We start from the raw sequence: 56,531 nt of genomic DNA, 5'->3' as shown, positions 1-56,531 counted from the left end.
CCACGCTTCTCCGCGACCGACACAACACATCCCCTTCAGATCTGTTGCACTCACCCCCTGAACTCGCGGCGTTACAGGTGCCGTGACCCCATCGAATTGCTCACGCTCAGAGCCAGCCGTTGTCGGTGGCGGTGCGGAGCGCCTCGGCGCGGTTGCGGGCGCCGAGTTTGCCGATGGTGGAGCTGAGGTAGTTGCGCACCGTCCCCTCGGACAGGTAGACGCTCTGCGCTATCTGGGCCGTGCTCGCGCCGCCGGCCGAGGCGGCCAGGACCAGGGCCTCCTTCTCCGTCAGCGGCGAGCGGCCGATGCTCAGCGAGGCGGCCGCCAACTCCGGGTCAACCGTGCGGAGTCCCTCCGACACGCGTCGGATGGATTCCACAAGCCTGTCGACGGGGGTGTCCTTCACCAGGAATCCCACCGCTCCCCGTTCCAGTGCCCGGCGCAGGTAGCCGGGCCGGCCGAAGGTGGTCACCACGATGATCCTGCTCTTGGGGGCGACGTCGAGCACGTGCGGGATGGCTTCGATGCCGTCGTCGACACCCAGCCCGCCGTCGGGCATCTGCACATCGAGGAGGATGACCCCAGGTTGCGTCTCCAACGCCCGGTGCACCACCTCTGCGCACGTGCTGGCCTGACCCACCACCTGCAGGTCGTCCTCCAGCGAGAGCATGGTGGCCAGCGCCGTCCGGATCAGCGTCTGGTCATCCGCGATCAGCAACGTGGTCATGCGGCGCCCTCCGGCACGGCCGGCGTCCCGCTGCGGGACTGTGAGTAGGACTCGATCTTCGACAGACACGACGCCCGCAGGGACACGTCGGTCACGATGGGGGACGCCCCGGTGAAGGCGACCACGGTGGTGCCCACTCCGCCGGCCACCACCTCGAGCTGTCCTCCGCTTTCCGCCACACGGGCGCGCAGCCCGCTCAGGCCTGTGCCGTTCCGCTCCCGGTCGCCGATCCCACGGCCGTCGTCAGAGACAGTCAGCACCCCGTCGCTGTAGCAGATGGTGCAGGTGGACGCTGAGGCGTGCCGCACGACGTTGGTCACACTCTCCCGCACCACGTAGCCGAGCAGTTCCGACGTCCGGTCGTCCAGGGCAGGCAGGGCCGTCGGGATGACCGCCTCGATGCCGGCTGCGGTCAGCACCGAGCGTGCCGAGGCGATCTCGCTCGCGAGGCGCACCTTGCGCATCCCGGAGGCAGTCGCCCGGACGTCGGAAAGCGCCTGTCGGGCGATCTGGGCCAACTCGGCCACCTCCGCGCGGGCGGCAGTGGCGTCGCGGTCGATCAGGCGTTCTGCCAGGTCCGCTTTGACCGCCACCGCAGTCAGCGAGTGCCCGAGGATGTCGTGGAGATCACGTCCGATCCGCTCCCGCTCGGCCGCGACGGCCAGCACCGCGGTGCGCTGCTCCGACAGCCGCAGCCTGTCGCGGGTGCGGCTCGTCTCCAGCGCCAGCGCGATCACCAGGCCCATGGCCAGCGCCAGGGCGCCCATCACCACGATCTGCAGGTTCCGCTCGACCAGTGCCGTCAGGATGGCGACCGCGGTGGTCACGAGGATCACGACACGCGAGTGCCGGAACGGCAGGAGCACGGCGGCCGTGGTGGTGATGTAGGGCACCTGGTAGATGGGCATCGTCTCCCCTGGCGACAGCGCCATCAGCCCGACGGTGCCGAGAACCGCCGCCATCCAGAGCCACCGGCCGCGAGCGTTCCAGTGGGCGATGGCGGTGGAACCCACCACGAGGAACGCCAGCAACAGGGATGTCGCCACCACGAACAGCCAGATGTGCAGCGGCGCCCCGGAGGCAAACACGATGGGGATGACGACGAAGGCGGCACCCGGTGCGATGTACAGGCCGCCCTGCATCACCATGCGTCGGTACCACGGCAAGCCATCCGCCGCCGGTTGGTGGGCCGGGGCCCGGCTTTCGTCGAGAACGCTATCCATTTACAACCTTCAGGGGTCAGGGCGCGACCTGCGCACAGCCTGACCGTAGCCGAGTCCACAGTGCGCGACGAGTGAGGCCATCATCGCGAAGCCGGTCATGCCCCCAAGGGCCGTGTGGCACAACATCACCGACGCCGCGACGACGAATGGACGTGTCCCATCCTCCGTGCTGGCGGAGGGCGGCGCGAGGAGGCGATGTCACCACTCTGGGATGACATCTGTCATCAACCGACGGACAGCCAGGCCAGATCCACCGGCGACTGCTGCGCCGACAGCCAGCACAGGAGCCGGTGCTCGGCCATCATCGCGCACGACGAGGCGCGCAGGCCCTGCTCCGTCTCCCCCAGCCCTGCGGCGAACAACTTGGCCACCGCCACGTCACGGCCCCTCATCGGAGCACCGGCCGAGCGGACCCGGCCGTAGCCGATGCGCGACATCGCCTCGATCCCCAGTTCCCGGAAGTTGCCGACCGGCCAGGCTCCGCCGGCCAGGTCGATGGGCACCATGCCGTGCATCGTCAGCACGATCACCTCGTCGACGCGGCCCCGCGACAGCACCTGGGTGGCCGCCTCCTGCGCCTCCTGCTCCAGCGGGAGGCCGAGCTGGGTGGCGAGGTGCGCGGCGACGGCGCCCCACGCCGTCGGCTTCTCGAGCACCTGCCCGAGCACGAAGTCGACGCGGTCCACCAAGTCATCCGGGGTCCAGCTCTCCATCATGTGCCGCACGGCGACATAGGCCCAGGCGTCGTCCACCAGACGCTCAGCGGCCAGCTTCTCGCGGAGCTGCGCCGGGTCGAGGTGGGAGCCGATCTCCAGCAACGTCCGGCCGCCGGGGCCCCATACCCCCACCGTCGACAGCCCTGGCGGCGGGTACAGCTCGAACTCGCCGTCGGTGTCCGTCACCCGGACGCTCTCATCGGCGACCACCAGGCCGTCGGGGACGCTCAACTCGACGCCGTGCCCGACGCCGGGATAGCGGTCGAACGGGAACCACGACGGTTCCAGAGGCATGTCCAGGATGTCGCCCTCGAGGGCCTCATAGGTCCATGCCGACGAAAGGATGCTCTTCGGCCGTAGCAGCGGCTCCGCCTCCAGGAGGTATGCGGTGCCCGGCTCGGGGCCGTCGCTGCACAGCCCGCGTCGCTGCGTGAGCAGCCCAGGGCCGTGTTCCGACGGGAGGACGATCTCGCCAGACGCCTCGGCAAGCCAGCAGATGGGGTCCTGCTCCCCCACCACCCGCAGCAGGGGGCCCGGGACGGTGACGGTGTCGTCGATCTCCGAGGTGAGGTTGACCTGCAGCCGCAGGCGGGGCCCCGACGACAGCCGCACGGAGCCGGTCACGCCCGACGTGTGCCGCAGCTCGGCCCCCGCGTCGTCGACGGTGTCGTCGAGCAGGGTCCAGCCGTCACCGAATTCGACGCTCAGGTGACGCAGCCGGCCGTCCCCGCTCATCTCGAAACCGTCCGCCCTGGGGCGCGTCTCGAAGTGTTCGCTGGCGACCCCTGTGAGTTCCAGGCTCATGATGTCTCCTCGGCGATCTCCTGCGGGTGCGATTCCGGAACCACCGCCTGGACGACGGAACCGTCCTTGCGACGCCCGCCCACCAGAGGGTGACTCCCCTCCAACGATGGCAGGAGGGGGCCCTGCCCGTCGAGCGGCACCGCCACCGGACTTCCGGGCAGCACCGTCAACGGCCTCCCGCGCACGGCCAGTTCGACCGGTCCGCCCTCCTCCACGTCGAAGGCGATCGAGGTGCGCTCCAGGCGCACGCGCAGGCGCGACCCGTGCACGGTGATGGAGAAGGTCAGCGACGGCCAGTCCTGGGGCAGGCGTGGGTCGAACGTGAGTTGCCCGTCGTGGTCGCGCAAGCCGCCGAAGCCGTGCACGAGCGCCTTCCACACGCCGGCGGTCGACGCGATGTGTACGCCGTCGCGGGCGTTGGAGTGCAGGTCCGCGAGATCCACGAACAGCCCGGACGTGAAGTACTCCATGGCCATGTCCTGGTACCCCACCTCCGCCGCGAGGATGGACTGCACCACGCTGGAGAGGGTGGAGTCGCCAGTGGTGATGGGGTCGTAGTACTCGAAGTTCGCCTTCTTCTGCTCCGCCGTGAACTGGTCACCCTGGAGGAACATCGCCAGCACCACGTCGGCCTGCTTCAACACCTGGAACCGGTAGATCACCAGCGGGTGGTAGTTCAGCAGCAGCGGCCGCTTGTTGTCAGGGGTGTTCTCCAGGTCCCACATCTCCGAGTAGAGGAACTTCTCGTCCTGCGGGTTGATCCCGAACGTCTCGTCGAAGGGGATCACCATGCCCTTGGCGCAGGCCTCCCACTCGAGCACCTCGTCGTCGGTCAGGCCCAGGTCCTCCACCACGCGCTGGTACGCCGCCTCGTCCATGTGGCGCATCTCGCGGATGAGGGAGACCGCGTAGTTGAGGTTCGCGCGGGCCATGACGTTGGTGTAGAGGTTGTTGTTGACCACGGCCGTGTACTCGTCCGGTCCCGTGACGCCGTGGATGTGGAACCTGTGCGCGCCCTCGGCGTCGGTGCGCCAGAAACCGAGGTCAGCCCACATGCGGGCGGTCTCCACCAGCACGGCGGCACCGTCGCGGTACATGAAGGCCTGGTCGCCGGTGATGTCGCGGTACTTCTCGAAGGCGAAGGCCACGTCGGCGTCGATATGGTACTGGGCGGTTCCGGCCGCATAGTACGCCGACGCCTCCTCCCCGTTGATGGTGCGCCACGGGAACAGCGCGCCGCGTTGCGACAGCACACCCGCCCTTTCGCGGGCCTGCGGCAGCATGATCACCCTGGAGCGCAGCGCGTTGCGGGCCGCCCGCGGCGAGGTGTATGTGAGGAACGGCAGTAGGTAGATCTCCGTGTCCCAGAAGTAGTGGCCCTCGTAGCCTGAGCCTGTCACGCCTTTGGCGGGGATGCCCAACTGGTCCGCGCGGGCCGACGCCTGCGCCAGTTGGAAGAGGCACCAGCGCACGGCCTGCTGGATGGCCGGCTGACCCTCGACGACCACGTCGGAGTCGCGCCAGAAGTTGTCCAGCCAGTGCCGCTGCTGGTCGTAGAAGTAGTCGAAACCCTTGTCGCGGACGCGGTCGAGCGTGCGGCGACAGCGGTCCGACAGTTCGGCCACCGGCACCCCACGCGAGCTGTGGTAGACCGCGGCCTTCGAGATCCTGATCGGCTCGCCCTGCTTCGCGTCGAAGCGGTACACCTGCTTGCCCACGTCTTCGGTGGTGGAGATCACCGCCTCGTACCGGTTCTCCGTCTCCAGGTAGTGGTCTGCCGCCACCGCGAGCGTCATGCCGGAGCGCGCGGTCTGGAAGCCGAGCATCATGCGATCGCCCTTGCTCCAGTTGAGTTCCGGGTTGAGCACCCGCTCTTGGAACTTGCTCGTGCGCCGCGGGTCGAAGCCCTCCGCCTGCTCGGTCGCCCGGTAATCGGAGTACCCGTCCTGCCGGTTGACGATCTGCGAGCTGACCACAATGGGGGCTTCACCACCCTCAAGCAGTGTGATCTCGATCTGCATGAGGGCAAGGTGACGGTCGGTGAACGAGACCATGCGGCTGCTCCTGATCTCCACCACCTTCCCTGACGGCGTGCGCCACACCACCTTGCGGTTGAGGCAGCCGGAGCGCAGGTCGAGGACCCGCTCGTAGTCGTCGAGGTCTGCCACCGTGAGCGTCAGCGGCTCGTCGTCGACATAGACCTTGAGCAGCTTGGCGTCCGGAACGTTGACGATCGTCTGGCCGGTGTGGGCGAACCCGTAGGCGGCCTCGGCGTGCTCGATGGGCCACGTTTCGTGGAAGCCGTTGATGAACGTGCCGTTGGCGTAGCTGACGCGCCCCTCCTCAGGGTTCCCGCGCATGCCGAGGTAGCCGTTGCCGACGGCGAAGAGCGACTCCGTGGTGCCCACGTCATGGGCGCTGGGTTCCACCTCCACCAACCGCCACGGGTCCACCGGGAAGCGCGAGCGGTTCATCGGGTCGGTGATGATCTCGCGGGTCTTCATGCCGCAAGCTCCCGGAGGTCGTCGACGACGAGGTCGGCGCCCGCGATGAGCAGCGCCTCGTGCCCGACGCCGCGGTCGACACCGATGACGAGGCCGAAATCTCCCGCCGCGCCCGCGGCCACGCCGGAGATCGCGTCCTCCACGACGACGGCGTTGCGGGTGGGCACGCCGAGCATCTGGGCGGCGTGGATGAAGGTGTCCGGAGCCGGCTTGCCGGCGATGTTGGCCTGGGTGGCGACGTTGCCGTCCATCACCACGGGGAAGTAGGGGGCGAGCCCCGCGGCGCGGAGGATGGCCGGCGCATTCTTCGACGACGACACGACCGCGAGCTTGAAACCGCCGGCCGCGAGCTGCTCGACCAGGAGTTTCGAGCCGGGATAGGGGGCCACGCCGTCGCGCTCGATGATGGTGTTGAAGGCTTCGTTCTTCCGGTTGCCGAGCCCGCACACCGTCAGCTGGCTCGGGTCGTCTGTCGGCCGACCCTCCGGCAACACGATGCCGCGGGACAGGAGGAAGTCGCGCACCCCGTCGTAGCGCGGTTTACCGTCCACGAAGGCGAAGTAGTCGTCGTCGGTGTACGGCAACTGGCCGCTGCGAGTACTGAGGAAGCCGTTGAACATGTCGGCCCACGCGTGCATGTGCACCTCAGCGGTTGGGGTGATCACTCCATCGAGGTCGAACAGGACTGCTTGGTAGTCGCTCCACTCCATGGGCCCACCCTATGCGGCGCTGGCGGCCGCCGAGCGGATGCGAGGCCGGTCCCGGTATTTACCGCGCCGGTGCTGAGCGACCGACCCGCTTCCGGCGCTGACAGCGACCGCACCAGTACATGTTGCGACCCTCCAGCATGGCGGTGCGGATCTCGGAGCCGCAGACCAGGCACGGCTGCCCGGCCCGGCGATAGACGTAGACCTCCCCGCCGTGCCGGTCGACCCGCGGGTCGCGGCCCTGGGCCTCCGGGCCGTGCTCCTCGCGCACCGTGTCGATGCGGCCGGCGCCGACGGCGTAGTGCATCAGCTCGACCAGATCCGCCCAGATGGCGTCCCAGGTGCGGCGGTCGATGTCACGGCCGGGTATCGCGGGGTCGAGGCGGTGCCGGTAGAGCACCTCCGCGCGGAAGATGTTGCCCACTCCGGCGGCGATGCGCTGGTCCATCAACAGGGCGGCGATCGGCTTGCCGGAGCGTCGTACTCGTTCGTACCCCCGCGACGGCTCGGCGTCAGCGCGCAGCGGATCGGGACCGCTCGAGGCGACCACCGCGTCGCGCTCCTCCGGGGTGATGATGCGGCACCATTGCGGCCCCCGCAGATCTGCGACGGTGACGCCGTTGTGGAGGCGCAGCCGCACCTCGCCGACAGGTGGGGCCAGGGGCTCGAAGCGGATCTTGCCGATCAACCCCAGGTGGATGTGCACGACGTCGCCCGTGGCGAAGTCGAGGAAGAGGTGCTTGCCGACGGCTTCCCCGTGGTTGAACACGGAGCCGTCGAGCGGTGTCGCGTCGAAACGGCCCTGCGGGGAGGTGACGGAGACCTCGACCCCGCCGAAGGTGGCGGTGTATTCGGAAGCGAGCCGGTGAATGACGTGACCCTCAGGCATTTCGCCACCTTAGCCGTCCGTAGACTCGGCCCATGAGCGAAGAGCAGCGGCGTGAGTTCGGGCGCGACGGCGTGTCCGGCCTGGTGGACCGGGAGCGGGCCCTTCGGGCCAAGCTGCTCCCGCGTCGGGACCGCAGCACCGAGGACCAGCAGAAGCACCAGCGGCTCCGGAACCGCAACGCCCAGGGAAGTTGAGCGATCAACGGTGTGACTAGGGCGTCCGCACAGATGGACGCCCGAGGTTCCTGGGCAAACTGCGCATAGACTCTGCTCATGTCTCCGAACGACCCGACCAAGGGCGCACTCTCTAAGGCTCAGCGGTTCTCGTATTCCGAAATGAGGTCGATGCGGCGCTGATGCCGGTCCTCCCCCGGGAACTGCGTGGTGACGAAGGTCTTGACGATGTCGTAGGACTCTTCCAGCGACTGCATCCGGCCGCCCAGTGAGATGACGTTGGCGTCATTGTGCTCGCGCGCCAGCCTGGCCAACTCCACGTTGTAGGCCAGCGCCGCGCGCACACCCTTCACCTTGTTGGCCGCGATCTGCTCACCGTTGCCGGAGCCGCCCAGCACGACGCCCAGGGAACCGTCCTCCGCGACGACTGCCTCTGCACAGGGGATGACGAAGGGAGGGTAGTCGTCCAGCGCGTCGTACTCGTGCGCGCCGTGGTCGACGACCTCGAAGCCGTCCTCCTGAAGCCGCTCGACGAGGTAGTTCTTCAACTCGAAGGCCGCGTGGTCAGTGGCAATGTGGATTCGCATGGGTCAACTATCCCAGCCCTGCGGGGCCGCTGCTCAACAGGGTGACGAATCCGGCCTCGTCCAGGATGGGCAGCCCAAGCTCCTCCGCCTTGGCGGCCTTCGTGCCCGCGTTGGCGCCCACCACGACGTAGTCGGTGTTCTTGCTCACCGAGCCCGCGGCCTTGCCCCCGCGGCTGATGATGGCCTCCTTCGCGCCGTCCCGGGTGAAGCCCTCCAGCGAGCCGGTCACCACCACCGTGACGCCCTCCAGTGTGCGGGGCTGTGACTCGTCCACCTCGTCAGCCATCCGGACCCCGGCGGCCGCCCACGTGTCGACGATGGCGACGTGCCAGTCCACGTCGAACCAGTTCTTCACCGACTCCGCGATCACCCCGCCCACGCCCTCCGTCGAGGCGAGCTCCTCCAGCGAGGCGGCGCGGATGGCGTCGAGCGACGCGAACCTGGCGGCCAGCGAGCGGGCGGCCGTGGGGCCGACGTGCCTGATGGACAAGGCCACCAGGACGCGCCAGAGGGGCTGGGTCTTGACGGCCTCGAGGTTGGCGAGGAGCTTCTCCCCCACCGTCGACAACACGCGGCCGTTGCGGCAGGGCGCGTCGGCGTCTGCGGGCTTGGCCAGCCTCGTGTAGAAATCCGTGGCGAGCAGGTCTTCGACCGTCAGGTCGAAGAGGCCGCCTTCGTCCGTCAGCAGACCGGCGCTGAGCAGCGCGTTGGCGCCCTTCTCGCCGAGCGCCTCGATGTCGAACGCGCCACGGGACGCCAGGCTGAACAGACGTTCCCGGAGCTGGCTGGGGCAGGTGCGGGAGTTGGGGCACCGGATGTCCTTGTCGCCCTCCTTCTCCGGCCGCAGTTCGGTGCCGCAGGACGGGCAGTGGGTGGGCATCACGAACGGCCGCTCCGAGCCGTCGCGCAGCGCCACGACGGGCGCGACGATCTCCGGGATGACGTCGCCGGCCTTCCGGAGCACGACGGTGTCGCCGATGAGCACGCCCTTGCGCTCTACCTCGAACGGGTTGTGGAGCGTGGCCATCTCCACCGTCGAGCCACTGACGAAGACGGGCTCCATGATCCCGTACGGGGTGACGCGCCCCGTGCGGCCCACGTTGACCCGGATGTCGAGGAGCTTGGTGTTGACCTCCTCCGGCGGGTACTTGTACGCGATGGCCCAGCGAGGAGCCCTCGACGTGGCCCCCAACCGGTCCTGCTCCGAGAGCTTGTCCACCTTCACCACGACGCCGTCGATCTCGTGGGTCAGGCCGTGGCGGTGTTCGCCATAGTAGGCGACATACTCCGCCACCTCCGCCCGCGATTCCAGCACCTTGTAAGCCGGGGACACCGGCAGGCCCCACTCCTTCAACTGCTCGTAGGCTTCTGACTGCGACTCGAAGGCGGCCCCCTCCACGACGCCGATGCCGTGCACGATCATCTGCAGCGGGCGCGAGGCGCTCACCGCGGGGTTCTTCTGGCGCAGCGAACCCGCCGCGGCGTTGCGCGGGTTGGCGAAGGGCGCCTTGCCGTCCTGGACCAGCGCCTCGTTGAGCCGCTCGAAACCGGCGACGGGGAAGAAGACCTCGCCGCGTACCTCCAGCACGGCCGGGGCCGCGCCCTTCAGCCGCCGCGGGATGCCCTTGATAGTTTCCACGTTGGGTGTGACATCTTCGCCCACGCGCCCGTCGCCGCGCGTGGCCGCGACACTCAGGCGGCCGTCGAGGTAGAGGAGGTTGACGGCGAGCCCGTCGATCTTCAGCTCGCACAGGTAGCGGTCTGCCGGGGTGCGGTTGAGCCAGCCGGTGAGTTCCTCGTCCGAGAACACGTTGTCGAGGCTGAGCAGGCGACGGCGGTGCTCCACGGGCTTGAAGTCCGTGATCCGCGCGGTGCCCACGCGCTGGGTGACGGAATCAGGCGAGACCAGCGACGGGTGGGCGTCCTCGAGCGCCTGGAGCTCACGCATCGTCTCGTCGTACTCCGCGTCCGACATGGTGGGCGAATCAGCCCCGTAGTAGGCCTCCTGGGCCTCGGTCAGGCGCGTGTTGAGGTCAGTCCACTGGCGGCGCAACTGCGGGGATTCCACCCCGGCCCTGCTCTCTTCGCTCATGCGTTTTATCGTTGCATACGCTGGTGACACCGCCCAGATCTACGGTGGGGGAATCATTTGCTCCCAGGAGAGCCCAAATCCCACCGCTCTCGGCAGTTCAGTAGAAGAATGCAGGAAACCCTGATGAGGGCGGACAACATCGACACAGGAGAATAGACACCCCATGGCTACGGCGAACATCACGCGCGACGAGGCCGTCGCACGGTCCCAGATCATGACCACCGAGGCCTACCGTGTTCTCGTCGACCTCACCGGTCGTGAGGTCGAACAGCCCGCCAGGCAGTTCGTCTCGACCACGCAGCTCACCTTCTCCTCGGCGGGCGGCTCGACCTACCTCGACCTCATCGCCGACGACGTGCGTGAGGCCACCCTCGACGGTGAGGCGTTCGACACCTCGTCCTTCGACGGCTACCGCCTCCCCCTCCCCGAGCTGGAGGAGGGCAGGCACGAGGTGCAGGTCGTGGCCACGTGTCGCTACTCCAACACCGGCGAGGGCCTGCACCGTTTCGTGGACCCCGCCGACGACGCGGTGTACCTCTACACCCAGTTCGAGACGGCCGACGCGCGCCGCATGTTCGCCAACGCCGAGCAGCCGGACCAGAAGGCCACCTTCCAGCTGACCGTGCTGGCCCCCAGCGAATGGGTGGTGTTCACCAACTCCGCCCGCGTGGAGCCGCACGACATCGGCGACGGTTTCGGCCGCTTCGAGCACGAGCCCACGCCGCCGGTTGCCACCTACATCACCGCGCTGGTCTGCGGCGAGTTCCACGTGGTGGAGGGCACCATCACCACCGACGGCAAGGAGATCCCGGCGTCGGTGGCATGCCGCCGGTCGCTGGCCCAGTACCTGGACGCGGACCGCATCCTCACCACCACGCAGCGCGGCTTCGAGGTCTTCGAGGACTCCTTCGGCGTGCCCTACCCCTTCTCCACCTACGACCAGATCTTCGTGCCGGAGTTCAACGCCGGGGCCATGGAGAACGCCGGCTGCGTCACCTTCCGCGACGAGTACCTGTTCCGCTCGCGGGTGACCTCGCGGGAACTGGACGCCCGCGACAACACGATCCTCCACGAACTGGCCCACATGTGGTTCGGCGACCTCGTCACCATGCGCTGGTGGAACGACCTGTGGCTCAACGAATCCTTCGCCGAATGGGCCTCGCACTACGCCAACGACGAGATCTCGAAGCGCTACGACACCGGCACCAACTCCTGGGCGTCGTTCAGTAACGAGCGCAAGGCCTGGGCCTACCTGCAGGACCAGCTCTCCACGACGCACCCCATCGCCGCCGACATGAGCGACCTCGAGAAGGTCGAGCAGAACTTCGATGGCATCACCTATGCCAAGGGCGCCTCCGTCCTGAAGCTGCTGGTCTCCATCGTCGGCCGCGAGGCGTTCCTGGCCGGCGTGCACGAGTACTTCCAGAAGCACGCGTGGGGCAACACCGAGCTCTCGGACCTCCTCGTCGAGCTGGAAGCGGCCTCCGGCCGCGACCTGTCGTGGTTCTCCGCCCAGTGGCTGGAGACGGCAGGCGTCAACACGCTGGCCCCCAGCTTCGACCTGGACGACGAGGGCCGCTTCACGCGCTTCGACGTGGTGCAGACCGCCCACCCGGACTGGCCGACGCTGCGGACGCACCGCCTGGGCATCGGCATCTACGCCCTCGGTGAGGACGGCCTGCTCACCCGCAGCCACTACGTCGAGACCGATGTCGACGGCGAGCGCACCGCCATCGAGGACCTGGTGGGGGTGCACCGCGGCGACGTGGTGCTCCTCAACGACGGCGACCTCACCTACGCCAAGGTCCGCTTCGACGACGACTCGTCCGCCGCGCTCGTGGAGCACATCGGCGCGCTGACAGATCCCCTGGCCCGCGCCGTCTCGCTCACCGCCTTCTGGGAGATGACGCGCGACGCGGAGTTCCCGGCACAGCAGTACAAGCGCCTGGTGCAGGCCGCGCTCCCCTCGGAGAACGACATGGCAGGCGCCTCGACGCTGCTCGCGCAGGCCAGCAACGCCGCCCTCGCGTTCACGGCGCCGGAACTGCGCGACGACCTCAACACCCGCTGGGTGGCGGGCCTCGCGCAGCTCCTCAAAGAGACCGAGCCCGGCTCCGACAAGCAGGTGCTGATCGCCAAGGCGCTCATCGGGAATGTGCGCTCCGCAGAGGGCATCGAACTGATCCGCGGGTGGCTCAACGGTGAAGAGGTGCCCGAGGGCCTGGCCATCGACACCGGCATGCGGTGGGCGATCACGGCGGCCCTGGCCAAGCTGGGCGCCATCGGCCACGACGAGATCTCCGCCGAACTGGACCGCGACAACACCTCCGCCGGCGCCGAACAGGCCGCCGGCGCGGGTGCCGCGCTCCCTGACGTGGACTCCAAGTCGCAGGCGTGGGCGCTGGCCACGGACGACCCGGACGTGCCCAACGAGACCCACCGGTCCATCTGCATGGGCTTCTGGCGCTACGGCCAGGACGAGGTGCTGGAGCCCTATCCGGCCGCCTACCTCGATCTGCTCCGCCGCATCTCGCGCCGCGAGGGCACGTGGGCCGACAGGGGCTACGCCACCGTCGGCACCGCGCTGCGTTGGCTGTTCCCGACGCCGCTGGTGACGGAGTCACTGGTGGCCACCATCCAGGCGTGGCTCGACGACAACGAGCCCAGCGAACAGGTCCGCCGCTCCGTCACTGAACGCCTCGACGAGGCACGCCGCTCGCTGAGGGCCCAGGAGCGCAGCCGCCTCGACGCGTCCTGAACAACGACGAAAGGGCCGCCGGGCAACAATGCCCGGCGGCCCTTTCGTCGTTCAGGTGCGGTCAGTTCGGACGGGTGTTCTCCAGTTCGGTGCTGCTGGCCTTCAGCTCGCGCTCGCGGCGTTCGCGCGCCAGCTTGGGGCCGAAGTAGAGCAGAGCCACGATGACGCCGAAGCCCAGCGGGCCTAGCACCATCAGGAACATCAGGAGCATGTCAGAGACGGGCTCCGGCTGGGGCCAGCCCGGAAGGACCTCGAGTGGGAGCAGGTTCATGGCAGGCACTCTATACGGAACTGGCGTGTGAGAGGAGTCAGTCCGTACGGTAGATTGAGCCGACCACGGGAGGAAACCATGGAGCCACGCGCCGTAGTAGATGGCGACGAGATGCAGTGGGCGTTGAACCGAATGACGCACGAGATCCTCGAGAAGAACCACGGCAGTGATGACGTGATCCTGTTGGGCATCATCACCCGGGGCGCCCCTCTGGCGGAGCGGATCGCCGCCATCGCCGAGGCGCAGGGGCACGCCATCCCTGTCGGCCAACTCGACATCACGATGTACCGCGACGACCTGCGCCGCAACCCCACCCGCATGCCCAGCCCCACCGTCCTGCCGGAGGAGATCGACGGCAAGGTCGTGGTGCTGGTGGACGACGTGCTGTTCTCCGGACGCACCATCCAGGCCGCGCTGCTCGCACTGGCAGACCTGGGCCGGCCACGCGCCATCCAACTGGTGGCGCTCATCGACCGCGGTGGACGCGACCTGCCCATCCAGGCGGACATCGTCGGCAAACTCATCCCGACGGCCCGCGACGAACGGGTCCGCGTGAACCTCACCGAGACCGACGGTCAGGACCTCATCACCATCGAACGGAGCGGCCAGTGAAGCATCTCCTCGGCATCGCCGATCTCAGCGAAGAGGAGATCTGGACCATCCTCGACACAGCCGAGGAAATGCACGACATCCAGTCACGCCCCATCAAGAAGCTGCCCGCCCTGCGCGGCCGCACCATCGTCAACCTGTTCTTCGAGGACTCGACGCGCACCCGCTCGTCCTTCGAGTTGGCGGCCAAATGGCTGTCGGCAGATTCCATCAACGTCGCGGCCAAGGGGTCGTCGGTGTCCAAGGGCGAGTCCATGAAGGACACGCTGCAGACCCTCGACGCCATGAGCGTCGACGCCATCGTGATGCGGCACGCCGGCTCCGGCTCGGTGGCGCAGGCGGCCGGCTGGGTCCGCGCGTCGATGATCAACGCCGGCGACGGCATGCACGAACACCCCACCCAGGCGCTCCTGGACGCCCACGCGATCCGTCGGCACCTGCGCGCCAACGACCTGGGCGACCTGTCGGGCAAGCGCATCGCCATCACCGGCGACCTGCTGCACTCCCGCGTGGTGCGCTCCAACGTGCTTCTGTGGGAGAAGGTGGGCGCCAGCGTCGTGCTGGTGGCTCCCCCGACGCTGATGCCGCCCGGCGTGGAGACGTGGGGCGTCGAGACCACCGCCACCTTCGACGAGGTGCTGCCGGAAGTGGACGTCGCCATGATGCTGCGCGTCCAGCGCGAGCGCATGCAGGGTGGGTTCTTCCCGTCCGAGCGCGAGTACATCGACGCCTACGGCCTCACACCCCGCCGCCTCAGGATGCTGAAGGACGGCGCCTGCATCGCACACCCCGGCCCGATGAACAGGGGCCTCGAAATCTCGTCAGCGGCCGCCGACGCCGCGCGCTCGATCATCCTCGACCAGGTCTCGGCCGGTGTCGCGGTGCGGATGAGCGTGCTCTACCACCTGCTTGCCGGAGAGGAAAAGTAGTAGATGACCGCCACCACGCTCCACGGGGTGCAACTGCCGGACGGCACCCGCACCGACCTCCACCTTGCCAACGGCGTGATCACCGAGTCAGCACCGGCCGACGCGCGGATCGTGGACTGCCACGGGCTCATCGCGCTGCCGGGCCTCGTCGATCCCCACACCCACCTGCGTGAGCCGGGCCGTGAAGACGCCGAAACGGTGCTGAGCGGCACTGAGGCCGCCGCGCGCGGCGGGTTCACGGCAGTGTGCGCCATGGCGAACACCCAGCCCGTCACCGACACAGCAGAGAAGGCCGAGCACGTGCTCGACCTGGGCCTCAACGCCGGCCTGGTGGACGTCGTCGTGATCGGCGCCATCTCCAAGGGCCTCAAGGGAGAGGAACTCGCCGAACTGGGCCTGATGAACCGCTCCCGCGCCCGCGTGACGATGTTCTCCGACGACGGCATGTGCCTGATGAACCCCCAACTCATGCGCCGCGCGCTGGAGTGGGTGCGCCCCTTCAACGGCGTGGTCGCTCAGCACTCGCAGGATTCGTTCCTGGCCGGCCCCGGCGCCTGCTGCCACGAGGGCGAGTTGTCCGGGCGCCTCGGCCTGGGCGGCTGGCCGCCCGTAGCGGAGTCGACGATCATCGCCCGCGACGCCATGCTGGCTGAGGCCACCGGTTCCCGGCTGCACGTGTGCCACATCACCACCGCCGAGGGCGTCGAAGTGGTGCGGTGGGCCAAGCAGCGCGGCGTGCAGATCACGGCTGAAGTCACGCCCCACCACCTGCTGCTGGGCACCGAGGAACTCACCGGCTACGACACCGTCTACAAGGTGAACCCGCCGTTGCGCACCCCCGAGCACATCGAAGCCCTGCGCGCCGCGCTGGAGGACGGCACCATCGACGTGGTGGGCACGGACCATGCGCCCCATGCGCCGCAGGACAAGGACCATGCCTTCGTCGACGCCAGGCCCGGCATGCTGGGTCTGGAGCAGGCGCTGTCCGTCGTCATCGAGACCATGGTCAAGCCGGGGCGTCTCACCTGGGCCCAGGTGGCCGAGCGGATGAGCCACGCTCCCGCCCGGCTGGCGTCCCTGGCGGATCAGGGGCGCCCGCTCCGGGTGGGCGAGCCCGCCAACATCGTGCTGGTCAACCCTGATCGGACCGCGACGGTGGACAGGGCTCAGTCGAGGTCGCTGAGCCGCAACAACCCGTACCACGGACGCACCCTGCCGGACCCTGTGGAGGCCACCTTCCTGAGGGGTCGCCAGACTTTCGCGCGCACCGATTCCTGAGGGGTCCCCGCGCTGGGGGGCCTGATCCGGCCGGGGCGTTCTCAAACGCTCGTTGAGAACGCGTGATCGTCAGAATTCTCTGCTACTGAACGCTCCGCCTTGCGACACTCACCACACCTGCACTGTCGCACGGAAGGCCCCCAGCGTGAATAACCGCTTGTCAAGAAGAGTTTCTTGCCATCCTCGCCGTGATCGCCCTCGCGATCACCGGCTTCGTAGCACCCGGCACGGCGAAGGCCGTCGACCCGCCCGCCCACCAGGGCAACAAGATCACGTTCCCCGGCAACGATGGCCAGGAACATGCCGTCTCCTGGGACGGCCATTCGTTCAAGATCGACGGAGAGCGCCTCGTCATCTGGTCCGGCGAACTCCACCATTGGCGGGTGCCGCACGAGGACGGATGGCGTGACGTCTTCCAGAAGCTGCGCGCTGCGGGCTTCAACGCAGTGTCTCTCTATTTCTTCTGGGATTCCACCACTCCATACTCCGACATCGCACGCGTCAACGCTCATAGCGAACGACTAATTGAACGGTTAAGGTGAGAGATCCGTAATCATTCCGTGATCAAGCTCGCACGGGTGAGCGTGAGCGGCCGCAGAGTGACACAAAGACATCTTGACGTCAAGAATTATCTGGAGTTCTTTGGCGCTGCGCCAGCTCCCGGGCTCCTCCTATTCGCCCCGCCCCACTAGGCTCGAGGGGAACGAACGTGAGGAGAACTTCCATGAGCAATCTGGCAGCCGTCGGCGTCATCGGAATGGCGGTGATGGGCTCGAACCTGGCCCGGAACCTGGCACGCAACGGCCATCGTGTGGCCGTGTGGAACCGCACCCCCAACAAGACCAACGAACTGGTGGCCGAACACGGCCATGAGGGTGACTTCGTCCCCGCCGTCGAGCTGGCAGATTTCGTCGCCTCGATCGAGCGCCCCCGCCGCATGATCCTGATGATCAAGGCCGGCGCCCCCACGGATTCCACCATCGACCTGCTGGTCCCGCTGCTCGACGAGGGCGACATCGTCGTCGACGGCGGCAACGCACACTTCGAGGACACCCGCAGGCGTGAGCTCAAGCTGCGTGACCTCGGCCTCCACTTCGTCGGCGCCGGCATCTCCGGTGGCGAGGTGGGCGCGCTGGAAGGGCCCTCGATCATGCCCGGCGGCTCCCCGGAGTCCTACGAAGCGCTCGGGCCCATCCTCGAATCCATCTCCGCCAAGGTCGACGGCGAACCCTGCTGCACCTACATCGGGCCGGATGGCGCGGGCCACTTCGTGAAGATGGTGCACAACGGCATCGAGTACGCCGACATGCAGTTCATCGGCGAGGCGTACGAACTCCTGAAGGCCGTGGGGTTCTCGCACGACGAGATGGCGGACGTGTTCGCCACCTGGAACACCGGCGACCTGGACTCCTACCTCATCGAGATCACCGCAGAGGTTCTGCGCAAGAAGGATCCCCGCACCGGCCGCCCCCTCGTCGAGGTGATCGTCGACGCCGCCGGCATGAAGGGCACCGGCACCTGGACGGTGCAGTCGGCCCTCAACCTGGGCACCCCGGTCAACACCATTGCCGAGTCCGTCTTCGCCCGCGCGATCTCGTCGGCGCCCGAACTGCGCCAGGCGGCGCGGGCCGCGTTGCAGGGTCCCGACGCGAAGATCCAGGTGGCGGATCGCGAGGCGTTCGTCGAGCAGATCCGTCAGGCGCTGTGGGCCTCCAAGGTGGTCGCCTACGCGCAGGGTCTCGACGAGATCCGCATGGCCGGGGCCGAATACGGCTGGGACATCAACGTCGGCGAGGTGGCCAAGATCTGGCGCGCCGGCTGCATCATCCGGGCGAAGCTGCTCGAGCGCATCCGCTCGGAGTACGCGGACAGGAAGCTCGCCACGCTGCTCGAGGCGCCCTCCGTGGCTGAGGGCCTGGCCGGCTCGCAGGACGCGTGGCGCGAGGTGGTGTCGGTGGCCGTCAAGGCCGGCGTCCCCGTTCCCGGCTTCGCGGCAGCCCTGGCGCACTACGACCAGGCGCGCGCACCCCGTCTCAACGCGGCTCTCACCCAGGGCCTGCGCGACTACTTCGGTGCCCACACCTACCGTCGCATCGATGCCGAGGGCGCCTTCCACATCAACTGGAGCACCGACGGCACCGAGGAGCCCGCGGACACCGCTGGCTGATGAACGCACCTGACCCGCTGGCGAACTTCTCCGCACCCACGCGCGAGTGGTTCGCCAGCGTGTTTTCGGCCCCCACCGCCGTCCAGGCCGAGGCCTGGACGGCGATCGCGCGGGGCGAGCATGCGCTCGTCGTCGCGCCTACCGGCTCGGGCAAGACGCTGTCGGCCTTCCTCTCTGCCATCGACGGCCTGGCGACGCGGCCCGAGAGGCTCCCGACTGCCGGGACCAGCGTGGTGTACGTCTCGCCGCTCAAGGCGCTGGGCGTCGACATCGAACGCAACCTGCGCGCGCCACTCACCGGCACCCGGTTGGCAGCTGAGCGCCTCGGCGTCCCGTGGAGCGAGGTATCGGTGGGCGTGCGCTCCGGCGACACCCCGCAGCGGGAGCGCGCCGCGCTCATCCGGCGGCCGCCCGACATCCTGATCACCACGCCCGAGTCGCTGTACCTGATGCTGACGAGTTCGGCCCGGCGCACGCTGACGTCCGTCGAGACCGTGATCGTGGACGAGATCCACGCCGTGGCGGGCACGAAGCGCGGCTCCCACCTGGCCCTGTCCCTCGAACGGCTGGACATGCTGGTGGGACGCGACGTCCAACGCGTGGCGTTGTCGGCCACCGTGCGCCCCATCGAGCAGGTCGCCTCGTTCCTCGGCGGCGACAGGGCCGTCACGGTGGTGGCCCCGCCAGCCCACAAGTCGTGGGACGTGACCGTGCGCACCGCGGTGGAGGACCTCACCGACATCCCGGATCCCGCCGCAGGCGACGGCACCGCAGGAGACCTGTTGGACCTGCTACGCGGCGGCCCGGCCACGAACGGCTCGATCTGGCCGCATGTGGAGCGGGAACTTTACGACGCCGTCATACAGGGCCGCTCCACCCTGATCTTCACCAACGGCCGCCGCTCGGCCGAGCGCATCACCGGCCGGCTCAACGAGATGTGGGCCGAGGAGAACGACCCCGACACGCTCCCGCCCATCCCTGCGCGCCCACCCGCCCAGGTGATGGCTCCCGTGGACACGGTCCCGGGCGCGCCGCTGGTCATCGCCCGCGCCCACCACGGCTCGGTCAGCAAGGAGCAGCGCGCCGAGATCGAGGGCGCCCTGAAATCAGGCGAACTCAAGTGCGTCGTGGCCACCAGTTCGCTCGAACTCGGCATCGACATGGGGGCGGTGGACCGGGTCCTCCAGGTAGCCTCTCCCCCGTCGGTGGCCAGCGCCCTGCAGCGCATCGGGCGCGCAGGGCACGTGGTGGGAGCCACGTCCGTGGGCCAGGTCTTCCCGTTGCACAGGGGCGACCTCGCCTCGGCCGTCGTCACGACGGAGCGGATGCTGGCCGGCGACATCGAGGAGCTCCACATCCCGCAGCACCCGCTGGACGTGCTGGCCCAGCAGACGGTCGCCGCAACGGCCGCAGAGGGCGACGAGGGGCTGGACGTCGACGGGTGGTTCGCCGCCGTCACGCGCTCGCGGCCCTACTCGGATCTGGACCGGTCCCTGCTGGATTCCGTCGTGGAACTGCTCACGGGCGCCTACCCCTCAGCCGACTTCGGCAACCTGCGCGCCAGGTTGGCAATGGGCGAGGACAACCGGCTCTACCCCAGGCCGGGCGCGCTGCGGGTGGCCGCCACCTCGGGCGGCACCATCCCGGACAGGGGGATGTTCGGCGTGTTCCTCGCCGGTGAGGAGGCGGGTGCCCGGCGGGTGGGTGAACTCGACGAGGAGATGGTCCACGAATCACGGGTGGGCGACGTCTTCACGCTGGGCGCGTCGTCCTGGCGCGTGGAGGAGATCACGCGCGACCGGGTGCTCGTCACGCCGGCCCCGGGGAACACCGGCCGGTTGCCGTTCTGGCGCGGCGAGGACGAGGGGCGGCCCGCGGAGCTGGGCAGGAACATCGGCCGCCTCCAGCGGGAGGCCTCGCGCAATCCGGAACGGCTGGACCGCCCCTTCCTGGACAGGAACACCCGCCGCAACCTGGAGCGCTACCTGGCTGAGCAGCGCACGGCGACGGGGTCGGTGCCGGACGAGCACACCGTCGTGCTGGAGCGGTTCCGCGACGAGTTGGGCGACTGGCGCGTGGTGGTCCACTCGCCGCTCGGCCGACGGGTGCTGGGGGCATGGTCGCTGATCATCGCGGACGCGCTGTCGCGGGAGGTCAGCATCGACGTGGTGCCCGTGGCCGGCGACGACGGCATCGTGCTGCGTCTGCCTGATTCGGATCTGGTCGAGCGCCTCCCCGAACTCCTCCTGACGGACCCCGACGACGTGGGCCGCATCGTCGTCGAGCAGGTGGGCGGCACGGCCCTGTTCGCAGCCCGCTTCCGCGAGTGCGCCGCCCGGGCGCTGCTCCTCCCCCGGCCCAACCCGGGCCGGCGCGCGCCGCTCTGGCAGCAGCGGCAGCGCTCGGCCCAACTCCTGGAGGTGGCCAGGCACCACCCGAGGTTCCCCATCATCATCGAGACGGTGCGCGAGGTCACGCAGGACGCCTACGACCTGCCCGGCCTCGTCGAGCTCATGCGCGGGCTGCGCTCCGGCGCGGTGCGGCTCGTGGAGGTGGTCACCGATCAACCCAGCCCGTTCGCGGCCACGCTCCTGTTCCGCTACCCGGGCGCGTTCATCTACGACGGCGACGCGCCGCTCGCGGAGCGCCGCGCCGCGCTGCTCGCCATGGACCCGGAACTCCTCGCCGCCGCGCTCGGAACGCTGGACCTGCGCGAGGTGCTCGACCCGGAAGTCGTGGCCGAGGTGGTCGCCGAGCTGCAGCGCACCGCGTCGAACCGACGGGCGGGCCACGACGACGCGGTGGCCGCGCTGCCGCGGGAACTGGGGCCGGTTCCCATCGTCGAGCTCGAGGGGAAGGTGTCGCCTGAGTGGTGGGCCGCCTCCGTCGCCACCGTGGCGGAGCGGCTCAACGAGGTGGTGGTGCTCAATCTGGCAGGGCGCCCGCACCTGGTGGCGGTCTCGGATCTGGCCCTGCTGCGCGACGCACTCGGGATCCCGGTACCCGCCGGGCACGCCGCGCCTCAGGTGGAGGGCCGCGACCCGCTGACCCAGCTCATCGCCCGCTACGCGCGTACCCACGGTCCTTTCAGTGCGCAGGAGGTGGCCGACGCGTTCGGCCTGGGGGTGGCCACCGTCGGGTTGGTGGTGGAGCGGGAGCGGGTGGCAAAGCGCCTGGTGGCCGGGCGGTTCACCGCCACAGAGCCCCAATTCGTGGACCCGGAGGTGCTCCGCCGGCTACGTAGCCGCTCGCTCTACAAGGCGCGATCGGAGCTGCAGCCCGTCTCTCAGGAGGGCTTCGCGCGCTTCCTGGCGGCATCACACCACGTCGACGACAGGCCCGTGTCCAGCCCCGACGAGGTGCTGCTCGCCCTGCAACGGCTCGCCGGAGCGGCGCTCCCCGCCAGCGCCTGGGAAACCCACGTGCTGCCAGCCCGTCTGGCGGGTTACCAGGCAGCGCACCTCGACGCGCTGCTCGCCGAGGGCGAGGTGGTGGTTCGTCTGCGTGGCTCCGCGGGGCCGAACGACCCGCTGGTGGCGTTGGTCCCGGCGGACGACCTCGACCTGCTCGGGCCACCGGATCAGCCGCCCTCGGAGGAGGCGCTCGCCGTGGCCGCCCGGCTCGCGGAGGGTGACGGTACGTTCGCGTCGATCCACGCCTCTGAGTCCGCTGTGGAACTCGCGGACGCGCTCTGGCACGCGGCGGAGGAGGGCGCGATCGCCCCGGCGTCGATGGCTCCCGTGCGGGCCCGTATCGGCGGCGCCGCCCGGGGAGCGCACAAGGCCAGCCGCCCCTCCCCCAGACGGCGTGCCCGCCTCCCCCGCCCGTCTCGCGCGCTGTTGAGTGGGCAGGGATCGCTCACCCCACCGCAGGTCTCGGGCCGGTGGTACCGGGTTCGGGACACCCAGCCCACCCCAGCTGAAGCGGCCCTGGCGTTGGCGTCCTCGTGGCTCGAGCGCTTCGGCGTGATCACGCGTGGTGGGGTGACGGCTGACGGCACGCCCGGCGGTTTCGCCGCCGCCTATCGGTTGCTGTCCAAGCTGGAGGAAGCCGGCAAGATGCTGCGCGGTTACCTCGTGGAAGGCCTGGGCGGCGCGCAGTTCAGCACGCCGGACCTCATCGAGCAGCTTCGCTCGCACGAGAACCGCGGCCCGGCCGTTGCTGAAGGACCGGCGGTCGAGGGGCCCCGCAGCCTCCCGGTCCTGGCCGCCCTCGACCCGGCCAACCCGTACGGCTCGATCCTGCCCTGGCCCGCGCACCCGACGGCCCACCCTTCGCGCGCGGCCGGCGCCCTCGTCGTGCTGGCAGACGGCGTCTGCCTCGCCCACCTCACCCGCGGGGGCCGCATCCTCACCCTCTTCGGCGGCTCCGAGCACCGCGAACGCCACGCCACCCTCGTCATCCACGCCCTCGTGCGCGCCGTGGGCGAGGGCCGGATGGGCAGGCTCCGCATCGAAGAGGTCGACGGCGAACGGGTGGGTTCGTCGGGCCTCGAGGCCACGCTGCTGGCCGCCGGTGCACGGCTCACGCCGAAGGGCATCACGGTGGAGGCGCCCCGTGCCTGAGGGCGACACCGTCTGGCAACTGTCGCAGCGGCTCCAGCCCCTCGTCGGGCGGACGATCGAGCACAGCGACTTCCGCGTGCCCGCGCTCGCGACTCAGACCTTGGTGGGCACCACGATCGACCGCATCTGGCCCTACGGCAAGCACCTCTACTGGCAGTGCGCGGACCGCATCCTGCACACGCACCTCCGCATGGACGGCACCTGGCGCATCCATGCGGTCGGGGCGAAATGGTCGGCGCCCGCCCATACCGCCCGCCTGGTGATCCGGCTCGACGGCGGGGTCGAGCTGGTGGGGCATTGGCTCGGCGTCGTCGAGCTCTGGCCCGCCAGGGAGTACGACCGACGCACCGCCCACCTCGGCCCTGACGTGCTCGCCGACGACTGGCACTCCCCCGGCCGCTGGGAGCCCACGGGGCGCGACGAGGCGGTCCGCCGGGTGTCGTCGCGCCCCGAGCGGACCATCGGCGAGGCGCTGCTGGACCAACGCAACCTGGCAGGCCTCGGCAACGAGTACCGCGTCGAAGTCTGCTTCCTGCAGGGCCTCCACCCGACGACATCGGTGGCCCTGTGCGACGTCCCCGCCGTCGTCGACCTGGCCGCGAAACTGATGCGCGGGAACCTCACGAACCCCGTCCGGACATTCACCGGGATCCACCGGCGAGGAGAGAACACGTTCGTGTTCGGGCGCAGGCACCGCCCGTGTCGCCGATGCGGCACGCTGATCGAGGCCTCGGAACTGGGCGGCGGCAGGTCCGTCGCCGACGCAGATGCGGACCAGCAGCGCGTCATCTGGTGGTGCCCCACCTGCCAGCCCACCGCCGGTTGAGCCGCAACGCTGGTGGAGCCCCAACGCTGGTGGAGCCGCAACGCTGGTTGAGCCGCGAGCCCTGCGAGCGTGTCGAAACCCCCAAGCGTCCACGACCACCCCGACCACCACCGTCGTTGTCCACAGCCCTACCGTGTGACCCACTGCAGCATGGAAGCTCGACCCATGCCATTCGTGTACATCCTGGAATGCAGCGACGGATCGTTCTACGTGGGCTCGACGTTCGACATCGATGCCCGCCTCTCACAGCACAACGACGGGAAGGGAGCCAAGTACACCGCGAGGAGGCGACCCGTGAAGCTCCGTTGGATGGAGGAGATGGACTCCATCGAGGAAGCCTATGTTCTCGAGAAGCGGGTGCAGGGTTGGAGCCGCGCCAAACGGCTGGCACTCATCGAGGGGCGAGTGTCAGACCTCCCCCGGCTGTCGAAACGCGGGTATCGCCCGTCTCAGGACGGGTGACCTCAGCGGCGTTCCGGCCGGGGGCCTTCATTCGGGTTGTCGGTCAGCTCACCGGGTTTCGACACGCTCGCAGAGCTCGCGGCTCAACCAGCGTGAATTCGCAGAGCTCGCGGCTCAACCAGCGTGAATTCGCAGAGCTCGCGGCTCAACCAGCGTGAACTCGCAGAGCTCGCGGCTCAACCAGCGTGAACTCGCAGCGCTCGCGGCTCAACCAGCGACTCGCGGCTCAACCAGCGGGAGCGACGAGGTGCTCCCGGAGCGACTCACGCAGCGACTCCGGCAGCTCCGTCTTCCGATGGTCCATGTCGGCGATCACCAGGATGGTCCGGGCCCGGTTGTGCACCGTGCCCGTGGCCGGGTCGACGATCTCGGAGGCCAGGACGATCGACGACGAGCCCAGGTGCACCGGGGCCACGCGCACCTCGTACGGCTCAAACCGGTGCTCAAGCTGCGCCAGGTAGTCGACGTCCTGCCGTGCGATGAGCCACATGTGCCGCGAGCCCTTCGAACCCGCCCGCGCCATCGTCGGGTCCCACTGCGTGGTGGCGGTGATGCGCGCCTGTTGCAGGTAGTCGTAGACCTTCGCGTTGTTGACGTGACCGTAGCTGTCCAGATCCGTCCAGCGCACCGGCAGCGCCACGGGCGTGCCGCGGCCCTCCAACGACGGCGACTTCAGCTCGCGCAGCGCCTGAACCTCGATGCGGTGGGCCTCGAAGAACGCCCGGTACTCGGGCTTGAGCTTGATGGGCTTCTGCTCGTCGAAGCTGAACGCACACAGCATGGTGCGCGCCCGCATGGCCACGTCATCGCCCTGCTTCACCTCGTAGGCGATCTCCACCCGCGAGGCACCCAGCTTCGAGATGCCCAACTCGACGACCACCGCGGGGCCGTCGTAATGGATCGGGCTGCGGTACTCCACCTGGTGGGCGACCACGACGATGCCCTCGTCGAGCAGGGGCGACGCGGCGCCGTCGCGCAGGAAGACGACTCGGGCCTCCTGCAGGTAGTCCACCATCACCGCGTTGTTCACGTGCCCCTGCGCGTCCATGTCCGACCAACGCAGGGGGCACTCCCAGCGGAACAAGGGGTCAGTCCTCCCGCGGGTAGAGGGTGTCGACGACGTCGGCGTACTTGTCGGTGACCGCGCCCCGGCGCACCTTCATGTTGGCCGTGACGCCGGCGTTCTCGACGGTCAGCTCATGGTCGAGGATGGCGAACTTCTTCACCGTCTCCCACTTCTCGAGCCGCTCGTTGACCCGCGCCATCCACTTCTCGATCGACGCGTGGATCTCCGGGCGCTGCGACAGCTCGGCGTAGCTGAGGTGCCCCAGGTCACGCTTCTCTGCCCAGGTCTGCAGGAGCGCGGGGTCGAGCACGACCAACGCCGACACGTACTTCCTGCCCTCGCCCACCGCGATCGACTGCGACACGTAGGGGATGTTCGCCTGGATGGCGCCCTCCACCTTCTGCGGCGCGACGAACTTGCCCCCGGAGGTCTTGAACAGGTCCTTCTTGCGGTCGGTGATCCGGATGTGGCCGGTGGGCGCGATCTCGGCGATGTCGCCGGTGTGGTACCAGCCGTCGTCGTCGATCGCCTCCGCCGTCTGCTCCGGCAGGTTGTGGTAGCCGGGCGTGATGATGGGGCCGCGCAGCAGCAGCTCGCCGTCGTCGGCCAGCTTGGTCTCGATGCCGGGCAGGATGGGGCCGACGGTGCCGAAGTGCGGGTCGCGCGGCAGGTCCACCGACGCGATGGCGCTGGTCTCGGTGGCGCCGTAGCCCTCGACGATGAGGATGCCCGCGCCGTAGAACCACTTCTGGATCTGCGGGCTGAGCTTCGCCGAACCCGAGATCATGAACTTCATCTTGCCGCCGAGGCGTTCCTTCAGCTTCGAGAACACCAGCTTGTCGGCGAGCTTGTACTGCAGGGCCAACGCTCCCGACAGGGACCGACCCGCCAGGCGGTCGTCGATCGACCGGTAGCCGACGGAGAACGCCCAGCGCGCGATCTTGCCCTTGAGGCCCGTGTTGCCCGTCATGACGGCGGCGCGGACCTTCTCGAAGATGCGCGGCGCGCCACACATGAAGGTGGGGTGCACCTCGCCGAGGCCCTGGACGATCTTGTCGATGCGCCCGTCGACGGCGGACGCGAAGCCGTAGTCGAGTTGGGCGGCGATCAGCGCCTTGCCGAAGACGTGGCTGAGCGGCAGCCACAGGAACTGCAGCTCGTCGGGGCCGATGATGTTGAGGTACTTCGTACCCGACCCCTCGTAGGCCCACGACAGGTGGTTGAGCCGCACGCCCTTGGGGCGGCCGGTGGTGCCCGAGGTGTAGATGAGGGTGGAGAGGGTGTCGTGGTTGGTGGACGCGACGGAGTCGTCGAGCGCGCTGGGGTGCTCGCGCAGGTGCGCCTCGCCCAGCTCCATCAGCTTGTCGTAGGAGATGATCCGCTCGTCGAACGTCACTCCGGTGCCGTCGATGACGACGATGGTGTGCAGCTGGTCGTCGAACTCCGCGTCGTCGAGCACCTTGGCCAGCTGCGTCGCGTTCTCGGCCACGAACACGACCGAGCCGGAGTCGCCGACGATGTAGTGCACGTCGCCGGAGGCGGTGTTGGGGTAGACCGTGGTGGTGGCGCCTGCGGCCAGCGCGATGGCGAGGTCGAGGAAGATCCACTCGACCCGGGTGCTCGAACAGATCGCGACGCGGTCCTCGTACTTCAGGCCGCGCGCGAGGAGGCCGGCGGCCAACTTCTCGATGATCTCGTTCGACTGCCGCCAGCTGAGGCTGCTCCAGGTGTTGGGGCCCTCCGAGGCGCCGTCGGGGTACATGAACGCCACCTTGTCCGGCGTCTCGGCCACCCGACGTCGCAGCATGTGGCCGACAGAGTCGGCCGCCCCCGCCATGATCTCTTCACGAACTCCCATTGGGTCCCTTTCCACGTATCACGCAAGGTTAACGTGACTGCGCGGCGTCGGCTAGGCATATAGGACACCAAGTACTTGAATCCTCAACCAATGTGGTAGTCTTGATACATGTCTGAACCAGTAGCAGGCTGGCTGACCGAGAGCCAGCAACGTGTCTGGCGGAGCTACCTCCTGGCCAACACGCACATCAACGAATACCTCGACGAGGCGCTGAGGCAGTTTAACCTCTCGCTGCCCGAGTACGAGGTATTGGTGCGACTCAGCGAGTCGCCCAACCACACCGTCCGGATGGGCGAACTCGCCTCCTCCGTCGGCCACTCCCGCTCCCGCCTGACGCACACCGTCAAGCGCATGGAGAAGATGGGCCTGGTCTCGCGCAACTCGTGCGACTCCGACGGCCGCGGCGTGCAGGCCACCATGACCGAGGAGGGCTACGACCTCCTCAAGCGGGCGGCTCCGCACCATGTCGACTCCGTGCGCCGGGTCTTCGTCGACGCCATCGACCCCGACGACTACCTCGCGCTGGGGCGCGCCATGCAGGCCGCGCTCGCCGTCGTCGACTGACACCGCTTGGACACCTTTCGACAATCCGGCGGGGACGCAGGAAACTAGGGGGGTGACTGTCGACACCGCCGCCCCCCACGCCCGCCTCCTCGAGGAGCTGGGCAGCCTGGCGAGCATCGTCGACACGAGCACGCTCACCCGTGCGATGTACTCCTCCGACGCGTCGCTGTACCGCGTCGAGCCCCTCGCAGTCGCCTACCCGCGCACGCCCGATGAGCTGATCGCCGTCGTGCGGGCCGCGCTCGCCACCGGCACCCCGATCACCGCCCGCGGCGCCGGCACGTCGTGCGCCGGCAACGCCGTCGGGCCAGGGCTGGTCATCGACGTCGCCAAGCACCTCAACACCATCCACGAGATCGACGTCGAGGCCGGGCTGGCCGTCATCGACCCGGGGGTGGTGCAGGACCAGCTCCAGCTGGCCGCCCGCCCGCACGGGCTGCGCCTCGGGCCTGACCCGTCGACGTCGAGCCGCTGCACCGTGGGCGGCATGATCGGCAACAACGCCTGCGGCCCCCGCGCGCTGGGCTACGGCCGCATGGCCGACAACGTCGTGGCGCTCGACATCATCAACGGCAAGGGCGAGCTCCTCACCCTCGGCGTCGACGACGTGCCCGAGCTGCGCTCGCTCGTCGCCGCCAATCTGGGCACGATCCGCACGGAGTTCGGCACCTTCATCCGCCAGGTGTCGGGCTACTCGCTCGAACACCTCCTGCCGGAGAAGAAGTTCGACCTGCCCAAGTTCTTCGCCGGCACCGAGGGCACCCTCGGCGTCATCGTGCGTGCCACCGTCCGCCTCGTGACCGATGCGCCGTTCAGCGTCATGGTGGCGCTGGGCTACCCGACGATGCCCGACGCCGGCGACGACATCTCCAACCTGCTGCGCTTCAGGCCCACCGCCTGCGAGGGCCTCGACCGCCGCATCGTCGACGTGGTCATCGCCAAGAACGGCCCCGAATCGGTCGGGGAGCTGCCGGCCGGCGACGGCTGGATGTTCCTGGAGATCGTGGGCGACGACCCGCAGGAGGTCCTCGAGCGCGCCCACGCCGTCGTCGCCGGGTCGGCAGCGACGGAGGGATGGGTGGTCGAGGACCCCGCCCGCGCCAACAGCCTCTGGAAGATCCGCGCCGACGGCGCAGGCCTGGCCGGCGTCAGCCTGGCCAACCCCGCCTACGGCGGCTGGGAGGACGCGGCCGTCCCGCCGCACAACCTGGGCAACTACCTGCGCGCGTTCGACGCGCTGCTCGCGAAGTACGGCCTCCAGGGCCTGCCCTACGGGCATTTCGGCGACGGCTGCGTGCACTGCCGCATCGACTTCCCGCTGACCGCGCCGGACGGAGCGCAGCAGTACAAGGCCTTCGTCGAGGAGGCCGCGCAGCTGGTGGCATCGTTCGGCGGCTCGATGTCGGGTGAGCACGGCGACGGCCGGGCCCGCTCGGCGCTGCTGCACCACATGTACTCCCCCGCGGCCCTCGAGCTGTTCACGCAGGTCAAGCGCATCTTCGACCCCGAGAACCTCCTCAACCCCGGCGTGCTCGTCGACCCGGCGCCCGTGGAGGCCGACCTGCGCATGGTGGCGGCGAGCCGCTCCCCGCTGTCGCTCAGCGACGCCGAGTTCGTCGAGGCCGTGCACCAGTGTTCCGGCGTGGGCAAGTGTCTGGCGAACTCGACGGCCTCCGGTGGCGTCATGTGCCCCAGCTACCAGGCCACCCGCAACGAGAAGGATTCGACGCGGGGCCGGGCCCGCGCGTTGCAGGAGATGGTCAACGGGTCCCTGATCAGCGGCGGATGGCGCTCACCCGAGGTGCACGCGGCGCTCGACCTGTGCCTCAGCTGCAAGGGCTGCGCCCGCGACTGCCCCACCGGCATCGACATGGCCGCCTACAAGGCGCGCGTCACCCACGAGACGTACAAGGGCCGCCTGCGTCCCCGCAACCACTACGCCCTGGGGTGGCTGCCGCGGTGGGGTCGCCTGATCACGTCCGTGCCCGGCCTGGGCCGGCTCGTCAACCTCGTGGGCGCCACTCCCGGCCTGGGGCACCTGCTGAAGTTCGCTGCCGGCGTCGACGGTCGACGGCAGATCCCCCGCTTCGCCTCGAAGACGGCCCGCCGCCGCGTCCTCGGCGCCCGCAGCGCACGAGCGGCTGCATCGCAGGCTTCCAAGGGCCGCGTCCTGATCTGGGTCGACTCGTTCTCCGACTGCTTCGAATCCACCTCCTTCGCCGCGATGGTGCAGGTGCTGGTGCGGCTGGGTTACGAGCCCGAGGTCCTCGACGAGACCGCCTGCTGCGGGCTCACCTGGATCTCGACCGGCCAGCTCGACGGCGCCCGCAGGCAGCTGACGAACGCCGCCGCGGTGCTGGCCCGCTACGTCCGCGACGGCGTCCCGATCGTCGGGGTGGAGCCCTCGTGCACCGCCGTGTGGCGCAGCGACGCCCCGGAGTTGCTGCCCCATGACGAGAACGTCGCCGCGCTCAACGGCACGGTCCTGACGCTCGCGGAGTTCCTCACCGCCGACCCCGACTTCGTCGCGCCTGACCTGTCGGGCCACACGATCGTCGCGCAGCCGCACTGCCACCATGCCTCCGTGATCGGTTGGGCGAAGGACCATGCCATCCTCCTGGCCACTGGCGCCGACCTCGTGCAGGTGGGCGGCTGCTGTGGCCTCGCCGGCAACTTCGGCGTCGAGATCGGCCACCATGAGGTCAGCGTCAAGGTGTTCGAGCACGACCTCGGCCCCGCCGTCGAGGCGCACCCCGACGCCATCGTGCTGGCCGACGGCTTCTCCTGCCAGACGCAGCTGAGCTCGCTCGCGGGTCGCTCGTCGATGTCGCTGGCCGAACTCCTCGCCACCCACTGAGCCGGTCCCTGAGCGTCACGGGTGCGAGGAACGAGCGCCCTGACGACGAAGGGCCCCAAGCCTTCAGACATCCTGCTGGTCCCTGAGCGTCACCAGTGCGAGGAACGAGCGCCCTGACGACGAAGGGCTCCGACGACCTGCAGAATTGATGCAACCGTTTGCAGCGCCGGTGCGTATTCACAGCAAGACACGCTGAGAGGAGGCGCCCATGGACGAGGCCCAGTTCGACCGGTTGTACACCGGCTCGTTCCAGAAACTCGTCGGCCAGATCTACGCAATGTGCGGCAATCTGACCGAGGCGCAGGACTGCGTCCAGGAGGCGTTCATCCGCGCCTGGGACCATCGACGAAAACTTGACTGGGAACAGAACCCCGAGGCCTGGATCCGCACGACCGCCTACCGGTTGGCGGTGAGTCGCTGGCGCAAGGCGCGCCGGGGGTTCCGCCAGCCAGACCGCGCCGTCGAGCCGGAACGCACCTACGAGCCGAGCCCTGACCGCATCGCCATCAACAAGGCACTTGATCAGCTGCCAGCCGATCAGCGCCGCGCCATAGTGCTGTACCACCTGTGCGACATGAGCGTCACGCAGGTCGCCGACGAGGTCGGCTCCCCCACCGGGACCGTGAAGGCCCGTCTTGCCCGAGGTCGCGCCACGCTCGCGCGTCTGCAGCCGACCGAGACCGTGACCTCGGGCACCCCCGTGGTGCCGCCGACGGATCCGACGGTGGCCCCGCCGTCGTACGTGAACCTGCCCACCGCCGAGATGCTGTTCCCCGACTACTCGCCCGGCGAGGTCAAGGCGGAGTACGAGGGCCTCAGCCCGGACGCCCCGGTGCTGTGCCTCCCCAGCGAGTACGGCAGCCCGGTCACGGTGTTGACCCGCGAGTACGGCACGCAGGGCGACTGGCCGTCGTTCATCACTGCCGTGGTCTTCGGCTACGAGTCGCCAGAGGCCGCGTCTGACGGCTACGACCTCATCACCGAGGCCGCCGCCACCTGCCCTGAGCCGAACCCCAGCTTCGGGCCGGCGTCCGACCTGCGGATGCAGGACCTCACGGGTCAGGTGCCGTTCGACGACTCCACCGTCGACGCCTCCCCTGCGCGGATGACCTTCCACAGCGGCAGTGTCCTGCTCACCGAGAAGCAGGACATGGGGGTCTTCACCGACATCGCGGTGGTACAGGCCGGCGAACGCGTGCTGCTGATGACCAGCGCCTTCGAGGGCACGGACCACAACTGTGCGCCGGGCCCGGACGACCCGGACATGGAGCAGTGCCAGGTCCCCGCCGCCATCCCCCAGGCGGTCGAGACGTTGGTTGAGCCCGGCTGACGCGACGAACGAGCTCCACGTTGGTTGAGCCGGGCTGGCGCGAGGAACGAGCGCCACCCCGGTCGAAACCCCCCAGACAAACCTGCAGCCGCATGGGTCGCCTGGGGGGTCTCGCATGTCCGGGCTCAGCCGGCGATCCTGTTCCACCTGTGCACCGCCAGCTCGCCCTCGACGATGATCGAGCCCAGCAACGAGAGGTAGAGCAGCGGAATCGTGACGAACAGGAGGCTCGACAAGCCGTCGGCGAAACCCTGCCCCAGCGCCCTCATCACCAGCGACGGGTACACGTCCCCCGGTCGCGACTCCGGCAGCGCCAGCGCGAGCACCAGCCAGGCGCCGTAGTAGCAGAACGACACTGCGGCCCCCACCGGCCCCAGCCAGTGCCGCCACTGCCTGCGCCGGTAGCTCCACGCGAGCATCCAGGCGATCAGTTGTCCTGCGATGATGGCCGGCAACCCGATGGTGGCCAAGAGTGCGAACGTCATGTCTGCCGGCGCCGTCGCGAGCCGCAGCGTGGCCAGCGCTAGGGGCAGCAGCACCGCGCCCCACCACAGCCCCTGATAGGCGTATTCGCCCAGCGGGTATCGCGGCACGGCTGTCGGCGAGGGCATGCTTTCAACACTACAAGGGGCCTCCCGTTCACCTTTTGGCTACCCAAATCGTCCCGGAGTTTGCCGGGTCACCAATTGTTCACCTTGGGTTGCTGGGCCGTTTACCGATCAGGTTGGTACCCGCCGTCCCACTGGAGAAGTATGAGTCCGTCGTCACTGGGGGACTGTGAAGAGGGGGTTCGGGGTGACCGATGCCGGGCAGACACGCCTGCTGCCAAGGGTTGAGGAGGCACGCACCTCCTCCCCCCGGCGAACCCTCGAGACCCCACCGGCTCCTGAGCAGGAGCGACGCAGCCGGCGTGCGCTGGCAGGGCGCGAGTCCACCGTCGACCGGGTGTTCCGGGCCTCGGCGTACACCGCGGGCGGCATCACCGTGGCCATCATGCTGGCCGTGGGGCTGTTCCTCTCCGCCCGCGCGGGCGACGCCCTCGGGAAGGCGGGTTTCAGCTTCCTGACCGAGACGGACTGGCAGCCCCAGGCGGGCACGTTCGGCGTTGCCGCCATCCTGTTCGGCACGGTCACCATCGCCCTCATCGCGCTGGTCGTGAGCGTGCCGATCTCGCTGGGCACCTCGCTGCTGCTCTCCGAGGTCGTCACGGGGCAGCTGCGGCAGTTCCTCATCACGCTGGTGGACCTCATGGCCGCCGTGCCGAGCATCATCTTCGGGCTCTGGGGCGTGTACTTCCTCCAGGCCGAGATCATCCCGGTGTCGGAGTGGATCTCCACGTACTTCAGCTGGATCCCGGTGTTCGCCGTGACCGACGCCGAGGGTGAGCCGTTCACCGACGCCAGCGCGTTCACGTCGTCCGCCTTCCTGGCCGGCATCGTGGTGGGCCTCATGGTGGTGCCCACCATGACGGCCATCATGCGCGAGAGCTTCTCCCGCGCCCCCGTCGGCGAGCGGGAGGGTGCCTACGCGCTGGGGTCCACCCGATGGGGCATGATCCAGGCCGTGGTCCTGCCGTTCGGCAAGGGCGGTGTCATCGGCGGCGTCATGCTGGGCCTCGGCCGCGCGCTGGGCGAGACCATCGCGGTCTACATGATCATCAGCCCCATCTTCACCATCAACTGGCAGGTGCTGAAGACCGGCACCAACTCCGTCTCCGCGCTGATCGCGCTGCGGTACGGCGAGGCCACGGAGTTCGACCTGTCGGCGCTCATGGCGGCCGGGTTGGTGCTGTTCCTCCTCACCCTGCTGATCAACTTCACGGCCTCGTCCATCGTGGCCCGCTCGCGGTCGGGGGCCGAGTCCGATGTCTGACACCCTGTTCCGCCAGGCCACCGCCACCCGGCCGCGCACCACCCTGCCCACCCCGGTGGCCGGCAACGACGGCCCGCGCCGCGAGGTACGGGGCGCCACGTTCCGGGAGCGCTACGACCTCATCGGCGCGGGCGCGGCCGCCGTCTCGCTTGCCACGCTGCTGTTCGGCTGGTTCGCGCCGTTCTCCGGCTACATCGGCTGGGTCGTGGTGGCGTTCCTGTGCTTCCTGGGCATCTACGCGGTGCTGGTCTCGCTCGACAACAACCGCCTCGACGTGGCGGACCGGGTGATGACCGTGCTGTTCGGCAGCGCCGGCTTCCTGGTGTTCAGCTCGTTGCTGTTCATCGTCGGCTATACCCTCCTCCGCGGGCTCGACGCCCTGCAGCACCCGTCGTTCTTCGTCGAGACGATGAAGTACACCGGCCCCGTGGACCCGCTGGACCAAGGCGGCATCCTGCACGCCATCGTCGGCACGCTCATCCAGATCTCCCTCGCGCTGGCCATCACCATCCCGCTGGGCGTGGGCACCGCCATCTTCCTCAACGAGGTGGGTGGCCGCTTCGCTCGCTTCGTGCGCACGATCTCCGACGCCATGACCGCGCTGCCGTCGATCGTGGCGGGCCTGTTCGTCTACGCGGCCGTCATCCAGCTGGTCACGCAGGAGCGCAACGGCATCGCCGCCTCGATCGCGATCATGGTGATGATGCTGCCGGTGGTCATCCGCTCGGCGGACGTGGTGTTGCGCCTCGTGCCGCAGAACCTGCGCGAGGCCTCCTACGCGCTGGGCACGTCGCGCTGGAACACGGTGCGCTACGTGGTGCTGCCGACGGCGAAGTCGGGCCTGGTGACCTCCGTCATCCTCGGCACCGCCCGCGGCATCGGTGAGACCAGCCCCGTGCTGCTCACGTCGGGCATCACCGCCGCGCTCAACGCCAACCCGCTCAGCGGCCCCATGATCTCGCTGCCCCTCCAGGTGTTCGACTTCGTCCGTTCGCCCGAACCGTCGATGATCGCACGCGGCTTCGGCACCGCGGCGGTCCTGATGTTGCTCGTCCTCGTCCTGTTCGTCGCCGCCCGCGCGCTCGGCGGCCGCGGCCCGGGCGAGCTCACCGGCCGTCAGCAGCGAGCGGTGCGCGCCGCGTCGAAGCGCGACGTCCAGCGGTTCGCCGCCCGCCAGGCCCAGATCACCGTGATCGAGCCGGCCAACCTCACCCTCTCCCCCGCCCGCCACAAGGAGTCCTCATGACGCGACGCGCCGTGTTCCTCGCCCTGGCCATCCTCATGGTCGTCATGACGGCACCGACCGGAACCGCCCGGGCCAACACGTTCTACCCGATCACGGGCACCGGTTCCACGTGGTCGCAGAACGCGCTGGACCAGTGGCGCGCCAACGTGTCGCGCAACTACTCCATGACGGTCAACTACTCCGGAGTGGGCTCCACCTCAGGCCGCCGCGACTTCATCGAGGGCTCCGTCGACTTCGCCATCTCCGAGATCCCGTTCCAGGCCAAGCCCGAGGACAACTCCGCCCCCGAAATCTCGCCCGTCGGGTTCGCCTACCTGCCGATCGTGGCCGGCGGTACCAGCTTCATGTACAACCTGAAGATCAACGGCAAGCGGGTGACGAACCTGCGCCTGTCCGGCGAGACGGTGACCAAGATCTTCACCGGCGCCATCACGAAGTGGAACGACCCCGCCATCGTCGCCGACAACCCGGGCCTCGTCATGCCCGACCGTGCCGTCGTGCCCGTGATCCGCTCGGACGGCTCCGGCACCAGTGCGCAGTTCACGCTGTGGATGTCGAAGCAGTTCCCGAGCCTGTGGACCAAGGGCATGACCTCGCAGTACCCCATGTTCGGCAATGCGAAGGCGCAGAAGGGCTCGGACGGCGTCTCGGGTTATGTGGCCCAGAACTACGGCGAGGGCGCCATCACCTACGTGGAGTACTCGTACGCGAAGAAGGCTGGCTTCCCGGTGGCGAAGCTGCTCAACAAGGCCGGCTACTACGCTGAGCCGACGGCGTTCTCCGTGGCGGTGGCGCTGACGAAGGCCGGCATCAACTCCGACCTCACGCAGAACCTCGACGGCGTCTACAACGACACCGACCCCCGCACCTACCCCCTGTCGAGCTACTCGTACGCCATCGTGCCCACCGAGATCAAGGCCGGCCGCGACATCTTCGACGAGAACAAGGGCAACACGCTGGGCGCGTTCCTGCGCTACGTGTTGTGCGAGGGGCAGCAGCAGGCGGACACGTTGGGGTATTCGCCTCTGCCGATGAACCTGGTGATGGCCGGCTCGGACCAGATCAAGCGCATCCCTGGCGCAGGCAACACCGGCGTCGACTTCAACGGCTGCAACAACCCCACGTTCAAGCCCGGCGATTCGCCCAGCAAGAACCAGTTGGCCGCCATCGCGCCGCAGCCGCAGCCCTGTGACAAGCAGGGCCCGACGCAGTGCACCACCGGCACGGCCGGGGCCCCCGCGGACACGCCGGTGAAGCCCGAGGCACAGAACCCCGGCACGAACCAGCCGGGGACCAACCAGCCCGGCACCAGTCAGCCGGGCACCAACCAGCCCGGCACCAACCAACCGGGCACCAACCAGCCCGGCACCAACCAACCGGGCACCAACCAGCCCGGCACCAACCAACCCGGGACGAACCAGCCCGGCACCAACCAGCCCGGCACGAACCAGCCGAGCTCGAACGGGGCCAACCCCGACGCGCCAGGTGTGCCCGGTGATCCCGGCGCCGTCGACGCAGGCCTCATCCCCGTCTACGACGAGGAGGGCAACGTCATCTTCGACGCCGCCGCCGGGGTCGACGGCGCCGTACCCGGCAGCAACGGCACCGTCATGCGTGCCCAGGCCAGCCCCTTCACGCTCCCTGAGCGTGGGATGGGCACCGAGCAGTGGTTGATGATCGCCGCCGTCGTGCTCCTCATCGGCGCCGTCGTGGTGCCGCCGCTGGTGGGTTCGAGGCTGAAGGGTGGTTCCGGTGCAGGCCTCTAGCAGGACCTCCGCGAAGCGCCGCGTGGCCGCCGCACTCGCGCTGCTCGCCGTCGGCGTGGCCACGGTGCCGCTGGCCTCCCCTGGCCAGGCCCGGGCGGACGAGGCGGCCGCCTCGTCGGCCGTCACGGTCACCAACAAGGACTACGCACTGAGCCCCGACGACGCCCCCTTCCCGGATCTCGAGGTCACCGTCTCCCAGACGAGCGACCTGGTGGGCCAGGGCATCCGGATCACGTACAAGGGCGGTGCGCTGTCGTCGCGCCCACAGGGTTCGGTGGGCGGCGAGAACTTCCTCCAGGTGGCACAGTGCTGGGGCGAGGACCCGGACAACCCGGGTCACCCCGACCGCCGTACGTGCCAGTACGGCGGCACGAACATGTACGGCGCTCGCAGGGACGGGGGCCGTGAGGCAGACTCTGTGCGGCCCCAGGACGAACGGTTCACGGCAGCCGGCCAGTGGGCCGACTGGACGGCGATGCCCTTCGTCGCCTGGAACGCCGACGGAATCGTCGACGAGGCCGAGGCGCCGGCAGACAAGGTGCTGAGCAACCTCACGCCGGGCGCTGACGGCACGATGAAGATGAAGCCGGAGAAGGAGTGGGTCAATCTCGCCACGAATCGGTACTACAACGCCACGTCGACCAATGAGATCAGTTGGGCGCCCTTCGGGCCAGACGGCACCGGGTCCATCCCGTTCGAGATCCAGACGGCTGCCGAGTCGCCAGGCCTTGGGTGCGGCAATCCCATCACCGCGAACGCCACCGTCACCGGCAGTTCGTGCTGGCTGGTCGTCATTCCTCGAGGCCTCTCCGACAACGGAGCCCCAGACATCAGTTCGCAGACCTCAGGGCTGTGGTGGGACGCCTGGGAGCACCACCTGGCCGTCAAGCTGGACTTCAAGCCGCTGGGCTCACGCTGCGAGCTGGGCGCCATCGAGAAGCAGTTGGCGGGCAGCGAACTCGCGGCATCCGCGATCGCGTCATGGCAGCCCGTGGTCTGCCAGCAGGAGGGTGGGGCGCCGTTCACATTGGCGCAGGTGCCCGAGCCCGACGCCCTGTTGTCCGCAGCCGGCCTGGAGCCAAGCGCATTGGCGCTCGCGTCGCGTCCCCTCGACATCGACAACCTCGGTTGGGACCGTGACCCGCTGGCCTATGCACCCGTTGCGCTCGGTGGCATCAGCGTCTCGTACGTGGTTGACGCAGCACCGAACCCGCAGACCGCGCCGGAACAGTACAAGGTGCGGCGGGGACTGCCCCTGCCCGAGATGCGCCTGACGCCGCGCCTCCTGGCGAAGCTCCTGACCGCCTCCTACCTCTACGCGGTCCCCACGCGGGCAGAGGTCGAGCACGTCCAGGGCAACCCGTGGACCATCGTCTACGACCCTGACTTCCTCGAGATCAACGATCCGGAGTGGGCGGCCCAGGCCATCACCGACATGTCGGTGGCCGACGCCTTGATGCCGCTGGGGCGCTCCGACCTCGCCCGCCAGGTCTGGGAGTACATCCTCGCCGACCCGGAGGCGAAGGCGTGGCTTGACGGGCAGCCGGACCCCTGGGGCATGAAGGTGAATCCCTGGTACTCCACCAACCCGGCCATCAACCCCAGCGGTGTACCGCTGGAACTGCCCACCGATTCCTTCCCGAAGGCAGACCCGATCGAGCGCCCCGACAACACCACCACCGAGCCCATCAACGGCACCGGCGCCGTCAACCTCGTGACGTGGCGGCCGTACTCCAGCAGCTTCGCCGACGGCGCGCGGCGGGTGCTGCGCGGTGACGGTATGATCCTGGGTGACTGGGACAGGCTCGCCCGGCCCCCGAGATTCTCCAGCTCGCTGCGCCAGTTGCCCGGCAACCAGCACGTCATCGGGTTGAGCTCCACGCCTGCGGCCCAGCAGTACCAGACCACGACGGCACTGCTCCGCAACCCCGCGGGACAGTTCGTGGCACCCACCCCCAGTGCTCTGAGCGCTGCTGCGGGCGCCATGGAACCCGTGTCCGGACACCCTCAGGTGCTGTGGTTCGACCCGTCGTCGAACAAGGCGAAGGCCGCCAAGACCGCCTACCCGTTGACGTTGCCGGTGTACGCAGCGCTCAATCCACAGCAGAAGGACGCTGAGCTGCGCGGCGCGTACGCGGACCTCATCACCTATGCGGTGGCGGACGGTCAGCAGCCCGGAACCAGTGACGGACAGCTCCCCCCCGGCTACGCCCCCCTGCCGGACGCCTGGCGGAAGCAGGCCCTCGCGGCGGCAGAAGCCATCGACGCCGGTGGGTGGCCGCAGCCGAAGCCTTCGCCCACGCCCAGCGCATCACCGAAGCCGTCCTCCTCGGCCACCACCGCGCCTGGTGGCAGTCCGTCGCCCATCGGCACCGTCACACCAAGTGTCACGGCCTCCCCAAGCGCGGCGCCCACCACGGCGCCCGGAACGCCGGCCCCGAATACCCCCGGCGCGAATGCGCCGGTGTATCCGCAGCCGCCGCTCGCTGCCCCCAGCACCCCGGCCGGCTCACCAGTGGACGGGGCCAGCGTGCCGCCCGTCACTGGCGGTACGGACCCGAAGCCCAACGGTGCTCCGGCGGGAGCACTCGTGGGGGCCGAGACTCCTACCGACCCGCCCTTGGGCCCCATCAGCGCCGTCGTCCCCGCCACAGGCTTGGTGGGCTTGGCAGCGGCGCTGGGCATCCCGGTGATCTCGCGTATCCGGCGGCAGCCGTGACGCGGCGGATCACCCCCAGAAAGCTTCAGGCCGGGAGCGCTGCATGCTCCCGGCCTGACGGGACCGTCGCATTCGCGGCCGTCCGTCTTCATCGAGTTGAAAGGAACTCGTAACGATGAAGTCTAGCAAGGTCTCCAAGGTCGCCGCGCTCTGCGCGGCGGCTGGCCTCGCCCTGTCCACCGTCGTCTCCACCAACGCCGCTGCGGAGCCCGTCTCCAGCAGCTTCGCCGTGGTCGGCTCCGACACCCTCCAGGACGTCCTGAACGCCCTCGCCAATGGCACCAGCATCACTGGAGCGAATGTCCGTTCCACCGCTGGTGACCAGAACATCGGTTCGTTCGATGCCACTGGCAGCACCTGGATCCAGACCAAGGCCAACGGCCCCCGCTTCGGGCGGCCCAACGGCTCCGGCGACGGCGTCAAGGCCCTCAGCCGCTCGATCGACGGCGCTCCGTACACCTCCGGCACCCCCGGCGCCCCGGCGAACGTCGTCATCACCGGTCAGGTTGACGTTGCCCGCTCGTCCTCGGGCCCCGGCTCCAACACCAACCCTGCCGGCCCGCTGCTGTACATCCCGTTCGGCCGCGATGCCCTCACCTACGCCCACTCGGGCGGGGCGAACGCTGCGTTCGACAGCATCGACGCAGCCACCCTCAAGGGTCTCTTCGACTGCAGCATCACCACCGTGGGCGGCGTCGCCGTGACCCCGGTCATCCCGCAGGCCGGCTCGGGCACCCGCTCCGACTGGCTCTCGAAGCTGGGCCTGACCGAGGCCACGCTCGGCTCTTGCGTCCAGGTTGGCCAGGAGCACGACACCGAGAAGCTCTCGGACGGTTCGGCCTTCCCGGCCAACGCCGTCACCCCGATGTCGGCGGCCCAGTGGGTTGCCCAGAACACGGGCGCCGGCATCGACCGTCGTGGCGCTGGCGTCAAGGTCGGCTCGCCGATCGCCGGTACCCCGGCTGTCACCGGCACGGGCACGGCCATGGTCCCCAACGCCGCGTTCTACTCGAACTCGACCTGGGGCCGTGACACCTACATCGTCGTCGAGAACGCCCGCGTCACCGCCGGCGACACCAAGTACGACGCCAAGCTCGCTGACTTGGTCAGCAACGCGGGATCCAAGCTCGGCAACACTCAGAGCGCTCTCGGCTTTCAGGCTGGCTCTGTGAAGAAGAAGTTCGGTTTCCTCGCCCCTTCCACCACCGCTCCGCAGCGCGCCAACCTCCGCTGAACCCGACCCACTAAGGATCTGCAATGAACACCAAGCTCACGCGCGCCCTTGTAGCCGGCACGCTGTCCTTTGCTCTCATGGCCGTCGGCGTGTCCGCCTCCGCGGCTCCCGCTAACCCGCAGCCGAACGGCTCAAAGGGCTCGTTCTACCTCTGGGATGGAAACACGATCGCGTGGACCGGAGAGGTCCCGGGCACCGTCTACCAGCCGAACAGCCTACTCATCGCCTCGGGAAGCTCGACCGACATCGAGGTTGAGCTCAACCCGGCCGACACGCGCCCTGTCACGGGCTCAGAGCCGTTTACCGGCGTTTGGAAGTTCCTCTCCAAGAAGACCACCGCTGACCTCATGGGTGGTACCAACACTTGGAACGCCTACTCGGAGGACGCCGCGGCAGGCCCTCAGGGCGGCACGTACCTGGCCAACATGACCCTGGAGGGCATCAACAAGGGCCCCGGCGGCATCGCGGACGACATCGCCACCGGTGGTTCCTTCTGGTACGGCATCGCCTACACGATCAACAACGGCGTCACTACCATCGGCGCTGTCTACCGTGAGATCAACATCGAAGCCGGAACGGGCAACTACACCGTCGGCCCGGTTGTCGAGGCTGTGAACGAGATCGCGACCAACACGACGCTGACCTCGTCGGCCACCTCGGCGTTCGTCGGTGACACCGTCGAGCTGACCGCCACCGTCGCTGAGGCCGAGGCAAACGCCGCGACCTTCTCGGGCCTGGTGACGTTCTACGACGGTGACACGGCCATCGGATCTCAGGGTGTGACTGAGGCCCAGCCCTCCGCGACCATCACCTCCCCCGCACTGACGGCCGGGACGCACAACCTCCGTGCAGCCTTCACCCCTGCTGTCTCGGATCCGGCCTACGCTGCTTCCGAAGGCACGACCTCCGTCGTCGTCTCCGACGCCGTGCAGCCGACCCCGCCGTTCGACGGCACCAACTCCAACGGCGCGACCGGCACCATCGATGGCAATCGCGTGGTCACGATCACCACCGCCACCACCGAGGCCCAGGTCTACGTGTACGCGTACGCCAACTCGACCCTCACCTCCTTCGGCCAGCGCGCCGTCACCGCTGGTGCGGTGACCGTCACCGCTCCGAACAACCTGTCCGGTGACGTGCAGTTCGTACTTGCCAAGGCCGACGGCACGGTCCTCGGCTGGGCCCAGGTCGCGGTTCCCACCAGCGACAAGGTCGACGGCAACATCACCGCCATCGTCAACGCCGATGGCAAGTTCGCCGATGGCAAGTTCATCCTCGTCGACAAGAGCGTGAAGAAGGACAACGTCCTCTCCGAGGGCATCGTCAACGCCAACGGCCTGTCTGAGTCCGTCGGTACCCTGGGCGAGGTCGAGGTCATCGACCAGCGCTACCTCTCCCTCAAGGGCTGGGACCTCATGACCAACGTCAACGCCTTCACCCACGCCAACGGCACCGACACCATCGCAGCCAGCGCCCTCGGCGTGGCGCCGAAGCTCGTCGGTGCGCAGGGCGCCGCCCAGCCCGACGCCTCCGGCTGGGCCCCCGTCAGCCTGGGCGCCGCCCAGGTGGCCGGCTCCGCGACGTACGGCTCGGTCTTCGCCTCGCAGGGTGCCGGTAGCTACACCGAATCCGCCACCTTCGACGCTGACCTGACCTTCGTCGCGCCCGCGGGCTCGACCAAGGGCCGCTACTCGTCCACGCTCACCCTGACCCTGGTCTCCAAGTGAGTCACCGCCGGGCCCCCTCCCCCACGGCGGGGGCCCGGCACCCCTGAACAAGCCCAACCACACAACATCTGGGTGTCGGGGCCATCGGCCCCGACACTCGGGTGCTGTACCCCACCAGGCAACGACCCAAAGGCACCACCAATGAATGCTGTTCCCTCCCTCACCTTGCGAGCCCTTCTCGCGCTCGTGCTTGCCGCCATCGTCGTGTTCGCGCCTCAGACCGCCCACGCTGAGGATCCCGGAGACACAACCGGTGTCGCGATCGAGCCCGTCGAGGCCGACGGCAGCGTCACCGATCGCGTGCGGCACAGCTACCAGGTGGAGCCCGGCCAGCAGGTCAAGGACCAGGTCCGAGTCGCCAACGCGGGCAACACTCCGCTCACGATCACGATCTTCGCCACCGACGCCTACAACGACGCGCAAGGCAACTTCGCCCTCCTCAACACCTCCGACGAACCCAAGGACGCCGGTGCCTGGGTCTCGTTCGACGGACAGCCCCGAGTGGAACTGCAACTGGCACCCACCGAGTCCAAGGTGGTCAGCTTCACGGTGAACGTGCCGGCCGAGGCCACTCCGGGAGACCACCCCGCGGGCATCGTCGCGTCCTGGACCAGGGAGGGCGACGTCAATCGTGAGAACCGCATCGCCAACCGCATGTACGTGCGCGTCGCGGGCGACCTCGTCGCCAACATGACGATCAGCAGCTTCTCCGCGAACCACTCGGGCGACCTCAACCCCTTCGACGGGTCCATCACCGGAACCGCCACGGTCAGCAACAACGGCAACATCGCCCTGTCAGGGCGCGTCACGCTCTCCGGCACCACCTGGTTCGGCGTGCCCGTCGGCCAGGAGACCTTCGAGGTGCTCGACGAGGTGCTGCCGGGCAACACCCGCACCGTGAACTTCACCCTGGAGAACGTGCCCTCCGTCGGCTTCGCCAACGTCAAGTGGCTGCTCCAGACCCAGACCGACGGCGACGCCCTCCTGCCGCCCACGCTCCCCGTCGTCGAGCGTGACGCCTTCGTCTGGGCCCTGCCGCTCCTTGCCGTCGTGCCGCTGCTGCTCATCGTCGGCGGCATCGTCTGGTGGCGTTGGCGCCGCAAGGTGGACGCGAAGCGCGCCGCCGAGTGGATCGCCCACACCGAGGCCGAGGCCGCCCGCAAGGCGCAGGAGGCCTCCGCGCAGAACGACGCCCCCGAGCCCGAACTCGTCGAGAGCGGCAGCAAGTGATGAAGCTTCCCATTGGCCGCGCCCTGACCGTGGCGGCCGCCGCGCTGGCCGTGGCGGTCGTCCAGGGCGCCGTGCTCACCCAGCCCGGCTCCGTCGCCGTCGCGGACGGCTCCGGCGGAAGCGGCATCTCCGTGTGGGTCCTGGAGACGACGCCGAGCCCCTCGCCGTCGGGTTCCGTCTCGCCCACCGCCAAGCCCTCTGCCACCCAGAGCGCCAGCACGCGGCCCACGGGGAGGCCCACGGCGCCGGTCCCCAGCCAGCCCGGGCCTCCGTCGGTGCTGCCGTCAGCAGCCCCGAGCAGCAGGCCGACGATGGCCCCGCCGAGCAACCGGACCACCCGGCCCTCGCGTCCGGTGCGACCCGGCTCGTCGAGCACCCCCCGGAACGACAGGCCCGAGAGCACCGACTCCGCCTCAGCCGTCCCCACCTCGCCCGCAGCGTCGGTCCCTCCCGAGAAGGAGGAGGAGGTCTCCATCGGCGGCCTCCTCTACGTCAGCGGCCTGGCGGGCGACACTCGGATGAGCATCAACCCCTGGGGCGGCAGCCACACCATCCGCTTCACCGTGCGCAACGCGTCGAACGCCACCCTGGACGCCGAGGCGAGCTTCCGCATGCTCAACCTGTTCGGGCAGCAACTCGGCCCGGAGATGGCAGTAGAGATCAAGGACCTCGAACCCGATGAGGTCCGAGAGGTGGCCGCCGAGATGACCGGCCTCGGCCAGTGGACGCTGGTCAAGGCCGAGACCGTGTTCACCCCGCCGGAGAAACTGGGCGACACCGAGCTCGCCCCCGTCAAGCGCGACCAGTGGGTCTTCTTCGTCCCGTGGTACCTGCTCGGCGGCACCGGCCTCGCAATCGCCGCCGTCCGGCTCGGCCCCCGCCTCATCCGTCAGCTCGGCGGCTCCGCGCTGTCGCCGGAGGTCGCCGGGTGACCCAGTTGAAACCCGCAGCACCCAAGGCGGCCGGGCGGCCGAAGGCACCCACGCCTCCGAAGCCACCCAGGCGCCTCCCTCCTCCCCCGCGGCCACCCATGGCGGCGCGGGAACTGATGATCCGCGGACTGCTCGTGATGGTCCTCGTGGTCCTCGTGGGGTTCCTCGCCAACGTGCTGCTGCTCAGCCACCTCCAGCACATCGTGTCGCAGCACCAACTGCGCCAGACGTTCACCGAACAACTGGCCGCGGGTACCGCGCCGGTGAGCGAGGGCAACTTCGAGGACGTCCTCCTCGACGACGGTGAGCCCGTTGCGCGCATCGAGATCCCCACCATCGGGGTCGACGAGATCGTCGTCGAGGGCACCAGCTCCGGCACCCTGATGGCGGGCCCGGGTCACCGTCGAGACACCAGCCTGCCGGGACAGGCCGGCGTCAGCGTGCTGATGGGACGCGGCTCCTCGTACGGCGGCCCGTTCTCGCGGATCCAGGAGCTCGCCCCCGGCGAGACCATCAGCGTGGTCACGGGCCAGGGTGAGCACATCTACGAGGTGATCGGGGTGCGCCAGGCCGGCGACCTTGCTCCGCCGCCGATCCAGCGCGGCGAGGCCCGCCTGACCCTCATCACCACCCGCGGCTTCCCCTACATGCCGGTGGGCCTCACCCGGGTGGACGCGAAACTCGTCTCCCCCGTGCAGACCCCCGGCCTCCGCGACACCACCTTCCGCACCCTCCCTCCCGAGCACAGGGAACTGGCCGGCGACCTCACCACCGTCTGGGCCCTGGTGTTCTGCCTGCAGGGCCTGGTGGCCGCTGAGATCGTCGCCGTCCACGCCTGGCGCAGGGTGGGCCCGTCGAAGACCTGGATGGTCGCGCTGCCGGTCTTCCTCGTCCTTGGCATCTGGACCTGCTCCGAGATCGTCAAACTCCTCCCCAACCTGCTGTGAACCCATGAATAGAGAAGAAGAGATGAGCGACGAGCCGATCGACGCCACCAAGATCATCCCGGCCGAGCACCAGGACTTCGCCGAGCCCTCCCCCTGGCGGAAGGACCCCGACGAGGAGCTGAAGGACCTCACGGCGCAGCACGACGCCATCCTCGAGACGACACAGATGGCGCCGGTGTACGCCTCGCGCGAGGAGGTCGACTCGCTGGTGGCCCCGTTCGCCCGCCCCGAGATGCAGGCACCCGCGCGGGCCGCGCAGCCCAACGCGGCGTTGTCCACGCTGACCGCCAAGAACATCTCGGCCTGGTTCGGCGACCACAAGGTGCTCGAGCAGGTCTCCCTCACAATGCCCGCGGGCCAGGTGACCGCGCTGATCGGGCCGTCGGGCTGCGGCAAGTCCACGTTCCTGCGCATCCTCAACCGCATGCACGAACTGGTGCCCTCGGCCTCGCTGGCTGGCGAGGTGCTCCTCGACGGCGACGACATCTACGACCGCCGCAAGAAGCTCCAGGACGCCCGCAAGCACATCGGCATGGTCTTCCAGAAGCCCAACCCGTTCCCGGCGATGAGCATCTACGACAACGTGGTGGCCGGCCTCAAGCTCACCGGCGTCAAGGCCTCGCGCGACACCAAGGACGAACTCGTCGAACGGTCCCTGACCTCCGCCGGCCTCTGGAAGGAGGTCAAGGGCAGGCTCCGGGCACCCGGCGGCGGCCTGTCCGGAGGTCAGCAACAGCGCCTGTGCATCGCCCGCTCGCTGGCGATCAAGCCCAAGGTTCTGCTGATGGACGAACCCTGCTCGGCGCTCGACCCCACCTCGACCCGCGTGATCGAGGAGACCATGGCCGAACTGCAGAAGGAGGTCACCATCGTGATCGTGACCCACAACATGCAGCAGGCCCAGCGCGTCTCCCAGCAGTGCGCGTTCTTCCTGGCCTCGCAGGGCACCCCCGGCCAGATCGTCGAACACGGCGACACCGACGCCATGTTCCACGACCCGCAGGACGAACGCACGGCCGACTACGTCAACGGACGCTTCGGATGACCAACGGCACCGAACCGTTCGACACCCCGGAGCACTGGCAGGAACCCTGGTGGCGCACCTGGGGCTACCGCGTCCTCACCGCGACGGTGTGCCTGCTCGTGCTGGCCGCCCTGTTCAGCGGTTGGGGGCTCGCGCAGCTGTCCGCGGCCCAGGGTCGGGTGGGCAGGGCGGCCTACGCCCCGCAGCCCCTGCCGCAGCCCCAGGGCGGCGTCGATCAGGAACAGCCCGAGCCCCAACCCGCTCCCCTGCCCGAGGCGCCCGCCATGCCGGAGCCTGCCACCCCTGAACCCGTCGTCGACGAGCAACCAGCACAGCCAGCGCAGGGGCAGACGGCCGCGGCACCCCGCGTCGGCGGTGTGGACCCGGCATGGGCCGAGCGCACCGCGGCCCAGACCGGCATCCCCCAGCGGGCCCTGACGGCCTACGGCGCGGCCACGCTCGCCGTCGCCGCCGAGCAGCCCGAATGCGGCCTGGCCTGGAACACGCTCGCTGGCATCGGCTGGGTGGAGTCGCAGCACGGGCACTTCCGTGGCTCGCAACTGCGCGACGACGGCTACCCCGATCCCGCCATCCGGGGCATCGCGCTCAACGGCGACGGCGTCAAGGCCATCCGCGACACCGACGGCGGCGCCTGGGACGGCGACACCGTCTGGGACCGCGCCGTCGGCCCCATGCAGTTCATCCCGTCGACCTGGGCGACGTGGGGCGCCGACGGCAACGGCGACGGGTACGCCGACCCCAACCAGATCGACGACGCCGCGCTCGCCGCAGCCCGCTACCTGTGCCATGGGGGTCCCGTGACCACCGCGGAAGGTTGGCGAGCCGCGATCCTCAGCTACAACAGACTGGACAGCTACGTGCGCAAGGTCGCGGAGACCGCCAACATCTACGCCGAACGGGCGGGGGCCCGGTGAGCGCCGTGGCCGTCGACCGCCCGCTCCAGCCAAGGCGTCCCGGGAAGCGCAGGCCCCGGGTGCTGCCGTCGGCCATCCGCATGCTCGACGTGGTGGAGGACCGTTCGCAGTACCTCGGTCGCGCGGCGATCTGCCACCACGTGCTGCGGCTGCACCCGACGGACCCGGAGGTGCCGGACGCCTTGGTCGAGCGCGCCAGGGCAGGCGTGCAAACCTGGCTGGACCTCCGCGAGGAGTTCTCGCTCGATGCGCTGGACCGGCAGGGCGGGTACGCCTGGGCCGTCGTCGCCCCCAATCAGCTGACGTTGGGGCTGAGCGCCAAGGCCTTCCCGACGGAGGCCGCGGCCCGCGCAGACGCTGCGGCGTTGCTCGCCCGGGCGGAGGAACTGCAGACGGTGCGGGTGGCCGACGAGGTCACCCACCACAACGCCGTCTGGTTGACGCTCGACGACGAGGTGGTGCTGGTGAGCGCCCGCCTGTGGCGCCGGCCGGACGCGTCGACGGAGAACGCCCTGTGGCGCGCATTGCGCCGACAGGGCGTCGATACCGTCTGAGCTGCGCCGAAGTCCCCTGAGCCTGCCCTGCGACGAAGGAGCCAGGCAGGTCGAAGGGCACGGTCGCGGTCAGCGGGTGAGGCGGCGGTGCGCCGTCGACTTCACGCGCGACGCAACCGGGCCGAGGCGCTCGACCTTGTTCTGCTCGTAGTCGGCGAAGTTGCCCTCGAACCAGAACCACTGCGCAGGGTCCTCGTCGGTGCCCTCCCACGCGAGGATGTGCGTGGCGACACGGTCGAGGAACCAGCGGTCGTGGGAGATCACGACGGCGCAGCCGGGGAAGTCGAGCAGCGCGTCCTCGAGCGACTGCAGCGTCTCGACGTCCAGGTCGTTGGTGGGCTCGTCGAGCAGCAGCACGTTGCCGCCCTGCTTCAGGGTCAGCGCCAGGTTGAGGCGGTTGCGCTCACCGCCGGACAGCACGCCGGCCAGCTTCTGCTGGTCTGGGCCCTTGAAGCCGAACGACGCGACGTACGCGCGCGACGGCATCTCGAAGTTGGCCACCTTGATGTGGTCGAGACCGTCCGAGACGACCTCCCACACGTTCTTCTTCGGGTCGATGCCGGAGCGGCCCTGGTCCACGTAGCTGAACTTGACCGTCTCGCCCACCTTCACGGTGCCGGCGTCGGCCTCCTCCAGCCCGGTGATGGTCTTGAACAGCGTGGTCTTGCCGACGCCGTTGGGGCCGATGATGCCGACGATGCCGGCGCGCGGCAGCGTGAACGACAGGTCGTCGATCAGCACGCGGTCGCCGAAGCCCTTCTTGAGGTTGCGCACCTCGAGCACGACCGAGCCCAGGCGCGGGCCCGGCGGGATGTTGATCTCGGACAGGTCGACGGCGCGACGGCGCTCGGCCTCCGCCGCCAGCTCCTCGTAGCGGGCCAGACGGGCCTTGTTCTTGGCCTGGCGGGCCTTCGGGTTGGAGCGGACCCACTCGAGTTCCTTCTCGAGGATCTTGGCGCGCTTGGCGTCCTTCTTGCCCTCGATCTGCAGGCGCTCACGCTTGGTCTGCAGGTAGGTGGAGTAGTTGCCCTCGTAGGGGTGCAGACGGCCGCGGTCGATCTCGCAGATCCACTCCGCGACGTTGTCGAGGAAGTAGCGGTCGTGCGTGACGGCCAGGACGGCGCCCGGGTAGTTCTTGAGGTGCTTCTCCAGCCAGTCGACGGATTCGGCGTCGAGGTGGTTGGTGGGCTCGTCGAGCAGCAGCAGGTCTGGCTCCTCGAGCAGCAGCTTGCACAGCGCCACGCGGCGTCGCTCACCGCCGGAGAGCACCTTGACGGGGGCGTCCGGCGGGGGGCACTGCAGGGCGTCCATCGCCTGCTGCAGCTTGGAGTCGAGCTCCCACGCCTCGCGGTGGTCGAGTTCGGTCTGGAGGGTGCCCATCTCCTCGAGCAGCTTGTCGAAGTCGGCGTCGGGCTCGCCCATCAGGACGCCGATCTCGTTGAAGCGGTCGAGCATCGCCTTGGTCTCTGCGACGGCGAGCTCGACGTTCTCGATGACGGTCTTGTCCTCGTCCAGCGGGGGCTCCTGCAGGAGGATGCCGACGGTGGCCTCCTTCGCGAGCGCCGCCTCGCCGTTGTTCGGCTTCTCGAGGCCCGCCATCACCTTGAGGAGGGTGGACTTGCCGGCACCGTTCGGCCCGACGACGCCGATCTTGGCGCCCGGGAGGAAGTAGAGCGTGACGTTGTCCAGGATGACCTTCTCACCTGCGGTCTTCCGGACGTTCTGCATGCTGTAGATGAACTCAGCCACTGGTATCGGCTTTCCCTTCGTAGCGGACCGCGGGCCAGTCTATGCGGCTTTGCGGACAAGGCAGAAACGCCGGTTGAGCCGTCACGCTGGCTGAGCCGGTCGCCTCCGAGGTACGAGGAGCGCGAGCGTGTCGAAACCCCTCGACCTTCACAGTGGGCTGCTTGAAACCTCACCCGGTTTCGACACGGGCCGGCGACTTCGTCGCTGGGCCCGGCTCAACCCACGATGCGGTCGACGGCGGCGCGGGCCTGCGCGTAACGCTGCACCTCGGCCTCCGCGGGGGCCACGACGTGTTCGCGGCCGACTTCGGCCACCGACACCGCCAGGGCCTTCCGCGCCCGCTTCGCGGCGCCGTTGGCGGCGGCGTTGATCGCCAGCCCCGACAGCGCGGACAGCACGATGCCGAGCAGCAGCCCGCCGATCACCATCAGCGTGGGCACGGGAACCTGGAGCCCACCGTCGGGGCCCATCGGGTAGACGTCGACCCTGGGCAGCCCGAAGTAGCCCAGCACCACGTTGAGGGTGAGCCACAGCGCGCCCGCCACGACGGCGGCGATGAGCAGCCACTGCAGCCCCCGGATGACCTGCCACCACACGGGCGTGCGGTCGACCTTGAGGTCGGTGGCGACGACGGCGCGGTCGAGCTGGTCCGGCAGCGTGGCCTCGGAGGTGTGCACCGCGCGGTACACCGCGTCGCGCCACCCGGCGGGCATGCCGTCGCTGAGCTCGTTGGCCAGGCTGCGCAACCCCGTCGACAGGTGCGACGACGCGGCGGCCGACCTTGCGGGCAGCGAGCTGCGCGCCAGGTCCCCCATCGGCTCCAGTTCAGCCGGGGCTGTGCCGCGCCGGCCGCCGAGGCGCAGCCGCTTCAGCGGGTCGGGCTTCAGCCGGCCGATCCACTTGACCAGCGGCCAGCCCGTGGCGAGGCGCCCGCGGTGCCGTACCGAGCTGCGCACGGCGTCGACGACGATCGGCACCCCGGCCGCAGCCGACAGCTGCGCGTTCAGGCGCGAGACAGTCTCCCTGCTCACGCCGCGGGTCTCGGCGCGGCCGATGGCGCCGTCGAGCGAACGTGCGGCGACGGCGACGTCGGCCTGGAGCCGGGTGGCAGCGGCGCGCTTGCCCTGCGCGAGGCGCGCGAGGCGGGTGCGCAGGTCGTCGATGCCCATGCCGGTCACGGCCGACGTGGCGAGGATGGGCACGTCGTGGAGCCCGTCGTCGTCGAGGAGCCGGCGGATGTGGGCGAGGCAGCGGGAGATGTCCTCGGGCGAGAGCTTGTCGGCCTGGTTCAGCACCACGGTGATGACCTCGCGGTGCCGGGCCAGCGGCCGCAGGTAGCGCTGGTGCAGGGCGGCGTCGGCGTACTTCTGGGGGTCGAGCACCCAGATGAACTGGTCGACGAGGGCCACCAGCCGGTCCACCTCGTCGCGGTGCGCGGTGGCGGTGGAGTCGTGGTCCGGGAGGTCCAACAGGATCAGGTCCTGCATGCCGTCGGCGGGTGCCTCCACCTCGTGGCGTCTCGGCACGGCCAGCAGGTCGAGGAGCTGGTTGTTGGTCGCGGAGAAGCTCGCGGCCATGGTCGACGACGTGGTGGGGCGCCGCGGGCCCTGTTCCGCGAGCCGGGTGCCGGTGAGCGCGTTGAACAGGCTGGACTTGCCGGAGCCGGTGGCCCCGGCGATCGCGACGACGGTCTGGGCCCCTGCCGCGAGCCTGCGCGGCGCGTGCGCGAGGACGGCGCGGGCGTGGGCCTCCGCCTCCGCGGGCACTCGGCCCTGCGCGAGGTCGAGCGCCTCGGTGAGCGTGGCGAGTTGGCTGGCGATCTGGGACATCACAGCTCCGGGGCGGTCAGGTCATCGAAAGCGCTGCGGGCGGCCTCACGCAGCGCGGCGGCCGCGGCTTCGAGCTGGGCGGTGGCGCCGTCGTCGACTGCGAGGGAGTCGAGGATCACGCCGTAGCGGGACAGTTCGACGGCGAGCACGCCCTGGACGCGGGCCTCGAGGTCTGCCTGCGCCTGCTCCGCGAGCTTGCGGACGGCGCCCTCGCCGAACACGGCCTCCAGCAGCCGCTGCGCCAACACCGAAGCGCTGCCGGCGATGCCGATCTCGGCGCCGGTGAGGCCGCCGGTGGCGGCGAACACGACGATCATGAGCGCCAGGGCGAGCATGTTGGTGCCCAGCGCGAGGAAGCGGGCCTTCATGCGCTTGCCGCGGCCCTGTTCCTCGACGAGGCGCATCACGTCTGACTGCCAGGCGCGGATGGCGGCGGTGGCCGCAGCGTCGAAATCCGGCGACGGGTGGGCCAGGCCGGGCTCTGCGATGACGATGTCGCGGCCCCACCTCGTGCGTGACCATTTCACGGCCACCTGCTCGGCGGCCCATTGGCCCTTCTCCTGCAGGACGGCGGCGAGGTTGTCGGAGATGGCGATCTCGACGGCCTGCACCTCCGGTTCGCCGCGGAACCAGCCGGTGATGCGGTCACGGAATGCGCTGATGCGTTCCTCGATGTTGCGCATGAACTCGCCCGTGCCGACGAGGTCCTGCCAGCGGCTGAGGATCTCGCCGCGCAGCATCGTGCCGTCGCCGGCGGCCTGGACGACGTCTGCCACGGCCTGGCGGTAGGTGACCTCGGACTGCTCGCGCAGTTCGTCGATGGCCTCGTCCTGGCGTTGGATGCCGCCGATCAGTTCGTGCAGCTGCGGATCCAGCGAGCGCACGGAGCCGGCCAACGACTGGGTGGCCACCTGGGCGCGCGCCTCGGACTGCGAGGCGAGCTGGCCGAGCCACTGGCGCAGCCCGCCGACGTCGGGCAGCGGCAGCAGGCCGTCGTGTCCCAGCGGGCGCTCGGCGATGGCGAACAGCTTGGCTGACGCGAGGCCGCGCTCGGCGAGCATCTGCGCGAGGTGGCCGGCCACCTGCGCGATGGCGCCGGGTGGGCAGCGGTTGACCACGACGCTGAGCATGGTGTTGCGCTGCTGCGCCTGGTGGAGGTAGTCCCACGGCACGGCGTCGGCGTAACGGGCGGCGGAGGTGACGAACACCCAGAGGTCGGCCGCGAGGAGGAGTTGCCGGGCGAGGGCGCGGTTGGCGTCGTCGACCGAGTCGATGTCGGGTGCGTCCAGCAGCGCCAGGCCGGGCGGTAGGTCTGGGAACGCGACGAGGTGGAGGGCGCGGGAGTCGTGCAGCTGCGTGTCGGTGCGCACCAGGCCGGGCAGCACCTTGTCGGAGCGGAACCACGCCTCGTCGTCGGAGTGGCAGATCAGCACGGGCGACTTCGTGGTGGGCCGCAGCACGCCGGGGCGGGTGACCTCGGCACGGAGCAGCGAGTTGACGATCGTCGACTTCCCGGCGCCGGTGGAGCCGCCGACGACGGCCAGCAGCGGGGCGTCGAGCTTGGAGGCGCGCGGGAGGAGGTAGTCGCGGACCTGGTGCGCAAGCGAGCCGGCGAGGCTGCGCAGCGACTCGGCGCCGTCGAGCGGGAGCGGGAACTGCGCTGCCGGGAGGGCTGAGTCGAGTTGGTGGAAGGCGTCGACGAGCTTCTGGGTGCCGCTCATGAACGCACAGGATAGTTGCCGCCGACGCCGGCCGGGCCGGGCGCGACGGGTTGGGCGTAGTTGCTGGTCAACGGGCCGCCGGCACCGGGTGGGGGCGGCGGGGGAAGCTCGCTGCGCTTCTTCTTGCGCGGCGGGATCATGGGTTCGCCGGCGTAGTCGGCCAGGGCCACTTGCTGGAGCTCGTGGATCTCCGTGATCAGCTGGTGGGCGCGGTCGTCGCCGGCCGCCGACACGGTGCCGCGGGTCATGGCGTTGCGGAGGTAGGCAAGTTCGGTCACGCGGCGCACCAGCTTGGAGGTGCGCCACCACGTGCGGGGGCCGCGGAAGAGGGCGAAGAGCAGCAGCTTCGCGCGGCGCAGGGGGCCGCCGTAGAGCTCGACGTCGCGCTGGGTGAGCCAGCCCGCGTGCTGGTAGTCGGCCAGCCGGGCGCGGATCAGCTGGCCGTTGCCGACCATGCTGACGATCAGCGAGATCACGATGACCGCCACCAGGCCCAGCGCCATGTACCACTGGACCATGAGGTTGTCGATGGAATTGGTCGACGACAGTCCGTTGAACAGCATGTGCCCGGCGCACGACAGCAGGTAGCCGCCGACGGGCGCCATGACGCGCACCCATTTGGACCGGGCGCCCAGGCCGATGGCGAGGCCTGCCGCGGTCATCATCGTGAACAGCGGGTGGCCGAAGGAGGTGTAGACGCCGCGGAGCATGACCAGCTCCATGAACGATTCCTGCGGCTCGGCGATCGTGATGTCGTGCGTGGCCTGCATCCAGACGCGGGCGTAGTAGATGATGTTCTCGGTGAACGCGAACCCCACGGCCGACAGGCCGGCGAGCGTGATGATGGAGAGCCGCGAGACGATCTTGTTGCGCCAGAGGATCACCAGCAGCACGAGGATGGTGGCTTTGGCGAACTCCTCCACGAACGGGGCGGAGAAGATCGCGGCGCGCGACCCGGCGTCGGAGTTGGCCTGCGTGGTGGCCATGGCCTGGCCCATCCAGGTGTTGACGTGGATGGAGAACCATGTGGACGCCGAGGCGCCCCAGCCGAGCGTGAGCAACCAGACGACGGGGCTCGAGGCGCGGAACCGGTCCAGCAGGATGAACAGTGTGGTGTACGCCAACGCCGTCCACATGGCCCAGTAGGCGCCCAGCTTCAGCGATTCGTTGCTGAGCCCCAGCGTGCGCGTGCCGTCCTCGAACGTCTGCTCGGGGTGGAGCATCCAGTACTGGTCGTAGAGGCCCCAGAAGTACAGCGGGAAGAGGATGATCGCCAGCCAGAAGAGGGGGCTGCGCAGCAGCCGCGCCCACCAGGGCCGGCGGGGCCCGTCCTGCGGCAGGCCGTCGAGCCAGCGTCCGCGCGACTTTGGCTGGCTGATCTGCGCTGTACTCATAGTGCGCCCAGACTACCGGCCCCTCGCCCCATCGCTAGGCTCACCTTCATGCGCAGCTTCTTCGAGCAGATGACCCCCTGGACGCGGAACGACGGGTCGCTCCATGTCTATGCCCTGCCCGCCGACGACGTGCGGGACCGACTCGACCAGGCAGCCGCCCGCCTCGACGGAGTGCCGAACCTGCCGGTGATGCCGGCCGCGTGGCGACACTTCACCGTCCGCCGCCTCGCCCAGTTCGATGACCTCAAGCACGCAGACCTCAGCCGCTTGGCGCAGCACCTCACCGACGAGCTCGACGGCGTCAAGGCCTTCGAGTTGAACCTCGGCGCACCGCAGGCCCAGCCAGTGGCGGTGGAGTGCATCGCGCCGTCGACCCCCGAGTGGGTTGCCCTGGTCGACGCCGTCGCGCGCGCCGCGGAAGCCTTCGGCGGCGAGGTGCTCGGCGCCCCGTACGGCCCGCACGTCTCCTTGGCCTACGCCACCGGTGACGTCGACGAGGCCGAGCTCATCCGTCGCCTCGCGGACGCCCCGGAGGTGGGCCCCGCGGTGATCGGCTCCGTTCACCTGGTGTCGGTCACGGTCCGCCCGGAACTTGGCTGGTTCGACTGGGTGGAGCTGGCCAACTGGACCCTCGACGCTGGTTGAGCCGCAACGTTGGTTGAGCCGCGAGCTCTGCGAGCGTGTCGAAACCCGAGCGTGTCGAAACCCGAGCGTGTCGAATCGGGGTGGGGCTGCTCGTGCGGCCGGATCAAGCTGCGGGATTCATCGGCGTGCACGCCGAAGAATCCCGCACGCTGTCGACTGGCGCATGGCGCCCCAGGCAGGAATCGAACCTGCGCACTACAGATTAGAAGGCTGTTGCTCTATCCGCTGAGCTACTGGGGCTTCGGCGATTCAGTGTAGCCCGTTGGCGCGGCGACGGCTCGGAGCCTTAGGTTGGTTGCCATGAGCGAAAAACTGGTGTGGATCGACTGCGAGATGACGGGCCTCGACCTGGCCACGGACGCGTTGATCGAGGTTGCCGCGCTGGTGACCGACGGCGACCTCAACGTGCTGGGCGACGGCGTCGACGTGCTCATCAAGCCCACCGACGAGCAGCTCGCCGCGATGGGCGACTTCGTCCGTGAGATGCACACCAAGTCGGGCCTCCTCGAGGAGCTGCAGGGCGGCACCACCATGGAGGACGCCTTGGCCCAGGTCCTCGACTACGTGCGCACGCACGTCCCGATCCCCCGCAAGGCTCCGCTCGCTGGCAACACGATCGGCACCGACCGCGCGTTCCTCGCGCGTGACATGCCCGAACTCGAGCAGTGGGTGCACTACCGCAACGTGGACGTCTCCTCCATCAAGGAGCTCGCCCGCCGCTGGTACCCGCGCGTTCAGTACCTCGCGCCCGTGAAGTCCGGCAATCACCGAGCGCTGGCCGACATCCAGGAGTCCATCGAGGAACTCCGCTACTACCGCGACGCGCTGTTCGTGCCGCAGCCCGGGCCGACGTCGGGGCAACTGCGCGAGATCGCCGCCCGGCACCGCGGCGCGCTGACCGGCGCGTCCGCTCCTGCCGCCACGCCCACCGTCGTCACGACTGACGACATGCCCACCGACGAGGCCTGACGCTCGATCCCGTTGCCTCATGTCAAGATGCCCGCTTGGTTTGAGTCGTTGACTCACCTGAAGATGCCCGCGTGAT

General features: G+C 69.3%; 43 protein-coding genes and 1 tRNA gene. 27 read left to right on the top strand and 17 right to left on the bottom strand.

Annotated elements, in window-relative coordinates; genetic code table 11:
- Positions 1-106 precede the first annotated feature (106 nt).
- From ABEA30_RS15025 to ABEA30_RS15000, 6 genes are all read right to left on the bottom strand, one after another.
- Positions 107-727, bottom strand: a complete 621-nt coding sequence (locus tag ABEA30_RS15025) for a response regulator transcription factor (protein ID WP_345584292.1) — start codon at positions 725-727, stop codon at positions 107-109.
- On the bottom strand, positions 724-1,950 hold the full coding sequence (locus ABEA30_RS15020; protein WP_345584290.1) for a sensor histidine kinase: 1,227 nt from the start codon (positions 1,948-1,950) through the stop codon (positions 724-726). Before ABEA30_RS15020 ends, ABEA30_RS15025 begins: the two co-directional genes overlap by 4 nt.
- Positions 1,951-2,174: 224 nt before the next feature.
- Positions 2,175-3,470, bottom strand: a complete 1,296-nt coding sequence (locus tag ABEA30_RS15015; RefSeq protein ID WP_345584288.1) for a hypothetical protein — start codon at positions 3,468-3,470, stop codon at positions 2,175-2,177.
- Positions 3,467-5,974 carry a glycoside hydrolase family 65 protein gene (locus ABEA30_RS15010; protein ID WP_345584286.1) on the bottom strand — a complete coding sequence of 836 codons (2,508 nt, stop codon included), beginning with the start codon at positions 5,972-5,974 and terminating at the stop codon, positions 3,467-3,469. Before ABEA30_RS15010 ends, ABEA30_RS15015 begins: the two co-directional genes overlap by 4 nt.
- Positions 5,971-6,684: an HAD family hydrolase gene (locus tag ABEA30_RS15005; protein ID WP_345584284.1), complete on the bottom strand. Its 714-nt coding sequence runs from the start codon at positions 6,682-6,684 to the stop codon at positions 5,971-5,973. Before ABEA30_RS15005 ends, ABEA30_RS15010 begins: the two co-directional genes overlap by 4 nt.
- A gap of 58 nt (positions 6,685-6,742) precedes the next feature.
- Positions 6,743-7,570 carry an Fpg/Nei family DNA glycosylase gene (locus tag ABEA30_RS15000; protein WP_345584282.1) on the bottom strand — a complete coding sequence of 276 codons (828 nt, stop codon included), beginning with the start codon at positions 7,568-7,570 and terminating at the stop codon, positions 6,743-6,745.
- A 32-nt stretch (positions 7,571-7,602) separates the two neighbouring features.
- Here ABEA30_RS15000 and ABEA30_RS14995 point away from each other — a divergent pair, with 32 nt between their 5' ends.
- Positions 7,603-7,764: a hypothetical protein gene (locus ABEA30_RS14995; protein WP_182764387.1), complete on the top strand. Its 162-nt coding sequence runs from the start codon at positions 7,603-7,605 to the stop codon at positions 7,762-7,764.
- Positions 7,765-7,883: 119 nt separating this feature from the next.
- On the opposite strand, the gene ABEA30_RS14990 is transcribed toward ABEA30_RS14995, so the two are convergent.
- Positions 7,884-8,330 carry a ribose-5-phosphate isomerase gene (locus ABEA30_RS14990; RefSeq protein ID WP_182764388.1) on the bottom strand — a complete coding sequence of 149 codons (447 nt, stop codon included), beginning with the start codon at positions 8,328-8,330 and terminating at the stop codon, positions 7,884-7,886.
- Between the two features lie 7 nt (positions 8,331-8,337).
- On the bottom strand, positions 8,338-10,422 hold the full coding sequence (gene ligA / locus ABEA30_RS14985; RefSeq protein WP_345584278.1) for an NAD-dependent DNA ligase LigA: 2,085 nt from the start codon (positions 10,420-10,422) through the stop codon (positions 8,338-8,340).
- A gap of 163 nt (positions 10,423-10,585) precedes the next feature.
- Between ligA and pepN the strand changes: the two genes are divergently transcribed.
- Complete coding sequence (gene pepN / locus ABEA30_RS14980) at positions 10,586-13,180, top strand: aminopeptidase N (protein ID WP_345584276.1); 2,595 nt, start codon at positions 10,586-10,588, stop codon at positions 13,178-13,180.
- Positions 13,181-13,241: 61 nt separating this feature from the next.
- Here pepN and ABEA30_RS14975 read toward each other — a convergent pair whose 3' ends face one another.
- Positions 13,242-13,451: a hypothetical protein gene (locus tag ABEA30_RS14975; protein ID WP_076060554.1), complete on the bottom strand. Its 210-nt coding sequence runs from the start codon at positions 13,449-13,451 to the stop codon at positions 13,242-13,244.
- A 78-nt stretch (positions 13,452-13,529) separates the two neighbouring features.
- Between ABEA30_RS14975 and pyrR the strand changes: the two genes are divergently transcribed.
- From pyrR to ABEA30_RS14935, 8 genes are all read left to right on the top strand, one after another.
- Positions 13,530-14,063 (top strand): bifunctional pyr operon transcriptional regulator/uracil phosphoribosyltransferase PyrR, encoded by a 534-nt coding sequence (gene pyrR / locus ABEA30_RS14970; protein ID WP_345584273.1) that lies wholly within the window; start codon positions 13,530-13,532, stop codon positions 14,061-14,063.
- Positions 14,060-14,989, top strand: a complete 930-nt coding sequence (locus ABEA30_RS14965) for an aspartate carbamoyltransferase catalytic subunit (RefSeq protein ID WP_345584271.1) — start codon at positions 14,060-14,062, stop codon at positions 14,987-14,989. Before pyrR ends, ABEA30_RS14965 begins: the two co-directional genes overlap by 4 nt.
- Before the next feature lie 3 nt (positions 14,990-14,992).
- Positions 14,993-16,267 (top strand): dihydroorotase, encoded by a 1,275-nt coding sequence (locus ABEA30_RS14960; RefSeq protein WP_345584269.1) that lies wholly within the window; start codon positions 14,993-14,995, stop codon positions 16,265-16,267.
- Positions 16,268-16,455: 188 nt separating this feature from the next.
- Positions 16,456-16,809 (top strand): beta-galactosidase, encoded by a 354-nt coding sequence (locus ABEA30_RS14955; protein ID WP_345584267.1) that lies wholly within the window; start codon positions 16,456-16,458, stop codon positions 16,807-16,809.
- A 182-nt stretch (positions 16,810-16,991) separates the two neighbouring features.
- Positions 16,992-18,434, top strand: coding sequence for an NADP-dependent phosphogluconate dehydrogenase (gndA, locus tag ABEA30_RS14950; RefSeq protein ID WP_345584265.1), 1,443 nt, complete (start codon positions 16,992-16,994; stop codon positions 18,432-18,434).
- Positions 18,434-22,999, top strand: a complete 4,566-nt coding sequence (locus ABEA30_RS14945) for a DEAD/DEAH box helicase (RefSeq protein WP_345584263.1) — start codon at positions 18,434-18,436, stop codon at positions 22,997-22,999. Before gndA ends, ABEA30_RS14945 begins: the two co-directional genes overlap by 1 nt.
- Complete coding sequence (locus ABEA30_RS14940) at positions 22,992-23,825, top strand: DNA-formamidopyrimidine glycosylase family protein (RefSeq protein ID WP_345584261.1); 834 nt, start codon at positions 22,992-22,994, stop codon at positions 23,823-23,825. Before ABEA30_RS14945 ends, ABEA30_RS14940 begins: the two co-directional genes overlap by 8 nt.
- Positions 23,826-23,990: 165 nt before the next feature.
- Entirely contained in the window at positions 23,991-24,287 is a 297-nt protein-coding gene (locus ABEA30_RS14935; RefSeq protein WP_345584259.1) for a GIY-YIG nuclease family protein, read from the top strand.
- 226 nt (positions 24,288-24,513) lie between these two features.
- Here the strand turns inward: ABEA30_RS14935 and ABEA30_RS14930 are convergent, their stop codons facing one another.
- Positions 24,514-25,335, bottom strand: a complete 822-nt coding sequence (locus ABEA30_RS14930) for an acyl-CoA thioesterase (RefSeq protein ID WP_345584257.1) — start codon at positions 25,333-25,335, stop codon at positions 24,514-24,516.
- A 40-nt stretch (positions 25,336-25,375) separates the two neighbouring features.
- Positions 25,376-27,211: an AMP-dependent synthetase/ligase gene (locus ABEA30_RS14925; protein ID WP_345584255.1), complete on the bottom strand. Its 1,836-nt coding sequence runs from the start codon at positions 27,209-27,211 to the stop codon at positions 25,376-25,378.
- A 108-nt stretch (positions 27,212-27,319) separates the two neighbouring features.
- On the opposite strand from ABEA30_RS14925, the gene ABEA30_RS14920 reads away from it, so the two are divergent.
- The 3 genes from ABEA30_RS14920 (at position 27,320) to ABEA30_RS14910 (ending at position 31,962) form a co-directional block, all read left to right on the top strand.
- The gene (locus ABEA30_RS14920) at positions 27,320-27,775 is read left to right on the top strand and encodes a MarR family winged helix-turn-helix transcriptional regulator (protein ID WP_345584253.1); all 456 of its coding nucleotides are present in this window, start codon (positions 27,320-27,322) and stop codon (positions 27,773-27,775) included.
- Between the two features lie 145 nt (positions 27,776-27,920).
- Positions 27,921-30,632, top strand: a complete 2,712-nt coding sequence (locus tag ABEA30_RS14915) for an FAD-binding and (Fe-S)-binding domain-containing protein (RefSeq protein ID WP_386085110.1) — start codon at positions 27,921-27,923, stop codon at positions 30,630-30,632.
- A 208-nt stretch (positions 30,633-30,840) separates the two neighbouring features.
- A complete protein-coding gene (locus tag ABEA30_RS14910) occupies positions 30,841-31,962 on the top strand; it encodes an RNA polymerase sigma factor (protein WP_345584249.1) in 1,122 nt (373 codons plus the stop codon).
- Between the two features lie 125 nt (positions 31,963-32,087).
- On the opposite strand, the gene ABEA30_RS14905 is transcribed toward ABEA30_RS14910, so the two are convergent.
- Positions 32,088-32,573, bottom strand: a complete 486-nt coding sequence (locus tag ABEA30_RS14905) for a hypothetical protein (RefSeq protein ID WP_345584247.1) — start codon at positions 32,571-32,573, stop codon at positions 32,088-32,090.
- Between the two features lie 184 nt (positions 32,574-32,757).
- On the opposite strand from ABEA30_RS14905, the gene pstC reads away from it, so the two are divergent.
- The 12 genes from pstC (at position 32,758) to ABEA30_RS14845 (ending at position 48,148) form a co-directional block, all read left to right on the top strand.
- Positions 32,758-33,834 (top strand): phosphate ABC transporter permease subunit PstC, encoded by a 1,077-nt coding sequence (gene pstC, locus ABEA30_RS14900; RefSeq protein WP_345584245.1) that lies wholly within the window; start codon positions 32,758-32,760, stop codon positions 33,832-33,834.
- Positions 33,827-35,080 (top strand): phosphate ABC transporter permease PstA, encoded by a 1,254-nt coding sequence (gene pstA / locus ABEA30_RS14895; RefSeq protein ID WP_345584243.1) that lies wholly within the window; start codon positions 33,827-33,829, stop codon positions 35,078-35,080. Before pstC ends, pstA begins: the two co-directional genes overlap by 8 nt.
- Positions 35,077-36,846, top strand: a complete 1,770-nt coding sequence (gene pstS / locus ABEA30_RS14890; RefSeq protein WP_345584241.1) for a phosphate ABC transporter substrate-binding protein PstS — start codon at positions 35,077-35,079, stop codon at positions 36,844-36,846. The genes pstA and pstS overlap by 4 nt, the downstream gene beginning before the upstream one ends.
- Entirely contained in the window at positions 36,833-39,565 is a 2,733-nt protein-coding gene (locus ABEA30_RS14885) for a type 2 periplasmic-binding domain-containing protein (protein WP_345584239.1), read from the top strand. Before pstS ends, ABEA30_RS14885 begins: the two co-directional genes overlap by 14 nt.
- Before the next feature lie 115 nt (positions 39,566-39,680).
- Positions 39,681-40,799 carry a hypothetical protein gene (locus ABEA30_RS14880; RefSeq protein ID WP_345584237.1) on the top strand — a complete coding sequence of 373 codons (1,119 nt, stop codon included), beginning with the start codon at positions 39,681-39,683 and terminating at the stop codon, positions 40,797-40,799.
- Positions 40,800-40,822: 23 nt separating this feature from the next.
- A complete protein-coding gene (locus tag ABEA30_RS14875; RefSeq protein ID WP_345584235.1) occupies positions 40,823-42,526 on the top strand; it encodes an Ig-like domain-containing protein in 1,704 nt (567 codons plus the stop codon).
- A gap of 141 nt (positions 42,527-42,667) precedes the next feature.
- A complete protein-coding gene (locus ABEA30_RS14870; RefSeq protein ID WP_345584233.1) occupies positions 42,668-43,756 on the top strand; it encodes a WxL protein peptidoglycan domain-containing protein in 1,089 nt (362 codons plus the stop codon).
- Positions 43,756-44,688, top strand: a complete 933-nt coding sequence (locus ABEA30_RS14865) for a magnesium and cobalt transport protein CorA (RefSeq protein WP_345584231.1) — start codon at positions 43,756-43,758, stop codon at positions 44,686-44,688. The genes ABEA30_RS14870 and ABEA30_RS14865 overlap by 1 nt, the downstream gene beginning before the upstream one ends.
- 116 nt (positions 44,689-44,804) lie before the next feature.
- Positions 44,805-45,635, top strand: a complete 831-nt coding sequence (locus ABEA30_RS14860; protein WP_345584229.1) for a sortase — start codon at positions 44,805-44,807, stop codon at positions 45,633-45,635.
- A 232-nt stretch (positions 45,636-45,867) separates the two neighbouring features.
- Positions 45,868-46,680: a phosphate ABC transporter ATP-binding protein PstB gene (pstB, locus tag ABEA30_RS14855; RefSeq protein ID WP_345584294.1), complete on the top strand. Its 813-nt coding sequence runs from the start codon at positions 45,868-45,870 to the stop codon at positions 46,678-46,680.
- Positions 46,677-47,594, top strand: a complete 918-nt coding sequence (locus ABEA30_RS14850) for a lytic transglycosylase domain-containing protein (protein WP_345584228.1) — start codon at positions 46,677-46,679, stop codon at positions 47,592-47,594. Before pstB ends, ABEA30_RS14850 begins: the two co-directional genes overlap by 4 nt.
- The gene (locus ABEA30_RS14845) at positions 47,591-48,148 is read left to right on the top strand and encodes a hypothetical protein (RefSeq protein WP_345584226.1); all 558 of its coding nucleotides are present in this window, start codon (positions 47,591-47,593) and stop codon (positions 48,146-48,148) included. The genes ABEA30_RS14850 and ABEA30_RS14845 overlap by 4 nt, the downstream gene beginning before the upstream one ends.
- 69 nt (positions 48,149-48,217) lie before the next feature.
- Here the strand turns inward: ABEA30_RS14845 and ettA are convergent, their stop codons facing one another.
- The 4 genes from ettA to ABEA30_RS14825 form a co-directional block, all read right to left on the bottom strand.
- Positions 48,218-49,897 (bottom strand): energy-dependent translational throttle protein EttA, encoded by a 1,680-nt coding sequence (gene ettA, locus ABEA30_RS14840; protein WP_345584224.1) that lies wholly within the window; start codon positions 49,895-49,897, stop codon positions 48,218-48,220.
- A gap of 215 nt (positions 49,898-50,112) precedes the next feature.
- Positions 50,113-51,726: a GTPase gene (locus tag ABEA30_RS14835; protein ID WP_345584222.1), complete on the bottom strand. Its 1,614-nt coding sequence runs from the start codon at positions 51,724-51,726 to the stop codon at positions 50,113-50,115.
- Entirely contained in the window at positions 51,726-53,447 is a 1,722-nt protein-coding gene (locus tag ABEA30_RS14830; protein ID WP_345584220.1) for a GTPase domain-containing protein, read from the bottom strand. The genes ABEA30_RS14835 and ABEA30_RS14830 overlap by 1 nt, the downstream gene beginning before the upstream one ends.
- Complete coding sequence (locus ABEA30_RS14825; RefSeq protein ID WP_345584218.1) at positions 53,444-54,841, bottom strand: PrsW family intramembrane metalloprotease; 1,398 nt, start codon at positions 54,839-54,841, stop codon at positions 53,444-53,446. The genes ABEA30_RS14830 and ABEA30_RS14825 overlap by 4 nt, the downstream gene beginning before the upstream one ends.
- Positions 54,842-54,889: 48 nt before the next feature.
- On the opposite strand from ABEA30_RS14825, the gene ABEA30_RS14820 reads away from it, so the two are divergent.
- Positions 54,890-55,486, top strand: a complete 597-nt coding sequence (locus tag ABEA30_RS14820; RefSeq protein ID WP_345584217.1) for a 2'-5' RNA ligase family protein — start codon at positions 54,890-54,892, stop codon at positions 55,484-55,486.
- A 164-nt stretch (positions 55,487-55,650) separates the two neighbouring features.
- On the opposite strand, the gene ABEA30_RS14815 is transcribed toward ABEA30_RS14820, so the two are convergent.
- Positions 55,651-55,726, bottom strand: a tRNA-Arg gene (locus tag ABEA30_RS14815).
- Positions 55,727-55,786: 60 nt separating this feature from the next.
- Between ABEA30_RS14815 and orn the strand changes: the two genes are divergently transcribed.
- Positions 55,787-56,455 (top strand): oligoribonuclease, encoded by a 669-nt coding sequence (gene orn, locus ABEA30_RS14810; RefSeq protein WP_345584215.1) that lies wholly within the window; start codon positions 55,787-55,789, stop codon positions 56,453-56,455.
- The last annotated feature ends 76 nt before the right edge of the window (positions 56,456-56,531 follow it).

Source organism: Tessaracoccus lubricantis (genome assembly GCF_039544535.1).
In the GTDB taxonomy this organism is placed as follows: domain Bacteria; phylum Actinomycetota; class Actinomycetes; order Propionibacteriales; family Propionibacteriaceae; genus Arachnia; species Arachnia lubricantis.
The sequence above is the reverse complement of the archived record's forward strand: the minus strand, read 5'-3'. Positions and strand labels throughout refer to the sequence as shown.

What these genes read in the sequence shown, in the direction of transcription:
- ABEA30_RS15025 (WP_345584292.1), bottom strand. Translation starts at nt 727, where the DNA reads ATGACCACGTTGCTGATCGCGGATGACCAGACGCTGATCCGGACGGCG.
- ABEA30_RS15020 (WP_345584290.1), bottom strand. Translation starts at nt 1,950, where the DNA reads ATGGATAGCGTTCTCGACGAAAGCCGGGCCCCGGCCCACCAACCGGCG.
- ABEA30_RS15015 (WP_345584288.1), bottom strand. Translation starts at nt 3,470, where the DNA reads ATGAGCCTGGAACTCACAGGGGTCGCCAGCGAACACTTCGAGACGCGC.
- ABEA30_RS15010 (WP_345584286.1), bottom strand. Translation starts at nt 5,974, where the DNA reads ATGAAGACCCGCGAGATCATCACCGACCCGATGAACCGCTCGCGCTTC.
- ABEA30_RS15005 (WP_345584284.1), bottom strand. Translation starts at nt 6,684, where the DNA reads ATGGAGTGGAGCGACTACCAAGCAGTCCTGTTCGACCTCGATGGAGTG.
- ABEA30_RS15000 (WP_345584282.1), bottom strand. Translation starts at nt 7,570, where the DNA reads ATGCCTGAGGGTCACGTCATTCACCGGCTCGCTTCCGAATACACCGCC.
- ABEA30_RS14995 (WP_182764387.1), top strand. Translation starts at nt 7,603, where the DNA reads ATGAGCGAAGAGCAGCGGCGTGAGTTCGGGCGCGACGGCGTGTCCGGC.
- ABEA30_RS14990 (WP_182764388.1), bottom strand. Translation starts at nt 8,330, where the DNA reads ATGCGAATCCACATTGCCACTGACCACGCGGCCTTCGAGTTGAAGAAC.
- ligA (WP_345584278.1), bottom strand. Translation starts at nt 10,422, where the DNA reads ATGAGCGAAGAGAGCAGGGCCGGGGTGGAATCCCCGCAGTTGCGCCGC.
- pepN (WP_345584276.1), top strand. Translation starts at nt 10,586, where the DNA reads ATGGCTACGGCGAACATCACGCGCGACGAGGCCGTCGCACGGTCCCAG.
- ABEA30_RS14975 (WP_076060554.1), bottom strand. Translation starts at nt 13,451, where the DNA reads ATGAACCTGCTCCCACTCGAGGTCCTTCCGGGCTGGCCCCAGCCGGAG.
- pyrR (WP_345584273.1), top strand. Translation starts at nt 13,530, where the DNA reads ATGGAGCCACGCGCCGTAGTAGATGGCGACGAGATGCAGTGGGCGTTG.
- ABEA30_RS14960 (WP_345584269.1), top strand. Translation starts at nt 14,993, where the DNA reads ATGACCGCCACCACGCTCCACGGGGTGCAACTGCCGGACGGCACCCGC.
- gndA (WP_345584265.1), top strand. Translation starts at nt 16,992, where the DNA reads ATGAGCAATCTGGCAGCCGTCGGCGTCATCGGAATGGCGGTGATGGGC.
- ABEA30_RS14945 (WP_345584263.1), top strand. Translation starts at nt 18,434, where the DNA reads ATGAACGCACCTGACCCGCTGGCGAACTTCTCCGCACCCACGCGCGAG.
- ABEA30_RS14935 (WP_345584259.1), top strand. Translation starts at nt 23,991, where the DNA reads ATGCCATTCGTGTACATCCTGGAATGCAGCGACGGATCGTTCTACGTG.
- ABEA30_RS14930 (WP_345584257.1), bottom strand. Translation starts at nt 25,335, where the DNA reads ATGGACGCGCAGGGGCACGTGAACAACGCGGTGATGGTGGACTACCTG.
- ABEA30_RS14925 (WP_345584255.1), bottom strand. Translation starts at nt 27,211, where the DNA reads ATGGGAGTTCGTGAAGAGATCATGGCGGGGGCGGCCGACTCTGTCGGC.
- ABEA30_RS14920 (WP_345584253.1), top strand. Translation starts at nt 27,320, where the DNA reads ATGTCTGAACCAGTAGCAGGCTGGCTGACCGAGAGCCAGCAACGTGTC.
- ABEA30_RS14915 (WP_386085110.1), top strand. Translation starts at nt 27,921, where the DNA reads ATGTACTCCTCCGACGCGTCGCTGTACCGCGTCGAGCCCCTCGCAGTC.
- ABEA30_RS14910 (WP_345584249.1), top strand. Translation starts at nt 30,841, where the DNA reads ATGGACGAGGCCCAGTTCGACCGGTTGTACACCGGCTCGTTCCAGAAA.
- ABEA30_RS14905 (WP_345584247.1), bottom strand. Translation starts at nt 32,573, where the DNA reads ATGCCCTCGCCGACAGCCGTGCCGCGATACCCGCTGGGCGAATACGCC.
- pstA (WP_345584243.1), top strand. Translation starts at nt 33,827, where the DNA reads ATGTCTGACACCCTGTTCCGCCAGGCCACCGCCACCCGGCCGCGCACC.
- pstS (WP_345584241.1), top strand. Translation starts at nt 35,077, where the DNA reads ATGACGCGACGCGCCGTGTTCCTCGCCCTGGCCATCCTCATGGTCGTC.
- ABEA30_RS14880 (WP_345584237.1), top strand. Translation starts at nt 39,681, where the DNA reads ATGAAGTCTAGCAAGGTCTCCAAGGTCGCCGCGCTCTGCGCGGCGGCT.
- ABEA30_RS14875 (WP_345584235.1), top strand. Translation starts at nt 40,823, where the DNA reads ATGAACACCAAGCTCACGCGCGCCCTTGTAGCCGGCACGCTGTCCTTT.
- ABEA30_RS14870 (WP_345584233.1), top strand. Translation starts at nt 42,668, where the DNA reads ATGAATGCTGTTCCCTCCCTCACCTTGCGAGCCCTTCTCGCGCTCGTG.
- ABEA30_RS14865 (WP_345584231.1), top strand. Translation starts at nt 43,756, where the DNA reads ATGAAGCTTCCCATTGGCCGCGCCCTGACCGTGGCGGCCGCCGCGCTG.
- ABEA30_RS14860 (WP_345584229.1), top strand. Translation starts at nt 44,805, where the DNA reads ATGATCCGCGGACTGCTCGTGATGGTCCTCGTGGTCCTCGTGGGGTTC.
- pstB (WP_345584294.1), top strand. Translation starts at nt 45,868, where the DNA reads ATGCAGGCACCCGCGCGGGCCGCGCAGCCCAACGCGGCGTTGTCCACG.
- ABEA30_RS14850 (WP_345584228.1), top strand. Translation starts at nt 46,677, where the DNA reads ATGACCAACGGCACCGAACCGTTCGACACCCCGGAGCACTGGCAGGAA.
- ABEA30_RS14835 (WP_345584222.1), bottom strand. Translation starts at nt 51,726, where the DNA reads ATGTCCCAGATCGCCAGCCAACTCGCCACGCTCACCGAGGCGCTCGAC.
- ABEA30_RS14830 (WP_345584220.1), bottom strand. Translation starts at nt 53,447, where the DNA reads ATGAGCGGCACCCAGAAGCTCGTCGACGCCTTCCACCAACTCGACTCA.
- ABEA30_RS14825 (WP_345584218.1), bottom strand. Translation starts at nt 54,841, where the DNA reads ATGAGTACAGCGCAGATCAGCCAGCCAAAGTCGCGCGGACGCTGGCTC.
- ABEA30_RS14820 (WP_345584217.1), top strand. Translation starts at nt 54,890, where the DNA reads ATGCGCAGCTTCTTCGAGCAGATGACCCCCTGGACGCGGAACGACGGG.
- orn (WP_345584215.1), top strand. Translation starts at nt 55,787, where the DNA reads ATGAGCGAAAAACTGGTGTGGATCGACTGCGAGATGACGGGCCTCGAC.